Raw genomic sequence first — 56,118 nt, forward strand, 5'->3', positions numbered from 1 at the left:
ACCCGACCCGGCGAAGCTTTGCAAATCAGCGTATCCGCGATTCCCGCCTGCAGGAAAGGTCCCCGGCCCGCGTCCGGCACACTGTTTAGTGCGCCGTTTTTCAGGCTGTCAGAAAGGGGGTCGGTCGCTATTTTTCCGCTTCAGCGGCGGCGACTCGAAAGACTCTACACGGCCCCGGAGGCGCGTGCAAACCAGCTCCAATGGCAGCTAAAACCCCGTCATTCCGGGGAAAAGCAGGTACCAGACCCCGAAAAGGCGGGGATCGACGTCGTAATTCAATTCTGTGTGGTGCGTCACCCAGCGGTGGTCAACACCAACGAGGGCGGGTTAACACAAAGGAGGGCCGGCAACCATGTGGTTGCCGGCCCTCCTCAGGCAGCTGGAATCAGCGGTGCTGGATTACCAGGAAGACTTGGTGATGCCCGGGAGCTCACCGCGGTGAGCCATGTCGCGGAAGCGAACACGGGAGATACCGAACTTCTGGAAGGTACCGCGCGGACGGCCGTCGATGATGTCGCGGTTACGCAGACGGATCGGGGAGGCGTTGCGGGGCAGCTTCTGCAGGCCGAGGCGTGCAGCTTCGCGTGCTTCGTCAGTCGCGTTCGGGTCGACCAGGGTCTTCTTCAGCTCGAGGCGCTTTGCAGCGTAACGCTCAACGATGACCTTGCGCTGCTCGTTGCGAGCAATCTTGGACTTCTTAGCCATGTGTTTAGCGCTCCTCTCGGAATTCGACGTGCTGGCGGATCTTGGGGTCGTACTTCTTCAGGACCAGGCGGTCCGGGTCGTTACGACGGTTCTTACGGGTTACGTAGGTGTAACCCGTGCCCGCGGTCGACTTGAGCTTGATGATCGGACGTACGTCCTTGTCCTTTGCCACTAGAGCTTCACTCCTCGCGCCAGGATGTCGGCGACGACAACGTCGATGCCGCGTACGTCGATGGTCTTGATGCCCTTTGCAGAGACCTGCAGAGTGACATTACGGCGCAGGGACGGAACCCAGTAGCGCTTCTTCTGAATGTTCGGGTCGAACCGGCGCTTGTTGCGGCGGTGCGAGTGCGAAATGCTGTGTCCAAAGCCCGGCTCGGCTCCGGTCACCTGGCAGTGTGCTGCCATGACGACTCTCCTCTGAAAAATGAATGAAACGGCGGGCAGAGTTCTGCTTCACCGTGCGGCAGGCGGCGTCCGCATCCAGCCTCACGCTTCCGCACGTTTCGACACCGGCGAACCGGGCTTACAGCGGCGGAATAATGAGCCACGAGCACCTGGCAATGGAAGCCACTGCGAAGTGCCGGGATACTGGGCGAATACAGGAATGCACGCAACTTGAGCCCCTAACTACCGGCCTCCGGGACTGTGAATACTGCCAACAGCCACCGCAAACCGGAGCAATTGCACACGCTCCGCGCCACCTAGCGCCAACCAAGTCTACGAGACACGCGAATTAAAGACCAATCCGGCGGGGGAGGGTGTTATAAAGCTGCCCCGGGTCTTGATGGCCCGGCGGCCCTCCGCCCCCGCCGTCGGCCTCCTGCCAAGACATATCCGGAAAGAAGGCTCTTCACAGCAAAGTCAAAGACTCGGCGCGGAATCTTGAGCCATGAACACACAGCTTTTGCCCTCCCCCGGGACCGGCACCCCGATGCGTCCGGACCGCCGGCCTGCTCCGCTTCGGGATACCGGCCGCTTCGCCGGGCAGCACCGGCGCAGACTCGTCCGGGCCGATGCCCTGACGGTGACGTCCTGGTCCTCGTTGGCCGCCTCGGTTGCGCTCTGGCTTGCCGACGGCGGCCTGACGCCGGCGGCCTCGTCTGCCGGACTGGTCACAGCGCTGGGCATTGTTGCCGGCCTTGCCGGCATGGACCTGGTGCTGCTCATGCTGCTGCTGGCTGCCAGGATCCCGTTCATCGACGGTGCGGTTGGGCATGACCGGGCGCTGGAGTTTCACCGGAAGCTCGGGAAACCCTCGCTGTACCTGCTGCTGGCCCACGGGCTCCTCATCGCCGTGGGCTACGGCATGGCAGAAGGGCTCGACCCGGTCAGCGAAGCTGTGGCGCTCTGGGTACTGGTGCCCGACATGTGGCTCGCGTTCATCTCCCTGGCACTCTTCATCGCAGTTGTTGTCACGTCCCTGGGGGCGGTCCGCCGGCGCTTCCCGTACGAATTCTGGTACGCCGTGCACCTGCTCACCTATGCTGCCGTGCTCACCTCGCTGCCGCACCAGTTCAGCGTGGGCGGGCTTTTCGCCGCAGGCACCTGGCAGCGCTGGTACTGGCTGGCCATCTGCATCGCCACCGGGGCCGCCGTGCTGTATTACCGGATCATCCAGCCTGTGCGGGCAACCTTCAGGCATCAACTCACAGTTGAGCGCGTCACCTCCGTGGCCCCAGGAGTGGTCAACATCGAAATGAGCGGCCTGCAGCTCGGTTTGCTGGCCGGCAACGGCGGGAGGTTCTTCGTCTGGCGCTTCCTCGCCCCGGGGCTGTGGTGGCATCCGCATCCGTTCAGCCTGTCTGCGGAGCCGGTGCACACCGGACCTGACGGGCACGGGCGGCTGCGGATCACGGTTCGCGATCTCGGCCGGGGCTCGGCACAACTGCTAAGGCTGCGGCGCGGAACGAAGGTCGCCATAGAAGGGCCGTACGGGCTCTTCAGCACCGCCGCGCGTAGCAAGGACCGCGTGGTCATGATCGGCGCCGGCATCGGCATTACGCCGTTGCGGGCCCTCCTCGAAACCACCCCTTTCGTCCCTGGCCAGGCGACGGTTCTGCTCCGCGGGCACAGCAGCCAGGAGCTCTACCTGGGCGAGGAAATCCTCGAACTGTGCCGGCAGCGCGGCGCCACCCTGTTCCACCTGACCGGCGGACGGGACCCCGGCTCACCTGGCAGCTGGCTTCCGGCCGCCGAACACCGCGCCGGGTATGCGCTGGCGGACTACGTTCCGGAAATCGCCCACGCCGACGTCTATGTGTGCGGTCCCTCACGGTGGGCAGGCAACGTCCTGAACGCCGCCCGCGCCGCTGGCGTCCACGAAGATCAGCTCCATCACGAAAGGTTTGACTGGTGAGAATCAGAGCAGCAGTTTCAGCCGCCTTGGCTTCGGCCGGCATCCTCCTGGTCGGCTGGCAATCAGGTGTCCATGTGGCCGATACCCGCAGCGCGGTTGCGGCGGCAGCAACGGGAAACCAGGCTTCCGGGGCGGGAACCACAGACAGCAGCGGCACCGCGTCGTCGGGGGCCGCCGGTGCCGCGGCCAAGGCCGGCGGCACGTACGACGGCGATGTGGTCCAGACCCGCTTCGGCACCGTGCAGGTCCGGATCACCGTGAAGGCCGGGCAGATCACCGACGTCACGGCCCTGAAACTCACCGACGCCGAGGGCCGGTCCGCGCAGATCAGCAATTACGCCGCCCCCATTCTCCGCAGCGAGGTGCTCCAAGCACAGTCCGCCGACGTGCAGACCGTGGGTGGCGCCACCGTGACCAGCGACGCCTACCTCACCTCCCTCCAGGCAGCCCTCGATGCAGCAAACCTCTGAGACCACGCACCGCCTCCGGGCCCGGACCTTCACCTGCATGGGGACCGTCATCAGCCTGACTGTCCCTGCGGACGCGCACAAAGCACCCCAGGCTGCGGCGGATGAGCTGGAAGCGGCGACCGCCGTCGTCGAACGCCTTTTCACTGAACTGGACAGCATCTTCAGCCTCTACCGCGCCGATTCGGAGGCGAGCAGGCTGGTGCGCGGCGAACTCGCACTGCCGGAGGCTTCCGCTCAAATGCGGGCGCGATATGAGGAGGCGGCCGAGTGGAGGCTCCTCACGGAGGGTGCGTTCACGCCGGAACGTCCGGACGGGGCGCTGGATCTATCCGGGATCGTCAAGGGGCACGCCATCAGGGAAGCCGGCATGTCGCTGCTGGCGCTCGGCATGGCCAACTGGTGCCTGAATGCCGGCGGGGACGTGCTGGTCGGCGGCTCCCCCAATCCCGGCACCGATGTGCCCTGGCGCGCGGGGATTGTTGATCCGGCGGACCGGAGGACCCTGCTGGCCGGCTTCCCGCTGGGCGGGGCGGCGCCGGGTTCGCCGGTTGGTTCGCCGGTTGGAAGGACGGCCGACGGCGGGACCCGGGTAGCGCTGGCCACCTCCGGTTCCGCGGAACGCGGGGACCACATCTGGAGGGTCACGGCCGAGGCCGTGGAATTCCGGCAGGTCTCCGTCGCTGCAGCGGACGTGGTCACCGCCGACGTGCTGGCAACCGCGATCGTCGCCGCCGGGGTCCCCATGCTCAACCGCGCCACCGCCATGTGGGACATCGAGGCGCTGGCCGTACGTGCAAATGGCGAGCTGCTGGCGACGGGCGGGTTCCGCCGGTAGTTTGGCTTGCCCGCCTAGAGCCGGGTGAGCTGGGCGAACCTGGGCTGGAGGTTGTCGCCGGAGGACTTGCCCGTGACCCGCCGGACCACCCACGGCGCGGCGAATTCCCGGACCCAGCGGGCGTTGGCCCTTAGCGTCTCCGCCTTGCTGAGCTCCGGGACGGGGGTCATTGGCGGAACCTGGATCGAGTGCTCGTGTTCGAGGACCGTCAGGACGCGCTTGGCCATGTTGGCATGGCCGGCGGCGGACATGTGCATCCGGTCCCTGGCCCACATGCCCCAGTCGTAGTATTCGTTGAAGCGCCAGTAGTCCACCAGCAGGGCTCCGTGGTCCCCCGCTATGCCGCGCACGAGTTCGTTGTAGATGGCCGTACGCCCCCGCATGGTGCCGAAGACCTTCGAGCCCCGCGCGTCGAAGCCTGTGAACAGCACCACGGTGGCGCCCGTGGCCGCGAGCTTCCCCACGGCTTTTTCGTAGTCCACGAGCAGGTCGTCGATGTCGATCTTGGGCCGGAGAATGTCGTTGGCACCGGCGTAGAGGGTCACCAGGGTGGGATTGAGCGCGACGGCGGCGTCCACCTGCTCGGCCAGGATCTGCCGCAGCTTACGGCCGCGGATGGCGAGATTGGCGTAGCCGAAGCCGGGGTCGGCCGAGGCCAGCTGCTCCGCCACCCGGTCAGCCCAGCCGCGGACCCCGTTGGGCCGCGTCGGGTCGTCGTCACCCACGCCCTCCGTGAAGGAATCTCCGAGGGCAACGTAACGGGCCGTGAAATCCATGGGAGCAAGTCTGCCACCCGTTGCCGGGAGCAACCAAGACAGCTCCGCGCTGTGCACGTACTGCCTGGTGTGGTGCTACTGCTGCCGCTCGCGGAGGATCCAGTGGTTGCTGTCCAGGCGGGCCACAATTTTTTCGCCGATGCGGGCCAGGTCCGCAACATCACGCTCAGTCAGGGCATCGAGAAACAGCGAGCGCACGGATTCGACGTGGCCCGGCGCCAGCTCCACGATGGTGGACATGCCCTCTTCGGTAAGGTGCGCGGTGGTGACCCGGGCATCTCCGGGATGCGGCCGGCGTTCCACCCAGCCGCGGTTCTGGAGCTTGGTGACCACATGGGAGAGCCGGGAGAGGGAGGCGCTGGTCCGTGCCGCCAGCTCACTCATCGGCAGGAAGCGGCCCTCGGCTTCGGAGAGCATCGCCAGCACGTTGTAGTCGAACAGCGACACCTTGCCGGCGGCATGCAGCTGGGTATCGAGCGACGCGGGCAGCATGGTGTTGATGCTCAGCAGGGCAAGCCATGCCCGGCGTTCATTGGCGTTCAGCCAGCGCGGTTCGGTCATTACTCCATCCTAGGAGAACTGACGCTTGACGGTTCAAGGCCGGTTCCGGCGGCGGCGAGTCGCGGGCTGCCAGGGCTCGGGCGGTAGGCTGGCGGTCATGTACGTAGTTTCCCTGACCTACAAAGTGGCCCAAGAGATCGTGGACCAGCACCTGGATGCCCACGTGGACTGGCTGAAGGAAGCCTTCGATGAAGGCGTCTTCATCGCCGCCGGCCGCAAGGTTCCGCGTACGGGCGGCGTGCTGCTCTCCAGGGCCGACCGTCCGACGCTCGACGAGTCACTGGCCAAGGACCCGTTCAACGTGCACGGCGTAGCCGACTTCGACGTCATTGAATTCGCCGCAAACCGCACTGCGCCGGGGTTCGAGAACCTGCTGGACTAGTCGCGCGGCTCCATCAGCTTTTTCAGGCCGCCTTTGCGCGGAACCTTCACCGGCTGCGGCCAGCGGGGGCTGAGGTTATCGCCCAGAGTGACGCCTCGGAGCTTGCGGCCAAACAGCGGCAGCACCCAGTCATTCACCCAGCGCCGCTGCCGCCGCTCCCAGTCGCGGAGCGTCGTCCTGGCCGGCGGCTCCCACTCCTTGAGGCTGATCTTGTGCGGCACACCCAGGTGGTCCAGGATTTGCGCCGCGAGGTACTTGTGCCCGGCCTTGGACATGTGCAGCCGGTCGGCGTCCCACATCCTGCGGTCATGGAAGGCCTCGAAACACCAGTAGTCCACGAGCACAGCCCCGTATTTGGCGGCGAGCTCACGGACCCGCTGGTTGTATAGAGTGTTCCGCTTCTTCAGCGGTTCAAGCACCGCGGACACCTTGACGTCGAACCCCGTGAACAGGACCAGTGTGGCGCCGGTCGCAGCCAGCCGGGCCACCAGTTCCTCGTATTGGGCCAGGAGCTGGTCCATGTCCGTGCCGAAGTCCAGGATGTCGTTGCCGCCGGCATAGAGGGTGATGAGTGTGGGCTCCATGGCGATTGCCTGCTCCAGCTGCTCATCCACGATGTGGCGCAGCCGCTTGCTCCTGATCGCCAGGTTGGCGTAATGCCAGCCGGGTTCTGCCTTCGCCAGCTTCTCCGCCACGCGGTCCGCCCAGCCGCGCACGCCGTTCGGCATCCGGGAACTCCGGTCGCCCACGCCTTCGGTGAAGGAATCCCCGACGGCGACAAACACCCGCCGCCGGCCCCGGTCCGGAAGCAATGGAGAGACACCCACCCGGACAAGGTATACACGCCGAGCAACACCGAGGGAAACCGCAGATGAACACCACCGTTCTGAGGAAGCGTCCGGGTTGAAGCGACGAAAGCTGAGGAAGCGTCCGGGGTCAACCGACGAAAGCTGAGGAAGCGTCCGGGTTGAAGCGACGAAACCTCAGGAAGCGTCCGGGGTCAGAGCTCGGCTTTGCCCTGGCGCCAGTAGCCCATGAACGCCACCTGCTTCCGGTCGATCCCGACGTCGCGGACCAGGTAGCGTCGCATCTCCTTGATGACACCCGCCTCGCCGGCGATCCACGCGTAGAACGGCAGGGCACCCGCGGGCTTGTCGGGGTTCTTCGTGGCGCTGACCGCGGCGGGGTCTAGGCGGGCAGGGGTTTCCCAGAGGATTTCCTGGTCAACGTTGACGTCGTCCGGTTCCGGCCCGGCGGCTTCGGCGGACTTGATGCCCACCCAGCCCGGCACGGGGACGGCCATCCTGACCGCTTCCTGAAGGAGTTCGCCGTGCGGCCGGGACCTGCCGATCGAGGCGCCGCGCGCCAGCCAGGTGATTTCGACGTCGGCCGCCGTTTCCAGGTCCAGGAAGTCGCCGGCCTCCGGCACTTCCAGGAAGGCATGCCCGCTCATGTAGTCGGGCAGGCTTTCGAGAATGGCACTGATCGCGGGGACAGCCGTCTCGTCGCCGGCCAGGAGCACACGCCCGGCCAGGCCCGGCCGCCATTCGATGCCCGAATACGTTTCCGCGGTGACGCAGTGCGCCGCGCGGTTGTTCGGCCCGATCAGGGTGAGGGCGTCACCCGGCTTGGCCGTCAGCGCCCAGTTCGCCGCGGGACCGCCGTTGCCGTCGGCGTCGAAATGCATCACGAAGTCGACGTCGATCTCCGGGTAGACGGCGTCCAGCCGGGCATGGCGGACGGTGTAGGTGCGCATGGAGCCCCGCGTGGCCGGATCCATGGCCAGCCATTCCTGGTACCAGCTGCTCTCCTCCATCCGGAACTTTGGCAGCGGAAGCCGGCTGCCGTCCGGCGCCAGCGACGGGATCATGAGTTTGATGCGCAGGTCCAGGCTGTCCCCGTGGACACCGAAGTCGCGAAGCGAGTAGCCCCCGAGCGTCACCCGCCGGAAGTTCGGGCTGAGTTCCTGCACGGCCGAGACGGTGACGTCGAACGCCAGGGTCATCGGCTCGGTGGCGAAGCCGGGACGGTCCGTGACGGAGGTGCGGGCTGCGTTCTTCTCCACTGCGCTGTTCTGTATTGCACTCATGAGGCCATCTCCAGGGTCGTGGTCGGAACTTTTGGGTCGGCGTGGTGCCTGCCGAGGGGGATGATCAGCGGGGTGCCGGACACCGGGTCCGGGACCACCCGGGATTCCAGTCCGAAAACGCTCCGGACCAGCTCCTCGGTGATCACGCTGGACGATGTGCCCTCGGCCACGATCTGCCCGGCCTTCAGGGCGATGACATGGTCGGCGTAACGCGCGGCAAGGTTGAGGTCGTGCAGCACGATCGCGACGGTAGTGCCGCGCTGGCGGTTGAGGTCGGTGACCAGGTCCAGCACCTCAACCTGGTGCGCCAGGTCCAGGTACGTGGTGGGCTCGTCGAGCAGCAGCACGTCCGTTTCCTGGGCGAGCGCCATGGCGATCCATACCCGCTGCCGCTGTCCGCCGGAGAGCTCGTCGACGTTCCGCCCGGCGAGCTCCAGCGTTTCGGTCGCTTCCAGCGCGCGCTGCACGGCGGCGTCGTCCTTCTCCGACCAGCTGCGGAAGAAGCCCTGGTGCGGGTACCGCCCGCGGCCCACCAGGTCACGGACGGTAATGCCGTCCGGCGCCGTCGGGTGCTGCGGGAGCAGGCCAAGGGTGCGGGCCAGCTCGCGCGCCGGGCGGGAGTGGATGTCCTTGCCGTCGAGGGTGACGGTGCCGCCGGCCGGCTTCAGGAGCCGGGACAGGCCGCGCAGGAGCGTGGATTTCCCGCAGGCGTTGGCGCCCACGATCATGGTCACCCTGCCCTCGGGGATCTCCGCCGTGAGGTTTTCCACGACCCGGCGCTGATCGTACTGCAGCGTGAGGTCCCGGGCTTGCAGAACAGCCATCAGGCATCCTTTCGGTTGGACTTGACCAGGAGCCACAGCAGGAACGGGGCACCGAGGGCACCGGTGACGACGCCGACCGGCAGGACGGTGCCGTCCAGCAGCAGCGGGGCAATGTTGGCGGCGAAGTAGTCCGCCGCCAGGACGATCAGGGCGCCCACCAGGGCCGACGACGGGAGGCTGGAGCGGCCGGTGAAACGGCGCGCGATGGGGCCGGCAAGGAAGGCGACGAAAGCCACCGGCCCGGCCGCCGCCGTCGCCACTGACGCCAGCGCGACGGCAGTGAGCACCAGACCCAGCCTGGTGGCACCCACCCGCACGCCGAGTCCCGCGGCGGCGTCGTCCCCCAGTTCGAGGATGCGCAGCGGCCCGGCCAGCACGGCGGCGGCCGGAACCAGGACCATCAGCGCCAGGGCCAGCACGCCCGCACGGTCCCAGCTGGCGGAGTTGAGCGAGCCGTTGATCCAGATCAGCGCCTCCGCGGCGGTGCGGATGTCGGCCCGGGTCATGAGGAAGCTGACCATGGCGTGCAGCGCGGCGGCGATGCCGACGCCGGCGAGGATGAGGCGGCTACCGGCGGCGTTCCCGCGGCTGCCGCCTCCGAGACCCAGGGATCCGCTGCGGGAAATGCCGTAGATCAGTGCCGCCACAGCCATCGCACCGCCCAGGGCAGCACCGGACACCGCGGCACCCGAGGCACCGAAAACCACGATGGCCAGGACCGCTGCGGCGCTGGCGCCGTAGCTGATGCCGATCACGTCCGGGCTGGCCAGCGGGTTGCGGAGCATGGTCTGGAACAGCGCACCCGAGAGCCCGAAGGCCAGGCCGATCAGCGTGCCGATGACCGCCCGTGGCAGCTTGGCCTCCATCACGATGAAGCTGGCGCCGGGGATCTTCTCGCCGCCGGTGAAGTGGGCGGCGAGGATTTTGAAGAAGTCGGGGATGGTCACGGTGTAGCTGCCCAGCAGGATACTGGCGGCCAGCAGAAGCACGACGCCGGCGGCCAGTACCACCGTACGGTTCAGCAGCCTCGGGTTCACCAGCCGCCGGTTCGAAGCGCGAACGGGCAGATAATGCCCGGTTTCCGGGGTTCTGCGGGCATTACCTGCCCGTTCGCGCATGGGGGTAGGGGCCTTCGGAGTCACAAGCCTGCCCCCTTGCCGCGGCGGACCAGCCACACGAAGACCGGCGCGCCGACCAGTGCCGTCATGATGCCGGCCGGGACCTCGCCGGGAAGCAGGATCACGCGGCCCACGACGTCGGACACGAGCAGCAGCGCGGGCGCGAGCACGGCGGAGAACGGCAGGATCCAGCGGTAATCGGGGCCGGTCAGGGAGCGGACGGCGTGCGGGACAACGAGGCCCACGAATCCGATGGGGCCAGCCAGCGCGGTCGCCGACCCACACAGCAGGACGATGCCCAGCGCGGTGACCGCCCGCGCCAGGCCGACGTTCTGGCCCAGGCCCCGGGCGACGTCGTCGCCGAGCGCCAGGCTGTTGAGGACCCGTCCGGCCAGGAGCACGATCAGTGCCCCCACGATGAGGAACGGCAGGCCGGGCAGCACCACGGACCAGTCGCGCCCCGCAATGCCGCCTACCTGCCAGAACCGGAAGCGGTCCAGAGTGTCCTGGCTGGAGACCAGGATGACGTTCATGAGGGAGAACAGCCCCGCGCTCAGGGCGGCGCCCGCGAGGGCGAGCTTGACCGGCGTCGCACCGTCCCGGCCCATGGACGCGATGAGGTAAACGACGACGGCGGCAGCAGCCGCGCCGATGAAGGCGAACCAGATGTAGCCGGTCAGGGAGGAGACGCCGAAGACGTAGATTCCGGTGACCACGGCCAGGGCGGCGCCGGCGTTGACGCCCATGATGCCCGGGTCCGCCAGCGGGTTGCGCGCCACGCCCTGCATGGCGGCACCGGCCAGGCCCAGCGCCGCACCGGCGAGCAGGCCCAGGACGGTCCGCGGGATCCGGGCGTGCACCACGGCGTGGTCACCGTCCGCCGGGTTGAACTGGGACAGGGCCTGCCACACGGTTTCCAGGGACAGGCCCCGCGCGCCGACGGCAAGTGAGGCGCAACAGACAACAACGAGCACGACGACGGCGGCCAGCAGCCAGGCGGTGCGCGGCCCGCGGACCTTGCGCGCAGGCTGGGCGCGAACGGACAGTTGGGGCCCAATGGCTGCGGCCGCAGGGGCCCCAAGTGTACGTTCGCGCCGGGTGGCGGGGGCCGGCGTCGTGCTCGGTGTCATCAGAGGTTGCTTACTTGACCGGGCTTACTTGGCCGCGGCAGTGGCTTTATCCGCTGCGCTCGCCAGCTGCGGCAGGAACGTGTCCAGCGACCACGGCAGGCTCAGCGGCGAGGAGGCCGAGATGGACAGGGTGAGCGTGTTGTCCGAATCCGCCACCATGGCGCCGTTCTTGATGGCCGGGATCTGGCCCAGCAGCGGGTCTGCCTTGATGGATTCCGTGGTCTTGGCGTCCGGAACCCAGGTCACGAAAATGTCGGACTCGAGCTCGTTGGCCTTTTCAGCGGACCACGGGATGAAGAACTCCTTGGACCCCTTCGAGTTCTCCTCCACCACCGGGGCAAGCTTCATGCCGATCTCGCTCAGGAAACGCGGGCGGTTGTCGTTGGCGGTGTACACGTTCACGCCGTCGCTCTTGGCCGGTTCGAGGTTTCCGTAGATGTAGCTCTTGCCCGCGAGCTGCGGGTAGGCGGAGACCTTGTCCTTGATGGTGGCTTCGGTGTCGGCGATCAGCTTCGTGGCCTCGGCTTCCTTGCCCAGCGCCTTGCCGATGATGCTCGTGGAGTCCTGCCAGGACGTGCCGTAGGCCAGCTCGGGATGCGCAACCACGGGGGCGATTTCGCTGAGCTTCTTGTAGTCCTCCTCCGTCAGGCCGGAGTAGGCACCCAGGATGACGTCCGGGTTGAGCTTGGCGATTTCGGTGAAGTTGATGCCGTCGGCCTCGGAGAACTGGGCCGGCGCCTTGTCCGAACCGAAGCCCGCGCCGAGCTTCTCCAGCGCGGCGTCCTTCCACGGTGTGGAGCCCTTGGCGTTGCCGCCCCATTCGTTCTTGGGCACGCCCACCGGAACCACGCCCAGCGCGAGTGCGACGTCGTCGTTGACCCAGGAGACGGTGACGACGCGCTTGGGCTGCTCCTTGATGGTGGTTTCACCAAAGACGTGCTTGAGGGTCACCGGGAACTGGGCGCTGGCGGACGATGTGGTGCTGGCTTCCGAAGCGGTGGAGGCCGGACCGGTCGAGCATGCAGTCAGGGAAAGCGCCGCGGCGGCGAGGACGGCGGTGGCCTTGCCTGCGGTCTTGAGCAGGGAGCGGCGCGTGGTGCCAGCGGCAGCGGAACCGCCGGGAACGGCCGACCGGCCGGGGAAGAGGGGGGAAGTCACGGAACTCCTTAGGTGAATGAAGCGAACCGAAGTAAGGCTAGCCTATCCTTCAGAAGATTACGAAAGGTTTGCGTCACGTAATTGTCCCGATGTGGCCAGACTAACGGCCCCGGCGCCTTGCCAGCCGAGGGTGAACAATGGTTCACTCGAAGGAGTAAACGCCCGTTCACCCTCATCCGGGCACCCGTCCCCACAAAGGCCCGCCGCACATGACAGAACCCTCTGCCCCGAAGCCAACCCGCAGCCCGTCCGCGATCACCACCGTCCTGGCGCTCAGCGGCACACTCGTGGCGCTAATGCAGACCCTCGTGGTGCCGCTGCTGCCCGATTTTCCGCGGATCCTGTCCGTCACTCCTGACGACGCGTCCTGGCTAGTGACCGCCACGCTCCTCGCCAGCGCCGTCGCCACCCCCATCGTGTCCCGCAGCGCTGATATGTACGGCAAGCGGAAGATGATGGTCATCTGCCTGGCCATCATGGTGACCGGCTCGATCATGGCCGCCCTCGGCGGGACCTTCCTGTGGCTGATCATCGGGCGGGCCCTTCAGGGGTTCTCCGCATCGCTGATCCCGGTGGGAATCAGCATCATGCGCGATGAACTGCCCAAGGAAAAGATGGGCTCCGCGGTGGCGCTCATGAGCGCCACCCTGGGCATCGGCAGCGCCATGGGCCTGCCGCTCGCCGGCCTCCTCTATGAAAGCCTCGGCTGGACCTCGATTTTCTGGGTTTCCGCGGCCGCCGGCACGCTCCTGCTGCTGGCGGTGGTGCTCGTGGTGCCGGAATCCAAGGTGCGCACCCCCGGCCGCTTCGACTACGCGGGCGCGCTGGTGCTCTCCGGCGCACTCGGATCGCTGCTGCTGGCCATTTCCAAGGGCGGCGCCTGGGGCTGGGGCTCGGAACCTGTGCTCCTGTTGTTCCTCGCGGCGGCGCTGCTGCTGGCCGTCTGGATTCCCTACGAGCTCAGGGTGGGCCAGCCCATGGTGGATCTTCGCACCACGGCGCGGCGGCCTGTCCTGATGACCAACCTTGCGTCGCTGCTGATCGGTTTCGCGATGTTCGCCAACATGCTCCTGACCACCCAGCAGCTTCAGCTCCCCGGCGCCACCGGCTACGGCTTTGAACTGAATGTCATCACCGCGGGCCTATGCATGGTGCCCTCCGGATTGGCCATGGTGGTGTTCGCCCCGGTGTCCGGCGGCATCATCCGGCGCTTCGGCGGCAGGTCCGCCCTGATGACCGGCGCGGGCGTGATGATCGTCGGGTACGTGGGCCGGGTGTTCTTCTACGACTCCATCACGTGGGTGATCATCGGCTCCACGGTGGTGAGCATCGGCACGGCCATTGCCTATGCCGCCATGCCAACGCTGATCATGGGTGCCGTCCCGATCACGGAGACCGCCTCCGCCAACGGCCTGAACAGCCTGGTCCGTTCCATTGGCACGTCGACCTCCAGCGCCGCCGTCGCCGCCGTGCTCACCTCGGTCACCATTCCGCTCGGCGCCGCCCGGCTGCCCTCGTTCGATGCCTTCAGGGATGTGTTCTGGATGGCCGCGTTGGCGTCCGCCGCGTCGGTCCTCGCCGCCATCTTCATTCCCCGTATCACCACCCACCGCCCGGCCGGGCCGGCTGCGGCAGAGCTGGTGGTGCAGGGGCGCGTCCTGGCCCCAGACCACCGGCCGCTCACGCCCGCCGTCGTCACCGTCCTCCAGACGGAGGGCGAGCCGGTGGACTGGAGCCGCGTGGACACCGACGGCAACTATTCCGTGGCGCTGCCGGGCGCAGGGAAGTACCTCGTGGTGGCCAACGCGGCGGGCTGGGCGCCGATGGCCGAGGTCTTCGATTTCGACGGCCGCACACTGAAGCAGAACTTCCTCCTGCACGAGCGGCTGGAAATCAGCGGCCGGGCGGCCATTGGCCGCGGGCCCGTGGCCGGCGCCGTGGTAACGCTGCTGCGCGCCACCGGCGAGCACGTGGACACGGCCAGGACGGACGACGACGGCGTGTACACACTTCCGCTGCCCGTCGCCGGACGCTACATAGTGACTATGCTTCATCCCGTGACTCATCAAGCCGTGGCGCGGAAGCTCGCCGTCGACAACCGCTCCGTGACCGTCGATCTTACAGCCGAACACCTCCCCCAGGGGATCGGCGCAGACGGGACCGCCGCGGGCCGGACCGGCGGGGAGCCGGTGCGGGCATGAGCAGCCCCAGCCAGGAATCGATCCTCACCGCCGCCGGGAGGCTGTTCGGCGAACGCGGCTACCGGGCCGTGACCGTCCGCGACATCGCTGCGGAAGCCGGGGTTTCGGCGGCCCTGGTGATGAAACTGTTCATCTCCAAGGCCAAGCTGTTCGCTGCAGTGCAGCCGGACGAGTCGCTGCTCACCGAACTGGCCGTCCCGGCGTCCGAGCTCGGCGGAGCCCTGGTTTTCCGCGTGCTGATGCGGCGGGAACGCGGCATGCAGGAACCCTGGGCCATGATTCCGATCAATGTTCACGATGCCCCGGATCCAGACGCGGCGCGGAACGAACTGCGCGAACGCTACCTCGGCAGCATCGCCAAGCTGATCGGGGATGCGACGCCGGACCGCCGCTATGCCTCGACGGTCACCGCGCTGATGACCGGGTTCGGCGAGACGGTCCGGACTTTGGGGCTCTTCGACGGCTGGGACTTTGACGAACTGGTGGCCTACTACGGCGGAATCGTCCAGGCCCAGATCGACGCCTGCACGGCCGCCCATGCAAAATCCGCTGGTTGATCCTGGGGCCACGACCGCAGGGTTCCCTGGCCGAGCTTGCGAGGCTAGGGGGCGGTTGGGGAGTAGGAGATGCTCAGCAGCAGCGCCTTGAGGGCCTGCCCTTCGGTGCCTGCCAGCCAGGACTTGGCGGCGGCGTCATTGGCGAAGGGCTTTTCGACGAACTGCACGTCGGCCACGATCACACCGTCCCCGGCGCGGATGATGCCGTCAAGCGCGGTGCCCTGTCCTGACTTGGGGGCCCCTGCCGCCAGGTGCATGCGGTAGGTCGCATTGCTTTCCATCCGGTCCACATAGAAGGCGTAGTGGGCGGCCGGCGCGGGCTGCGCGACGAGGCCCGGTACGGGTGCGGACTCGAAGACTGTGCGGCTCACCGGGTGGGATACGCCGTCGGCGATCCGCCCGGAGTACACGGTGGCCTGCTTGGTACCGCTGGCATCCAGAACTGTCGCCGTGGCCGAGTCCGACGGGGAGCCGGCGCCGGTGAAGAGCTCAACCTTCCAGTCCGCCGGGTACTTGAAGGACACGTGGCCGTTCGGGAACGTGTACGTTTTGACGTCGGCAGCCGCCGGAGCCGGCAACGGAGAGGTACCCGGCGTCGCCGCGCCACCTGCGCCGGCGCCGCCCCCGACGGAGGCTGACGGGCTCGGTGAACCCGACGCGGTCGCCGAAGCGGCCGGGGAGGACGACGACGGAGCCGCCGACACCATGGCACCGCAGCCGGCCAGGGAGAGGGCGGCGGCAGCAGCAAGGGCAGTGACGACGGGGACGCGGAACGCAGGGCGCATGATGGTGCCTTTCATAATGACGCCGTCAAGCTCGCAAGGGGCTGCTCTTGCCCGCCGCGTGGGGATGCCCTGACCCTGTGGAGCGTGTGGCGAAGACTGGTGGAGTCACCACAGTGGCACGCCAAATCAGCCCCCACTAGGGCCGGCGCAATAAATCCATCGATTTGTTATGAACCGTGCGAAAGCGTTAGGGACTAGCGCAGCACGATATCCACGGGATTGGCCTCAGACCGCCACTGCCCTTCTGTCCCCGGTTTCGGGGTGATAACGGGAGCCGTGAGCACGCCGGAGCGATTGGTGCGCCGGTCCCGCAGGATCTCGGTGACCGAGCCCAGGTGCCGGGACAGGTCTATGACGTTCTCCGGTGCCGCAAGGAGCAGCTGGAAGCCAAACTCATGCAGCGCCTTGATGCCCGCGCCGGCGAATTCCTCGGAAGCCAGCACAAAGGCCTCGTCCATCATGACGGTGCCGTACGTGGTGAAGCCCTGCTCGGCGATGCCCAGCTGGTAGCTCAGGGCAGCCGCCATGATGAACGCAGTGAACCGCTGGCGTTCACCGCCGGACATGGAGCCGGTGTCGGCGTGCATGAACACCTCCGCGCGCTTGCCACCCTTCTTCCCGGGGGCGTCCACCTCGCGGTGCTCCTTGCACTGGATGAACAGGTGGCCGCGCACGTCCAGCACCTCGGCCCGCCAGCGCCGGTCCTCGGGCGTCTGCGACCCCAGCCGCTTCACCAGCGTCTCCAGCGACTTGTAGCGGGCGGTGAGTTCGGCGTCGTCATTCTGGCCCACGTGAGACGTTTCCGTCTTGCCGTGCCGGGTGTGCCGGGTCTTCAAAGCGTTCTGGATGGCGTCCTTGAACTGCTTGGCCGTGGCGGGCAGGGTCTGCTTGATATCGAGTTCCAGGTAGCTGCCTTCGTGGAAATTCACCTCGGACAGGATTCCGTTCAGTGGCAGGATCCTGCTGGTAATGGAACGGCGCTCCTCATCCAGCAGGTGGAGCAGGGTGCTGAACGACTCATGCGTGCGCTGGTTGAAGAACTGCCGGAATTCGGTCTCCTGCGCGGGAAGCCCGTCATTGATAATCGCGTGGTACCGGGCCTCGAACTCGCCGACGGCGCCGATGGACGTGCCGTGGTCGGCCGAAATGGCCGTGCCCCAGTCGCGGACGAAGCCTTCGAAGATCCGCGTTAGCCGCTCCGACGTAGCCTGGGCGCGGGACTCTGCGCTGTGCAGGTCGCCGAGCAGCTGGGTCCGCACCCGACCGGCGAGGTTGTCCAGTTCGTGCATTTCCATGACGTCGCCGAATTCGGCGAAGTAGGGCGTCAGCGCTGCTGTGGTGGAGTCCGACGGCGGGGCCTGGTTCAGGCGGGTACGGGCGGCTTCCAGCAGTGAATCGGAGGCCGTGAGCTGCTGGTCCAGTGCCTTGTATTCGCTCTGCAGCACGGCGGCGGCCTCGGTGCTGGACTGGTGCTTTTGGCGGGCCGCTTCGATGTTGGCGCGAAGCGGTTCGAGGTCGGCCTGGGCGGCGAGGGCGTCCTTGAGCCGCTGTTCAATCCTGCTTAGCTCGTCTGCAGCAACCGCCGCAGAGACCTGTTCCCACGGGCGGTCGTCCTCGGCAACCCTGCGGAGGGCCTCGAGCTGCCGTGACAGGCCCTGGTGTGATTCCTCGCGGCTTTGGGCCAGCTGCGCCGCCTTTGCCAGTTCCTGTCGCAGGTCTTCCGCCTGCCCGGCCACGAGCTCCAGCTTGGAGGCGTTGTCGAACCCGAGGACGTAATCCTGGCGGCTGGTGAAGCGGTCGTCCTTCTCCACGGTGTGCCGGTTGCGTTTGACCACGCCGCCGAGGCTCAGGCCCTTGTCTAGGGCCGCCAGTTCGTCGGGGTTGGCCACGCACGGGTACGCGAAGTCGAGGGCGATCCGCTCGCGGATCCACATCCCGGCTTCCGCGTTTGTCCCGGTGGTGAGGATGTCCAGCTTGGTCAGCAGGTCGCCGTCGGCCACGTCCTCCACCGCGAGTGCCGCCCCCGCGAGCGGCTTGGAGACGTCCACCGCGCGCAAGGCGCCGCGGACCGTGTGGTCATTCAGGTAGCGGGTGACCGCGGCGAAATGCTCACCCGGAACAAGCAGCGTGGTGGCCAGGTTCCGCAGTGCACGTTCAGCGGCGGGTCGCCACTGCTCCTGGCCCTCGGCAAGGTCAATCAGCTCGCCGCCGAACGGCATCTGCTCCTCGGGAATGCCGGTGGCCGCCGCAATCGCAGCCCGGTTTTCAATGCTCGACGGCGGCAGCAGGGACTTGCGCGTTTTCAGCGACACAAGCTCCTGTTCGGCCGCGGCAAGCTCGCGCTTCTTCGCGGCATGGGCGTCGAAGGCCTCGAAACGGAGCTCCTGCAGGGCCGCGGAGTCGTCCTTCAGCTCGGCCGAGCGGGTGGCCGCCTGCTCGTGGGCCTGCTCCCAGCCGTCAGCCGTCCACTCCAAGTCCAGGCCGGCGTCCGTCAGCGCCTGCCGGGCCGCCTCTTCCACCTGCCGGCGGAGCTTCAGGCCCACCCGGGCGTTCTCGAGGGACTGCTCAATCGAGGAGATGGCGTTGCCGCCCTGGTTGTTGTAGTCCGCCTCCAGCTGCCGGAGCTCCTTGGCCAGCCCGTCGCGCACGCTGCGTTCCGCTGCGAGCTCCTTGGCCTTCGTCTGGGCGAGCGCCTTGAAGCGGGCCAGCGTTTTCTCGTGCACGGTGACAGCAAGCTGCTGCCGGTAGGCCTCGAACTCCTCGCCCGCGAGTTCGCGGAGCCGGTTCGCGTCCAGTAGCGACTGGGCGTACTCCCTGTTCAGACCCGGGACGGGGGCCAGCTGGTCGCGCTGCTGCCGGACATCTTCCAGGCGCTGCCGGATGGACATGAGGTTGCTGAATTCCTCGACGACGTCGTCCGCCGCGGCCAGGGTGGCCGGGGCGTCCAGCACCTGGTCGCGGAAGAACGTGTTCACGCTGCCGCCCAGGCCCTTTCCGGCCTGGATGACGCGGAGCAGGGGCAGCGCCTGGTCCGAGTTGATGCCCAGGAGCCGGCGGAACCGCTCCGCGAACGCCTTGTGGACATCAAAAACCTGGGCGTCCGGGAAGATGTTTTCCAGCGCAACCCTGGTGAAGCGCTTCTCGGCGATGTCCTCGATCGCGGCGAGGTCCAGCGGCCTGGTGTCGATCAGGTAGTACCGGCCGACGCTCGACTCTGTGCCGTTCTTGGGCAGGTCGAACAGCGCCGATACCGTCACCCTGGTGCCCGCCGCGTTGTCGAAAGTCAGGGCGACGGCGGACCAGGTGGCGCCGGGACGCTGGAACGCGCTGGCCGAGCCTTCCCCGACGGCTTTGTCCCCCACCTTGCCGCGCATGTAGGTGAACGTGGTCCGCTTGTCCTCCACGGCGCCCGAGCGCTGCGCGGCGGCCTCGTTGGAGCGCGGCCGGGCGTCGAATACCCGCAGCATGGCGTCGAACAGCGTCGACTTGCCCACACCCGAATTGCCGGTCAGCAGGGTTCCGTTGCGGTCCACGTGCATCGTGTGGGCGCCATGGAACGTGCCCCAGTTGACCACCTGCACCAGAGCCAGGCGCATCTGGCCCGGGTTAACGACCTCGCCCAGCGGGAGCATGCTCGCGATGCTCATTTGGCCGCCTCCCCGCTGGTCGCCTTCGACTCCGCAGCCGATGCGTCGTTGTTCGTGTCACCTTCAGCGTCATCGCCGTCCGCGTCTTCGTCACTGACGGAGCGGTCGGCGTCGAGCTCTATTAGTGGTTCTGTTCCTGACGGATCTGCCGTGGCGGCTATTAGGGCTTCGATTTGGGTGGGGATGTCGCCTATGTTGTCGAAGGGGAGGGCCAGGGGCAGGGCGTTGGAGATGGTGTAGACGTCGTCCAGGGCGGTGGTGAGCAGGAGCTGGCGGGCGAGGAGTTTGGTGATCGCCCGGTTCACCACGTCCGAGTCGCGCAGGGCGTCCTGCTGGCCGGCCGGCTGGTAGTGCGCCACGAGTTCCGCGATTTCCTCGCGGGTGATGGTGGGGTCCGTCTGCGCCGTGACGTGGCGGTCCAGCAGGAGCCGGAGGCGCAGCAGCACGATGGTTTCCACCCGGCTCAGGGCACGCTGCTGGCGCAGGATGCTGGAGCGGGCACTGCCGCCGATCGCCTCGGGGTCAACGGGACGCAGCACCGCGATCTTGCGCTCGTGGTCCAGCTGCAGCGTGAGGAAAAGCTCCGAGAGGCGGCTGCGCAGGATCAGCTGGTTGTCCAGCAGCGTTGTCCAGAGTTTCTCGTCCCGGCCGCCGTCGACGTATGGGCCTTTCAGCAGCTTCACGAGGGCCTGGCGGACCTTCATGGGCAGCACGCCGGTATCGCCGGGAAAGAGTGCGGCGCCGTCCACAAACGTGTCACGGGGGGTGACCGTGAACGCGTCGGAGCGGGGTGACTCCGCAGCCGATGCGTCGGTATCCAGCCCGCCGTGTGATTCTTGGGGAACTTCAGTCATCGCTAATCCTTCTTGAGCGTTACCACCGGCAGGTATGCCTTGCGGGTGGTGCCGTCTATCTGTTCGAAGTCGAGGGCCTCCCACGCCAGCTGGTCAAAGCCGGCGCCGGTGTGGAGTGCGTGCGAGAGGAGCGCGCGGATGGAGTTGATGTGCTGTTCCTCCGGCGGAAGCTGCTCCCACGCCTCGGCGAGGGTAGATGCGCCTGCAGCGGCGGCGCGGATCGCCTCCGGCCTGGCCTTGGCAGTCCGGGGCGAGCGGACCCGGTCCGAGTCGCTGAACGCGATGGGGTCAGCGAGCTTGGGCGGGGCAGCAAACTCGTCCGGGTCGAAGAGCTTGACCATGGCGAGGGACTCGAAACCGGCGTTGAACAGTACCGGCCCGCGGACCAGGCCCGGCCGTTCGCGTTCGTAGGGCATGGACCGGATGGCCTGCTCCGCTTCGCGCAGCACCTTGCGGAGGCGCACCGACTGGCGGAAGTCGTCACTCTGGACGTAGGTGTTCAGGCTCTCGCTGAGCTTGCCGTAGATGCGCTGGATCTGGCTGTGCTGCTGCCGGAGTTCGGCCACCAGGTTCTTCAGGGTCTCCCGGTCTTCCGGCGACAGGTCGTCCGCGAACTGGCGGCTGAGCACCTCGCCGATCGCGGAACGGAAGCGCAGCTGCTGCTGCGGGTCCTCGAGGAAGGCGGTGAAGGAACGGAAGGTCCTGCCCTCCGGGCTCTGGCGCAGCCGCTTGTCCGCCTCAAGGACCTGCGCCATCGTGGCGCCCTTGGTCAGGGATTCCTCGATGATCTGGTTCCGGAGCTCGCCCACGAGCTCCTCGATGCGGTCACGCATCTTCTTGTAGTCCGCGGGCAGGCTGGCGGCGAGGTCCAGGATGTTGCCGGCTGCTTCCACAGCCTGGTCGTCGTCGAGCAGGCCGTCGAAGTCACCGGAGCTGATGTCCTCGATCAGCTGCTGCCGCTCCTCGATCTCCTCCTCCAGCGCTTCGAGCCGTGCGCTCTGGTCCGGGTTGGTCTCGTTGGCGAGCTTCTCCACGTCTCCCAGGAGTGTGCCCAGCCGGGAGCCGTTAAGCGTGGACCTTTCGCTGGAGAGGCTGTCCAGGAACGCCAGCACGCGGGCGGCCGCCTCCGTGACTTCATAAACGATCTGCCCCGACTGGTTCCTGCGGGTCAGGAACTGCTTGCGGGTCCACTCATCGCCGAAGGTTTTTCCGTTGGCATGCCCGCCCAGCCCCGGCTCTTGGCGGCGCAACTGCTCAAGGAAGGAATCGACGTCGGCGTGGAATTCTTCCAGCGGAAGCTGCGGCCGGGTGCGCGTAAAGGACGCCTGCAGGACCGCGATCACCCACGGGGCGGAACGGGTGAGGGCCCATGCCGGTCCCTTGGTGAGGAGCTCAAGGTCCCTGAGCCTTGCGCTGATCGCGTCAGCGGAGGACGTGGCGGACCGGGGCACACACTCTCCTAGCAACTTGGGGGATGGTCTGGGCAGCGGAAACCCGAAAACTGCCAACTACAAGGTTAACGCAGAGACGCACGCCGGCCCGCGCCGCGGTCCCACACCCACCCCGAACGGGCCCGGTTGCCCTTCAGGCAACGTTACGGGTGTGACGGATGAGGTTTTCGCAATCACTCTGTGACCTACGCAGGAGTATTGTCTCGATCCCGTATCAAGGCGGCCACAGCATGGCCGAAACACTGGAGGAAGTTTCGCTCCTGGCCCTAGTCTCGAGCTACTGATCCATCCGCAGCAACGGCGCAGGGGGAAGCATGCAGTTCGACTTGAGTGCAGTGGAGACAGGCACCTTGGTGTTCATTGGAACACTGGTGTTTGCCCTGGTGCTTGTCTTGTTCGTGGCGGCGGCGGCATTCGCCGCGCTCGTCCTGGTAGGCGTAGGGAGGCTGGCCTGGCTGGTCATTGCCGCTGCGCTGCTCAGGACCGTCCACGGGATCAACCACGCCTGGGACGGCCTGGTGCACCACGCCTCTACCGTCGAGTTTCCCACGGAATTTCAGGGGCAGCCGTCCCCTAGCACCGGAACCTACCCGCGGGTAGCATTGAGGGACAGCTGAAGGGTTCTCCACCCGCGGCGGACCCAGGGCTTTGAGCCGGTCATTCCGGTTAGAGGAGATGCCCCGTGAGCTCCGCCACTGACAGCCAGGCGGCTGAACGCCCGGCCACTGACAGCACGGCTGGTGACAGCACAACTACAACCGCCACGGCTGCGGACGGCACTGCCGCCGTCCCGCCCATGGACAGTCCCGCGTCGGAAACACCCGTCGCTCCAGAGAAGATCGGCGCCGGTGCGTCCGCCGAGGACGCCCGCGCCATTGCCGAAGCAGCACGCGAAACCGAGTGGGCCAGGCCCAGCTTCGCGAAGGGCCTGTACCTCGGCAGCTTTGACCTGGGCCTCATCCACCCCTGGCCCGCCGCCAGACCCGATGACGTGGAACGCGGCGAGGCCTTCATGGCACGGCTGACGGAGTTCTGCCGCACCATGTCCGGACGGACCATCGAACGTGACGCGAAAATTCCCGACGAATACCTCCGCGGCCTGGCAGAGCTGGGCGTGTTCGGCATGAAGATTCCGCAGGAGTACGGCGGCCTGGGTCTGTCCCTGGTCTATTACGGCCGCGCGCTGGCTCTGCTCGGATCTGTGCACCCGAGCCTGGGCGCCCTGCTCTCCGCCCACCAGTCCATCGGCGTGCCGGAACCGGTGAAGGTGTTCGGCACACCCGAGCAGAAACGCAAGTATCTGCCGCGCTGCGCGGAGGGGGCGGTCACGGCATTCCTGCTGACCGAGCCCGACGTCGGCAGCGACCCCGCCCGGATGGGCAGCACCGCTGTTCCCACTGCCGACGGCGAGTCGTACGTTCTGGACGGCGTCAAGCTCTGGACCACCAACGGCGTGATCGCCGAGCTCGTGGTGGTGATGGCGGTGGTGCCGCAGCACACCGACGCGGGCGGCGCCGTCCACAAGGGCGGCATTACCGCCTTCGTCGTGGAAATGGACTCCCCCGGAATCACAGTGGAGAACCGCAACGCCTTCATGGGCCTGCGCGGCATCGAGAACGGCGTGACCCGGTTCCACCAGGTCCGCGTGCCCGCCGCCAACAGGCTTGGCCGCGAAGGGCAGGGCCTGAAGATCGCGCTCACTACCCTGAACACCGGCAGGCTCTCGCTGCCGGCGCTGTGCGTGGCGACGGGACGCTGGAGCCTCAAGATCGCGCGGGAATGGTCCAATGCCCGCACGCAGTGGGGCCGCCCGGTGGGCAAGCACGAAGCAGTGGGCAAGAAGATCGCGTTCATCGCCGCCACGGCGTTCGCCCTCGACGCCGTGTTCGAGCTGTCCGCCGAGATGGCCGATGCCGGGCAAAAGGACGTCCGCATCGAGGCGGCACTGGCCAAGCTGTGGTCCACCGAGATCAGCTGCCGGATCGCGGACGAACTTGTGCAGATTCGCGGCGGCCGCGGCTTTGAGACGGCCGATTCGCTTGAAGCCCGCGGCGAGCGCGCCGTCCCCGCAGAGCAGCAGCTGCGCGACCTGCGGATCAACCGCATCTTCGAGGGTTCATCCGAGATCATGCGGCTGCTGATAGCCCGCGAGGCCGTGGACGCGCACCTCGCCGCCGCCGGGGACCTGGCCTCCGCGGAGGCGAGCCTTTCGGACAAGGCGCGGGCCGCCGTCGGCGCCTCCGGCTTCTACGCAAAATGGCTGCCCAAACTGTTGGCGGGCGCCGGCATGGATCCGCGCTCCTACAGTGATTTCGGGCGGCTGGCCAAGCACCTCCGCTTCGTGGAGCGGTCCTCCCGCCGGCTCGCCCGCCAGACCTTCTACGGCATGGGCCGCTGGCAGGCCCGCCTGGAGCACAAACAGGCGTTCCTGGGCCGGATCGTGGACATCGGGGCCGAGCTGTTCGCCATGGCCGCCAGCTGTTCCCGCGCCGAGATGCTGCTCCGCACAGCACCCGAACGCGGCGCCACCGCGTTTGAACTGGCCGACGCCTTCTGCGAGCAGGCACGCGTCCGGGTTGACGAGTACTTCGACCAGCTGTGGCGGAACACCGACGACGGCGACCGCGACCTCGCGCGCAAGGTGCTGTCCGGCAACTACACGTGGCTGGAGGCCGGTGTGCTGGACCAGTCCGAAGGGACCGGCCCGTGGATCGCCGATGCCTCCGCCCGCAAGTCGACCAAGGAGAACCTGCACCGCCCCTACCGCTGACCGCGCCAGGCACCGGGTACCAGCCTCTGACTCCGCGCCCCTGCCCTGCCCCTGACAAGGGAAGACACGCCACACCAAGATAGTAAGCATCCTTGCTAATGCCCACTGAACGGAGTTAGCTAGAAACTGAGGCCAGCGCCTTGGCCTCGGCATTGCGTTGCCCGGCTTAGGCCCCTGAGCCGGGTCCGTTCAATGAAAGCGAGTCGCTGATGAGCACCCCAATCGGCTCCGGGGACAGACGGCCCCGGCGCACTTCCCCTGAATCAGGCACGTCCGAAACCAGCAGGCCCGAACACAGCAGGCCGGAACACAGCGCGGCGGACGCCCCCACTGAAGCCACGCCTGTCTACGATGCCACCCAGTCCCGGCGTTCGGACCGTCCGGGTGTCACCAGCACCGGCGCCGCGACGGACACGCACACCAGGGCCCTCAACACCACGGACGCGGGCACGCCGTACGCCGAGCGCGACTACACACCCGACAATGAACCGGACGGCCGCCCGGACACGGCACGGCCCGACGATCCGGCCTTTGCCACCCGGGAGATGGCCGCGGCCCGCGAACGGGAGGCGTTCGGCGGCATTAAGATCGGCTCGGCGTTCTTTGGCTGGCTGGCCGCCACGGGCATGGCCGTGCTGCTGACCGCCCTGGTCGCCGCGGCCGGAACCGCCGTGGGACTTGCCACGAACCCCGACGTGAACACCGCCGTCGGCCGGGCCGCCTCGAACCAGACAGTGGGGATCGTGGGCATCATCGTCCTGCTGGTCATCCTCTTCGCTTCCTACTACAGCGGCGGCTACGTCGCCGGCAGGATGGCACGGTTCAACGGTGCGAAGCAGGGGTTCATGGTGTGGATCTGGGCCCTGATCGCTGCTGTGCTGGTGGCCGTGCTGGGCATGATCGCCGGCGAGCAGTTCAATATCCTGGCGCAGCTGAACAGCTTCCCCCGGATTCCGGTCAACGAGGGCCAGGTGACCACCACGGGCATCATTGCCGCCGTCGTGGTCGCCCTGGTGGCGCTGGTAGGTGCCGTACTGGGCGGCATGGCCGGCATGCATTTCCACCGCAAGGTGGACCGCGCCGGCTTCACACCCACCGCGGATTATGAGGAGCACTGAATAAAGAGGACCGCTGACCGGCCGCCGGATTCCCTAACGGTAAAGCGCGACGGCGTCCACGTAGAACCAGTGCCGGTCCACCCTGAGGAAGCGGCTGGTTTCGTGGTGGACTCCGCGCCCGCCGTCCTGGCGGAAGTGCGCCTTGAATTCCACAACGCCTTCGGTGTCGAGCGGGCCGCCCCGCTCGACGGACACGATGTCCAGCCGCCGCCACTCCAGGCCCGGGTCGAACTCCAGTTCCGCGGGCCGTGTACTGGAGTGCCATGTTTTCAGGAGGTAGCCGGCATCCAGCAGGACGAAAGCAGAATAGCGGGAACGCATCAACTGCTCGGCGGTGGCTGCCTCTGCCGCACCGCTGTGGAACCGGCCGCAGCAGTCCGCGTACTGCTCGCCGGAAAGGCACGGGCAGTTACCGGAAAAGGGTTCTGGCTCGGTCATTGGATCCCTTGGGAACGTGGTGGGCGGCTTACTGAATCAGACTATAGGGGGCTTGATGCGGCCGGGTCCTATAACAGCTTTGAAACAACAGTTGCCGGCACTTGTCATGAGGGCATGTCGGCAGTAAATAGTCCGTATGGTGGTTAGGGGCTGATTTCCGGCGTGATCACCGGGCTTGATCACTGCGTGACGGGCCGGGCGCCGATGGTAAGGAGGGTGAAGTGGAAGATCCGACAACGATTGCACTGAACCTGACCTTTTTTGGCACCCTGGGTGTTGCCTTCCTGATGTTCGTCGGCCTGTGCATCAGCGTCGTGCTCACGCTGCTGCTTGCCGGGCTGGGACGCCTTGTGGCGCTGATCGTGATGGCGCTGTTCGGCCGTTTCCCCAGGAACGAGACCATCGAGATCGTGCGGCTCGCTGCTGACGGAAGCCCACTGCCCGCGGACGCAGAAGTGGTGCCGGCAAAAGCCAAGGCGAAAAAGACCAAGGCCCCCAGGCCGGTCCGCGAGCCCCGTACCCCGATCGACTGGAAGAAATTGCGGACCCGCGCCGGCCTTCAGGAGGCGCTCCGCAGCGCCGTCGTCCACCATCCCCTGGTGACTGCCGCCCGGCCGGTGCCGCCCGTCCTCGCGAAGGACTGGGCCGACGCCGTGGCTGCCGCCGACGCCCGCGCAGTGGCGCGTGCCCGGGCCGCCGCGCCGGAAGTCAAGGTCACCGTGCGGGACCTGCCGCCGCCCGACGTCGCTGCGGCCAGCGTGACGGAGGTGGCTCCGCTCGTGGAGTCGGCCTTGCGCCACGACGCCGTGCCCGCCGACCCCGACAGCAACGGTGCTGGCAGCAACGGTTCGCCCAACAAGAGCGCCACCAGCAAGGGCGAGACTGTCCGGTCCGCCTTGGCGCTGTCCGCCCAGCCGCCACGGCCTGCGCGGAAGCCGGCCGTAGCCGGACGTGTCACCGTCCTGGACACCGGCTCCATGACGTCGCTCGCGCAGCACCCGGACGCCCGCACCCGGGCCTGATCCCACGCGAGATAAGCCGCCGGCATCCCTTACCCTGAGCAACCATCTCCGCTAGCGTGAAACCCATGGAATTCAGATACCTCGGAAACAGCGGCTTCAAGATTTCGGAAATCACGTTCGGCAATTGGCTCACGCATGGCTCCCAGGTGGAGAACGACGTCGCCACCCGGTGCGTGCGGGCGGCGCTGGACGCCGGCATCAGCACCTTCGATACCGCGGACGTCTACGCCAACACCGCGGCGGAAACCGTTCTGGGCGAAGCGCTCAAGGGCGAACGCCGGCAGTCCATCGAGATCTTCACCAAGGTCTTCGGTCCCACCGGTCCCAAGGGTAAAAACGACCTCGGCCTGTCCCGCAAGCACATCATGGAATCCATCGACGGGTCCCTCAGCCGGCTGCAGACGGACTACGTGGACCTGTACCAAGCGCACCGCTACGACTTTGAAACGCCGCTCGAGGAAACGATGCAGGCGTTCGCGGACATCGTCCGGCAGGGAAAGGCCCTGTACATCGGCGTCAGCGAGTGGACTGCCGAGCAGCTCCGCAACGGCCACGCCCTGGCCAAGGAACTGGGCTTCCAGCTGATCTCCAACCAGCCGCAGTACTCCATGCTGTGGCGGGTCATTGAGGAGGAAGTGGTTCCGACGTCGGAGGAACTGGGGGTCTCCCAGATCGTCTGGTCCCCCATGGCGCAGGGTGTGCTGAGCGGCAAGTACCTGCCCGGCAAGCCGCTCCCGGAAGGCAGCCGCGCCACCGACGACAAGGGCGGCGCCAAGATGATCCAGCGCTGGCTGCGGGACGACGTCCTGGCCGCCGTGCAGGAGCTGCGGCCGGTCGCCGAGGAGGCCGGGCTGACCATGCCGCAGCTGGCGGTGGCCTGGGTACTGCAGAACCCGAACGTCGCCTCCGCCATCGTGGGCGCCTCCCGGCCGGAACAGGTGGCGGACAGCGCCGCGGCCGCCGGCGTGCGCCTTGAACCGGACGTCCTGAAGAAGATCGACGCCGCCGTCGGCTCCCTCGCCGAGCGGGACCCGGCCCAGACAAAGTCCCCCGCAACCCGCGAGGCCTAGGAGCACCCATGACGGATCTTCCAGACCTTGCGGTCACCGGCGCCACCGGGGTCCTTGGCGGCATGGTGGCCCGCCAATTGTCCGCCGCCGGGTTCTCCCAGCGCCTGCTGGTGCGCGACCCCCGGCGGGCGCCGGACCTGAAGGACGCCCGGGCCGCGCCGGTCAGCTACGGGGACCCGGCGCTGTCCCGCCCGGCCCTGAAGGGGGTGAAGGTCCTGTTCATGGTGTCGGCGGCGGAGGCGGAGGACCGGCTGCAGCAGCATTACGCCTTCGTGGACGCCGCAGCAGAGGCCGGCGTGCAGCACGTTGTGTACACGTCCTTCTTCGGGGCGGCGCCGGACTGCACCTTTACGCTGGGCCGCGACCACTACGCCACCGAGGAGCGGATCAGGGCGTCCGGCATGGGATTCACGTTCCTGCGGGACAACTTCTACCTGGATTTCCTGCCCATGCTGACCGGGGAGGACGGCATCATCCGGGGTCCGGCGGGCGACGGCGTGATGGCCGCAGTCGCGCGGGAGGACATTGCCCGGTCCGCGGTGGCCGTTCTCCGTGACCCGGCCGTCCACGCCGGGGCTACCTACGACCTGACCGGACCGGAAGACATCTCGCTGGCGCACGCCGCCGAGGTGCTCACGCGTGCCACGCGCAGGACCGTCACGTACCACCACGAAACCGTGGACGAGGCATTCGTCTCCCGCGCTTCCTACGGCGCACCGGACTGGCAGGTCGAGGCATGGGTCAGCACGTACACCGCGATCGCCGCCGGAGAGCTGGCCGGGGCGACCTCGGACGTACACGGCCTCACCGGTCAGGACCCGATGGCACTTGAGGACCTGGTGAAGCTGCCGCAGCTGTAGCGCCTGCTGACGGTGCCGGGCTGCTGACGGAGCCCGGCTGTTGACGGTCATATGCGCGCGGCGTAAACCTGTGAAGAGGAGCACGCCTATCAGCAGCTGCACCCCGCAGCACCGAGCAGAATCGCAAGGCCATGTCCAAGCTGATCTACCGCCGCCGACCATCCGCCCGCCCCGCACCCCATTCAGGTGTCACAGCGCATTCCGGTGAACCCACGCATGGCCCGCTCACCCGGGAAGAGCTGCAGCTCGCCGTGCGGAACCACTCGATGCCGCTTGAGGCCCTGCGTGAGGACCTGACTCCGCCCGGACTGCATTATGTGCTGACGCATTTCGACATTCCGCAGGTCAGCGGAGCGTGGCACCTGAGGATCGGCGGCGCCGTGGAACGGGCCATGGAACTGAGCCTCGCGGCGCTGAAGCGGGATCCAGCCATCAGCGTCCAGGTGACCATGGAATGCGCCGGCAACGGGCGGTCGCTGCTGAGGCCGCGGCCCCTCAGCCAGCCCTGGACAATGGAGGGCGTGGGAACGGCCGTGTGGACCGGTGTTCCGCTGGCGTACCTGCTGGCCCAGGCCGGCGTCGAGCCCGAGGCCGTCGAGGTGGTGTTCACCGGGCTGGACGCCGGGATCCAGGGTGGCGTCCGGCAGCAGTACGCCCGGAGCCTGCCAATTTCGGAAGCGTCGCGGGCCGACGTCGTCCTTGCCTACAAGATGAACGGCAGTGAGCTGCCCCCGCAGCACGGCTATCCGCTGCGGCTGGTAGTCCCTGGCTGGTACGGCATGGCAAGCGTCAAGTGGCTGCAGTCGATCCAGGTGGTCACTACGCCGTTCCACGGCTTCCAGCAGGCGGTCGCCTACCGCTACCAGCACAACGCGGACGACGCCGGCACCCCAGTTTCGCGGATCAGGGTCCGGTCCCTGATGGTTCCGCCGGGCATTCCCGACTTTTTCACCCGCCGCAGATACCTGCCCCGCGGGCCCGTCATGCTCCAGGGCCGCGCGTGGTCCGGTGAGGGCGCCGTGACGAAGGTGGAGGTCGGCATCGACGGCAAGTGGGTTCCGGCCCAGCTGGACAAGCCTGCCGGCGCCTTTGCGTGGCGGGGCTGGAACCTGCCCTGGGTGGCCGACCCCGGCCACCATGAACTGGCGTGCAGGGCCACCGACGCCACCGGTGCCGTGCAGCCGCTGGAGCAGCACTGGAACTACCAGGGCATGGGCAACAACACCGTGCAGCGGGTGCGGGTCATCGTCGAATGAGCCGCGGGGTTATGGCCGTTCAGCATCCTTCATAGTCGCTGAGCACGTTCAGCTGCCTGCCGACGCCGACTCCGGGTCGAAGGTGTAGCCCACCCATTCCCGGGCGAGCCTGCGCGCCAGTTCCAGGCCGACCACCCGCTGGCCCATGGTGAGGACCTGGCAGTTGTTGGAGAGCACGGACCGCTCCACCGAGGTGCGGCGGCTTCCTGCCAGGCGGCCCCGGCGCCTTCCTCCGTGCGGCGGGCCAAGGTCTCGGCGAAGGGCAGGAGTGCATCCACCATGGTCTTGTCCCCCAGCTCGGCCTTGCCCAGACCGTGATGCGGCCGGCGAACGCCGTCACGGCGGCCGAAAGCTCCGCCGGTCCGGGAGCCTGGCTGTCGCCGAACGACTCGCCGAGCCGCAGCTCTTCAGCATGCAGGAGGTCGCGTGCCGCCTCCAGGGCCGCGACGCACGCGGTTGCATACTCGCGGGAGGAAGCGGTGGCGGTGGAAGCGACTGCCGTGCTGTCGTCGTCGGCCGTCTCGGCGGCGAGAAGGCTGCCGGCCTGCGCCGCAGTGTTTCCGCGGCGGTACGCAGGGGTTTCCGCCGGCGCCGCCCAGAGCGGCTCCAACTCTTCATCTAGCCACGTGACGGTGAGGGACACGCCAGCCATGTCCAGGCTGGTGAGCAGCTCACCCACCTCCGGGAGCACCAGGGTGTAACCGGCGTCGCGGAGCAGCGGTGCCACAGTTCACCACAGCACGAACAGCTCCTCATGTTTGGTGGAGCCCAGTCCCTTGAGGACCGCGGCGATGCGCTGCCCCGCCCCGTTCGGAGTTTCTGCCAGCACGCGCGCCACCAGTTCGTGGCCCAGGTCCGCTGCCGGGCCCGGCGAAGGCGGGGTCGTGGCCCGAACCGCCGCCTGCCAGGACTGCCGCCTTGGGCGCGGCCGGGCGGTGGCGGCGCACCGCGCCGCCGGGAACCTGGCGGACGAGTCCGGAGTGAAGATCGCAGAAGCCGGCGAGGGCTTCCTCGGCGAAGTCCGCTGGATTGTTGAAGATTCTGGTCATGGCTGGCTCTCCATGCTGAGGGGCGGGCGGCGCGCTGGGCAGGGTGCGGTTCGGGTGGTTCGCGTTCTTAGTGCATGTGGCTTCCCCCGTTGATGTCGATGGTGGTGCCGGTCAGGTAGGCGGAGTCCTCGGAGGACAGGAAAGTGATGACGGCGGCGACTTCTTCGGTGGTGGCGTTGCGGCCCAGCGGGATGCCGGCGTTGATGGCGGCCTCCTGCTCCTCGGTGCTGCCGACGCGGATGTTGGTGTCCACGGCGCCCGGGGTGATGGCGTTGACGGTCACGCCGGAGTCGCCGAGCTCGCGCGCCAGGGCCTTGGTGAAGCCGAGGATGGCGGCCTTGGCGGCGGAGTAGGGGACCTTGCCGAAGACGCCGCCGCCGCGCTGTGCGGAAACGGAGGACATGTTGACGATGCGGCCCCAGCCGTTGTCGATCATGTCCGGCAGGAAGGCCTTCGTGACGAGGTAGGTGCCGGTGGAGTTCACGGCCATGACCTTGTTCCAGAGCTCAAGCGTGGTTTCCAGGAAAGGCACGGGCGAAGTGATGCCGGCGATGTTGGCCAGCGCCCCGACAGCGGGAAGGGCGCCGCTCTGGACCTCGCCTGAAACTGCCTTGTACGCGGCGTTGACGGAGTCCTCGTTGGCGACGTCGATCTCGTAGCCGAACGCCGGGACGTTGAATTCGTTGCCGATTTCGGTGGCGACCTTTGCCGACTTCTCGCCGTCGAGGTCCAGGATCACCACGCCCCAGCCCTGGCTGGCGTAGCGGCGGGCGGTGGTGATGCCGATGCCCCGTTCCGAGGTGGCTCCGGTGAGGACGGCGGTGCGCTGAATGGCGGTCATGATTCTCCTTGGTGGTATTTGTGGGGTTGTTCAGATGAGGTCGGTGATGAAGCTGGCTGCCTTGGCGGCCGCCGCCGGGCGTTCGTCGTGGGTGATGTCCCGGGTTTCGAGTTCCAGGCTGAAGTGCCCGGTGTAACCCTGGCCGGCAAGGCCCCGCAATCCGGCGGCGAAATCGGCCTGGCCGTTGCCGATGCTGAGGTTGATGTTCCCTGGCACGGCGTCGCGCAGGTGCACGTGGGCTATCCGGCCGCCCTCGTGGCGTGCCAGGTACTCCAGCGGGTCCTCGCCCGCGGCGACAATGTGGCTGAAGTCCATGACAATCCCGACGCCGGACCCCGCCAACCGCTGCGCCAGCAGTTCGGCGCGGTCCAGGTTCCAGCAGAACCGCAGGAAGTGCAGCGATTCGGTCCAGAGTTCGACGCCGAACTCCGCCGCGCGCTCCCCCGCCCGGATCAGCTGGGCTGCGACGGTGTCCAGGTCCTCCTCGAGGCTCCGTACCGGCTCGTGGCTCAGGGCACCGCAAGGAAGGACCAGTGCTTTGGCCCCCGTTTTAGCAGTGAGGGTGAGCAGGGCATCAAGGTGCCTGTCCCGCTCAGCCTGCCGGCCGGCGTCGAGCACGGCATTCAGATCCCCGATATCCCCATTAACGGAGCGCACCCGCAGGCCCGATGCGGCCACGTCATGGGCCACGGCTGAGACGGCATCCGCGTCAAGTTCATACGGAACGTGGTCGCAGACGCCGGGGAGGGCGCCAAGGTCGATCTCTGCGAATCCGAGGCCGGCGATGGTTCGCAGGGCTGTCGGCAGGTCTTGGTGGCGGAAGCTGATGGATGAGCACCCGAGTCGGGAATGGAACATCGTCGTTGATCCTCTGGTCGCGCCCGGCAGGCAGTAGTGATGGAGACCACAGTAGCTCTGGCGACTGTTAACAGTCAACTCCTGATGGTGACTGTTGACAGTCGGCATGACGCCGGTCACACTGGGACGTATCTTGTTAACAGTCGACCGCGCTGAAGCTTCTTCAGCCGCTCTTCGAAAGGGAACCACCATGAGCAACGAAGCTCTGAACATGCGGGGGCCGGTCCACGGCACCAAGGACGCCCGCCGGGTCGCTATCGGCTCGGGCGTCGGCGCCGTGATCGAGACGTACGACTTCATCGGCTTCGGCACTGCGGCCGCACTGTACTTCGGAACCGCCTTCTTCCCCACCGGCGACCCGGTGACGGGAACGCTGGCCGCTTTCGCCACGCTCGGCGTCGGCTTCGCCGCCCGGCCGCTGGGCGGCATCATCGGCGGCCACCTGGGCGACAAGGTAGGACGCAAGCCCGTCCTGGTCACGTCCCTGATCCTGATGGGCATCGCCACCTTCTTCATCGGCCTGCTGCCCACGTACAGCCAGGTTGGCCTGCTGGCTCCGGCGCTGCTGGTGTTCGTGCGCATCGTCCAGGGCCTGGCCTTCGGCGCCGAATGGGGCGGAGCCATCCTGATGAGCTACGAGCACGCGCCGTGGAAGTCCAAGGGCAAGTACACCGGCATCGTCCAGGCCGGTTTCCCGGTGGGCCTGCTGCTGGCCAACCTGGTGTTCCTGGTCAGCGTGAACCTCGGCGGCGAGCTCGCCTGGCGTATCCCCTTCCTGGCCAGCATCGTGCTGGTGGTTGTCGGCCTGATCATCCGCTCCAAGGTCCCCGAGTCCCCGGTCTTCGACGAGGTCAAGGACCACGGCGACATCGTCAAGTCCCCCATCGTGGAGGTCATCAAGACCGACTGGCGCAACATCGTGAAGGGCATCGGCCTGCGCGTCGCCGAGACCGCCGGTTACGCCGTGTCCATCACCTACATGATTTCCTACCTCAACAGCCAGCACCTGGCCGACAAGACCCAGACCCTGGTGGCCCTCTGCATCGCGTCCGCCATCGGCATCTTCGCCACCCAGGCCTGGAGCCGCCTGACCGACAGGATCGGCCGCCGCCCCCTTTACATCTGGTCCACCGCGTTCGCCGCGCTGTTCGCCATTCCGATGTTCCTGCTGGCCAACACCGGCCTGTTCGTCTTCATCATCGCCACGATCGTGATCTCCTACGCTGTCTGCCAGAACTCCCTCGCCGGCGCCCAGGGTGCCTGGTTCCCCGAGCTCTTCCAGGCCAAGACCCGTGCTTCCGGTGCCTCGCTGGCCTACCAGATCTCCGCCATGGTCTCCGGCTTCACCCCGTTCATCACCACCCTGCTGTTCGTCAGCTTCGGCTGGATGGGCCCGGCCCTGCTGTTCGGCCTGTACGCCCTCATAGGTCTCTGGGCAGCCTTCGCCACCCGGGAAACCTGGGGCAAGCGGGAGCGGCAGCTGGCTGATGAAATCACCAAAAGCACGCCCCAGTCGGTGAACGCCTGATGACCACCGTCAACGAAACCGCCCCGCAGGAACTACACACGCAAGCACTCCCCCAGAAGGAACGAATGACCCACGAAACTGCAGCAGAACGACTCGAACGGGTCAGCGCCGCCGCCTACCGGATCCGGCACCACGCCCTGAACATGGGCGAGGTCCAGGGCCAGGGCTACGTGGGGCAGGCTCTCGGCGCAGCGGACATGCTCGCCGCCGTGTACGCTGACCAGCTCCGGTACCGCGCCGAGGACCCGCACTGGGAGGGCCGCGACCGGTTCCTGCTCTCCACCGGACACTACGCCATCGGACACTACGCAGCCCTCGCCGAGGCCGGCATCGTCCCGGTCGAGGAACTCGAAACCTACGGCTCCGATGATTCCCGGCTCCCCATGTCCGGCATGTCCACCTACACCCCCGGCATGGAAATCTCCGGCGGCTCCCTGGGCCACGGACTGACCATCGCCGTCGGCATGGCCCTGGGCCTGCGCTACCAGGGCTCCACCTCCAGGATCTACAACTTCCTCTCGGACGGGGAACTAGACGAAGGCTCCACCTGGGAAGCAGCCATGGGCGCGCACCACCACCAGCTCGGCAACCTGACCGCCATGGTGGACATCAACGCCCTGCAGGCCGACGGCAAGACCGACACTGTGCTCCGCACCGAACCGATCACCGAAAAATGGGAAGCCGCCGGCTGGTACACCCAGCGCGTCGACGGCAACGACATGGCCGCGCTGCTCGCCGCATTCGACAACGCCGCCGCCCAGGCCGCCACCACCGGACGCCCCTCCGTGATCCTCTGCGACACCAAGGTGGGCCGCGGCGTGCCGCTGCTGGAGGAACGCGAAAAGGCGCACTTCATGCGCATCGAAGAGCACGAATGGCAGCTCTGCCGCGAGCAGCTGACCGCAGGATACGAAGGAAAGGCTTCAGCATGAGCACTACCAGCGAGGCTCCCGACACTACAACAGCCACGAAGCCGAAGTTGAAGACCTCGGCCATGATCGCGTCCTTCGCCGATCCGGGCCAGAAAACCACCTCTGCCCCGTTCGGGCACGCACTGGTCAAGGCCGCGCAGGAGAATGACAAAATCGTCGGCCTCACCGCGGACCTGGGCAAGTACACCGACATGCACATCTTCGCGCAGGCCTTCCCGGAGCGGTTCTTCCAGATGGGCATGGCCGAGCAGCTCCTCTTCGGTGCAGCCGCAGGCCTTGCCGAAACCGGGCTCGTGCCGTTCGCCTCCACCTACTCCGTGTTCGCTGCCCGCCGCGCCTACGACTTCCTCTGCCTGGACGCGGCGGAGCCCAACCTGAACGTCAACATCGTGGGCGGCCTCCCCGGACTCACCACCGGATACGGCCCCAGCCACCAGGCCACCGAGGACATGGCGATCTTCCGCGGCATGCCCAACCTGACCATCGTGGACCCCTGCGACTCCATCGATATCGAACAGGCCGTCCCGCAGCTGGCCGCCAGCGAAGGACCCACCTACCTGCGCCTGCTCCGCGGTAACGTGCCCACGGTCCTGGACGAGTACGACTACACCTTCGAACTCGGCAAGGCCAAGGTCCTGCGCGGGGGCAACGACGTCGTCTTCGTCTCCAGCGGCCTCATGACCATGCGTGCCCTCCAGGCCGCCAAGGCTTTGGCGGAACACAACGTGGACGTCGCCGTCGTGCACACCCCCACCATCAAGCCGTTCGACGCCGCGACCGTCCTGGCCGAGATCAACACCGACAGGCTGGCGCTGACCCTGGAGAACCACAGCGTGGTCGGCGGGCTGTTCGAAACCGTCGCCTCGGCCGTGGTCACCGCAGGCCTCGGCAAGCGCGTGGTGCCGGTGGCGCTGCCCGACGAGTTCCTCGATGCCGGCGCCCTGCCCACGCTGCACGAACGCTACGGCCTGTCCGTGCAGCGGATCGTGGCGAAGGTACTCGCCGAGCTCGGCTGAAACCTCGCTCCGGCGCAACTGCGGCAAGAGCGCGGGGGCAACAGCTGTCCCCGTGCTCCTGCCGTGGCATCATTGTTAAACGGCGACTGTAAACAGTCGACCTCTGACCTTGGGAGATCCGATGACCGCGACAGCAGCCCTGCTGGGACTGGAAAAGAAGAGCCTCCGCGAGCAGGCGCTGGCCGCGCTGCGCACCGCCATCACCAGCGGAGCCCTCGAGCCGGGCCGCCACCTGGTGGAAACCGAGCTGTCTGAGATGCTGCAGATCAGCCGCGGCACTCTCCGGGAGGCCCTCCGGCAGCTCGAGCAGGAAGGCCTCGTGTCGGCCGGGGCCCGCGGCAGGCTCTCGGTCCGCCACCTGGATGCCAAGGAAATCCGTGACATCTACTCCGTCCGGGCGGCCCTTGAATCCCTGGCGGCCCGCACGCTGTGCGAACTGCCGGACCGCCAGCACGTGATTGGATCGCTCCGCGCTGCCATCCAGGCCATGGAGGCGGCCACCCACGGTTCCCTGGAGGAGCGGGTCGAATCCGACCTCGAGTTCCACCGCACGATGTGCCGGCTCACCGGCAACGAGACCCTGCTGCACTCGTGGGAGTCCCTGGAAGGGTCCATCCGGATGTCCATCATGTTCGCCGGGCTCGAAAAGGGCGTGCGGAACATGAGCGTGGACCGGCACAACGACATCGTTGCCGCCATCGAAACAGGCGACGCCACGCTGGCCCGCAACACCATCCGTGAGCACATGGACTCAGCCGCCGCCGTCCTGGTCGCGTAGGCGCCTTTACCCCGCCACTGCCCCCAGAGGCGAGATCTTGACGCTGACGCCCCCCGGAAACAACCAGATGTAACTTCTCGCTGCCCCACGACCGGCCGAAAGGGCCCCGAAGGACAACGGCCGGCGAGTCCGTTCCGACACGCCCGAAGCGCGTTTAGCCAGCAAAAGCCCTGGGTACCTGAATCAGTGCACTGCAGGGACTCATTGGTCTCGACCGACTCTTTGGCCTCGGAAAGGCGGTGATCATGGATCGCCACACATCTGCCACCTGGGCCTCGGGCCAGACAGCCCGGGACACTGCCCTCGACGTCCTCATCCCCACCTGCAACCGGTCGGCAGAACTGGCCGTCACTCTGGCCGGCCTTGCATCGCAGCGCGGACCGGTCTTCCGGCTGGTGGTCAGTGACCAGTCGGACGGACCGCCGGCCTGGGAGCATCCCGCGGCGGCCAGCCTGCTACGAGTCCTCCGCGCGCAGGGCACGGCAGTTGAGCTGCACCGCCACCTGCCGCGCCGCGGTCTTGCCGAACACCGCCAGTTTGCACTGGAGCAGGCGCGGGCGGACAAAGTGTTGTTCCTCGATGACGATGTTTGGCTGGAGCCAGGCGCTCTGGCCAGGATGAGTGATGCCCTGGATGCCCTGGGCTGCGGCTTTGTGGGCATGGCCCCTCAGGGCCTCTCCTTCTTGAATGACCGCCGGGTGGAGCAGACCGCCACCTTCGCCCCGTGGCAGGGGCCCGTGACGCCGGAGCGCATCCGTCCCGGCGAGGAAGGCTTCCAACGCTGGCCGCTGCACAGCGCAGCAAATCTGACGCACCTGAGCGCTGAACTCGGGCTGAGGCCAGGGGAGTGGATTCCCTACAAGGTGGCCTGGCTGGGAGGGTGCACTATGTTCCGCCGCCAGGCCCTGGAGGAAGCCGGTGGTTTCCGGTTCTGGACCCAGCTGCCGCCCGAGCACTGCGGCGAGGACGTCGTGGCCCAGTGGCGGGTAATGGAGAGGTTCGGCGGCGCGGGCATCCTTCCGAGCGGAGCAGTCCACTTGGAGTCCCCCACCACCGTTACAGACCGCCGGGTGGAGGCCTTCGACGTCGTACTGGCGGACAATCCCAACGATGCACAGCAGCAACTAGCCGAAAGGTACTGACATGGCTGAAACACCCAACCCCATCCAGATCCAAAAGTTTCTGAGCGGGATCGACTATCCCGCTAGCCGGGAGACCCTCATCTCCCGCGCCAAGGAGTCGGGCGCGGACAGCAATGTTCTCGACGCCCTCCAGAACATTCCCGACAAGGAATATGACGGTCCGACAGCGGTAAGTTCCGCCGTCTCGGACGTCTAGGTCCGCGGCGGCCCGGCTATACTCGGCTGCAGTCATGAGCAGCCTTCCCTCAGCAAACCTTCCCTCCGCTCCCAGTAGCGTCCGCATCGACGCCTGGCTGTGGGCCATTCGTGCCTACAAAACACGGTCTGCCGCAACCGCCGCGTGCCGCGCCGGGCACGTGCGCGTCAACGGGAATCCGGCCAAGGCCTCGCAGTCACTGGTGCCCGGCGACACCGTTCGCGTCCGCCAGCCCGGCTACGAACGGATCCTCGAGGTGCGGCGGCTTATCGCCAAGCGCGTGGGTGCGGAGGCAGCCTCGCACTGCTTCACCGACCATACGCCTCCCCGGCCGGTGGCTCCGGCCCTTGGGCTGCCGCAGCGGGACCGCGGGACCGGCCGGCCCACCAAGAAGGACCGCCGTGAAATGGAGCGCCTGCGCGGCCTGGGCTGACAATGCAGTTTGGGCTAACAGCGCCTCAGTCCTTGACCTGCTCGCGGCCTTCCCGCACCTCGAACTCCCCCACCTCCAGGTCAGCGGCACCGAAGGCGGCGGGCAGCAGGGTCAGGTGGACCGCACCTGACGACGTCGCCTTGCTCCCGGCCAGGGTGAATGCCGACGGCGTGACGCCGGGTTCGAAGAGCCGCTTGCCCTGGCCCAGGACCACCGGGAAGACGATTAGCCGGTATTCGTCCACGAGGCCGGCATCGTGCAGGGCGCGGACCAGCCGGTAGCTGCCGTGGACCTGGAGCTCCCGGCCCGGGCCTGATTTGAGGTCGTCAACGGCCTCGAGGAAATTCGCCGGGAGGATGGTGGTGTTGTTCCACGTCGCCTCGGTCAGCGTTGAGGACACCACATATTTGGGCAGGCTGTTGAGCGCCTTGGCTACGGCGTCGTCCGGGTCGGTGACCTGCTCCCAGTAGGGCTGGAACATCTGGTAGGTGGTGCGGCCCAGGAGGATGGCATCGGCTTCGGCGAACCACCCGTTCACCATCCTGCCCATGTCCTCGTCGAAGAGCGGCACCACCCAGCCGCCGAATTCGAAGCCGCCGCTGGTGTCCTCGTCCCTACCGCCAGGGCCCTGCATGACGCCGTCGAGGGTCACGAAGGTGTGAACGGTGAGTTTCATGATGGCCCTCCCGGTGGCGTGGCTTGTGGACTGGCGGCCGAGGGCTCGCCCGGATCGGCGGGGCCCATGTCGAGCCGGAACGGAGGATACTCGTCCCGCATCAGCGCGATGTATGCCAGGACGCGGTAAATCCAGCGGTTGAGGCCGATCAGCAGGTCGAACAGGCTCCGGAGGTACCTGCCGGTGAAGAGCAGGATGACGCCGGCGATGAAGGCAAGGAGCGTGAGCAGGGAGATAGCGTTGCCTGCCGAGTAGCGGCCGGCACCTGCGAAGTCGTCATCCGACGCCGCCACCCAGGTGCGCGTGGATCCCGCGAGCGCGCCCACAATCAGGAGGTGCGGGATGGCGAGCAGCCAGGACTTCACCAGCACCAGGCCGCGCGACAGATGGTCCGGATAGTCCACCTCAAAATCGGCCGGATAGTCGGTGCGGGCCAGGGTGAAGGGCGGGTAACGGTCCGTGCCGATCGCCGTGAAGGCGTAGAAAGACACCCGCCAGCTCCAGCGCAGCACGCCCACGTTGAAGTTGAACAGCGAGTGCGGGTAGCGGGCGGTGAACAGGATCGCGAACCACGCCACGATGCTGGTAACGATCAGTGCGAACCAGAGGAAGAACAGAACGATCAGGTGCGGGATGGCCAGGAACCATTTGACCAGCCACATCCACCTGGACAGTGCCGGATCGACGTGGCCTGTCAGGCGGGCCGGGTACCTCGGGTTCTCCAAAAGGTCGACGACGGCGGGCGGCGGCGGTGTGCCCGCCCCGCCGCCGGGGGCGGGATAGCCGGGCGCCAGATAACCCGGAGCCGGGTACGAAGCCGGCTGCATGGCTGGTGGCACGGGCGTTGTCCCTGGTGGTACTCCTGCGTTCCCGGGCGGAACGGGCGGAACGCCTGCACTTCCGCCCGGCACGGCAGAACTGGCGAACGGACCGGTGGCGCCGGCAGCGGCGGGAGGTCCCGCCGTCGAGGTTTCCGCAGGCGGAGACTGCCCCGCGAGCGGATGACCAGGGGGATAGCGGCCGGGGTGGTACTGGCCCGGGTGGTCCTGGGCGGGGGGAAGGTACGGCGGCGGCCCGTGCCGTCCGAGCCCCATTGCCCCGGCAACGATCAGCGGCACGCCGATGACCAGCAACACGATCCCGCCAATGAGCAGCCACAGGAACAGCGGCCAGAGCAGGTCGGAGCGGACGCCGGCCTGCAGATCCACGGAAACCGGGGCGGTGGCGTCGGCGTTCATGACCACCACCGTCCAACTGCCGGGAAGGATGTTCCATTTGAGTTCCTGCGTACCGGTGCCCTCAGCGGATGCGGCCCAGAAATTCTGGGCTCCCGGGCGGGCCGGCGTCCGCGTTCCCGGCACTTCGGTGTAATCGACCCTGAAGGGCCGCAGATTTAATTCCCGGATTTCGGAGCGCTTCACTCCCTCGAGATAGCGCGACGCCTCCTGCTGCGGTGCGACGCCGATAAAGATGCCCTTGCCCGGGTCGGCGGCCGCTCCGCGGAGCAGGATGCTGCCGGCCGTTTCCGAAGGAATGACGTCCGGCAGCCTGCCGCTGACCATGACGTCCAGCCCTGCCGTGGTGATGGCGGAGGACGCGGCATCGAACCGGTGTGACTGCGTGGTGAAGTAGCCTTCGTCGCGCTGCTGGAAGTTGAGCCAGCCCACCCCGGCAGCGCCCGCCAGCAGGCCCAGCCCCAGAAGCGCGGCGATTGTACCGAGGACGAGCATCACCATGCGGCCGGGTTTCATGCCAGTTCCTTGTCCCGGGCGCTGCGGTTGGTTTCGTCAGCGCGCATGTGGACACCGTGCTTGTGGTCGGCGTGCTTGTGGTCGCCGTGCCCGTGAGTGAAAGAGGGGTGCGCGTGGATGCCCGGCCGGGGGTCCAGAATGCTGAGCCGGCAGGGTTTCTCGGACGTGCCTTCACCGCTTAGTTGGCTGAGCTGGGCGGGATCATGGAGCGCGGTGATGGTGTCCATGGCGGCACGGGCCATCGACAGGTCCAGAATGATTTCCTTGCCTGGCAGCAGAGTCCGGGCACGCCGCGCAACAACATAAAGCGCCCGGATGTTGGCCGGTGTCAGGGTTCCGCGGACCTCGATGCAGGCGCGCTCCATGTTGGCGTCGATGTGGACCACGACCTTGAGGCGGTGATGGCTGGCAGTGCGGTCCATGAGCGTCACGTCCCCGCGGCGCGCCGCCGCTGCCCACGACGGCATGGTCCGAGCACTCGAAGGGACCGGATACTAAGGTTCATATGGCCAACGCCTCCCCGACTTCTTTGTCGGAACCGTGTAACGTCCAGAATGCACCCTGTTGCTGGCACAGGGAAGAGGCGTTCCGGCGGAGCTCTGATTGGCGCTGGCCGGAAACGTGCCTAGCCTGTCCCTATGCCTTCCAGCGAGGACCAAGAAGCAATGCAACACCAGACGCCCACCGGCTTGGTGCTGGCCTCCGTGAAACTGCCCGGCGAGACAGAATGCTGCGACGTCCATATCCGCGACGGCCACGTCTCGGCGATCACCGCAGTGGCAGAGCGCCGCGGGGGTTCCACGGCAGCGGATGCCCAGGTGCTGGATCTTGAGGGGCGTTTCGTCGTTCCCGGACTGTGGGACGAGCACGTCCACATGACGCAGTGGGCGCTGGCCGCCAACAGGATCAACCTGTCCGGTGCCGCTTCGGCGCGCGCCGCCGTCGAGCTTGTCCGTAACCGGATTACGGCGGCGGGCACCGGGGCGGACCGGACAGTGACGGTGGTGGGCGCAGGCTTCCGGGACGCCGTGTGGGACGACGTCCCCAGCGCCGAAATGCTTGACGACGCCACCCGGGAAGTGCCCACGGCCCTGATCAGCCATGACCTGCATTGCGTCTGGCTGAATTCAGCGGCCGCCCGGAGATACGGTGTTCAGCTCCCGGCAGACGGGCTGCTCCGCGAGGAGGTTGCGTTCGCCGTCACCCGGGAGCTCGGAAAGCTGCCCGACGACGTCGTCGACGGCTGGGTGCGCACGGCCGGCCAGGAAGCCGCCGCCCGGGGTGTTGTGGGCGTGGTGGACCTGGAAATGACATGGAACCGCGACGTGTGGCTGCGCCGGATCGCCGGAGGGTTCAGTTCTCTGCGCGTTGACGCGGGCGTGTATCCGGAGGACCTGGAGCGGGCGGCCGACGCGGGAATGCGGACGGGACAAACGGTCGACGGCGGGGCGGGACTCCTGCGGGTGGGTCCGCTGAAGGTGCTCATCGACGGCTCCCTCAACACGCGCACCGCCTTCTGCGTTGACCCGTACCCGCACGGCGGGCACGGCATCCTGACCGTGAGCGAAGCCGAGCTGGTTGCGCTGCTCGCCAGGGCCCGGGAGACGGGCTTTGTGCCGGCGGTCCACGCCATTGGCGACGGCGCCAACCAGGTTGCGCTCGATGCCTTCGCCGAAGCTGGGACCGGGGGCCGGATCGAACATGCCCAGTTTGTGCGGCAGGAGGACTTCGCCCGGTTCGGTGAGCTTGGCCTGACGGCCAGCGTCCAGCCCGTCCACGCGCTCGACGACCGGGACGCCGCTGACGCCAACTGGGCCGGCCGCACTGACAGGGCCTTCCCGCTGCGTTCGCTGCTGGACGGCGGGGCGCGGCTGGCGCTGGGGTCCGATGCGCCAGTGGCCCCCTTGGATCCGTGGCTGGCGATGTCCGCGGCGACGGCGCGGGCGCGGAACGACGGCCGCGGCCCTTGGCACCCGGAGCAGGCACTGACCCGGGAGGAGGCGCTGCTCGCATCAACGCGGGGGCGCGGCCGGATCCTGGCCGGGGCTGTGGCGGATATCGCCGTGCTGGATGCGGATCCCCTTGCTGCGCCGGATGCCGTGTTCGCCGGGATGCCCGTCGCTGCAACGCTCGTGGCGGGCCGGTTCACGTTCCGCGGTGCAGGGGTTTAGAAGTCCTGTTGGGTCGTCGGAAACTCCCCCACCCACCCTTACCGTCAAAAGCGTAGAGTGGCCTAAGACGCCTGATTCTTGGACGCCATGCAGCTAAGGGAGAAATCGTGACGATTGACTGGGACGAAAAGAAAGCCCTGCTACAGGAACCGAACATCGCAGCAGTGACGCAACTGTGCGATGAACTCATGGAGAAGAAGCCGGGATCGATCGTTCCTTACATCGACCCCGTCCATGACGAAGACGAATGCCGGATTGTCAGCCTCCAGGTCAGCCCGGGCAAGGGAACCGAGTCCGGTTTCGTGTCCCATTTCAACGATGATGAGGCCGCCCGGCGCGCCACCCAGATCTACGAGCTCGCCGAGCTGGATCCGCGCTACGTCATGCCGTGGAACGCCTACCCCTGGGTACGCGATCCGGACATGCCCTCGGCCCTCAGCGTCCAGGAAAAGACGGACGGCCTGCGCCCCTTCCGGCAGTTCATGAAGATCAACCGGCGCGTCTCGGCCATCATCGCCCACGGGACCGACGCCGCCACCTTCCTGACCCTCTTTGAGAAGACGTACCACTACTCACTCAAGAACAACGGCATCAAAATCTATAAGGCCAGCGCGCTCGGTGGGCGGGCCTTTGCTGTTTCCGAGGCCAAGCAGGAGGAACTCCTGACCAAGAGCGTGGAGGTCTACAAGGACGCCATGCAGCGCGCGGGCATCCAGCACCTTTAGCTTCCGGTTACCGGCCCGGTTAACGCGTGCTCGACTGGTTGCTCGATTCCGACCCCGCGATCCGGTGGCAGGTCCTGCGTGACCTGACGGACGCGCCTGCCGATGTGGTGCGCACGGAGCGTGCCCGCGTGGCCGCCGAGGGCTGGGGTGCGCGCATGCTCGCCCTGCAGGGCGACGATGGCCAGTGGGACGGCGGCACGTTCTTCCCGGTCCCCTACGACGGCTCCGAGGCGGGCCAGCCCTGGACCGCCACGACCTACAGCCTGCTGCTCCTGCGCGACCTCGGACTCGACCCAGGCAGCGAGCAGGCCCGCGCCGCGGTCCGGAAAGTGCGGGAGAACAGCCGCTGGGAAGAGGGCGGTCAGCCGTTCTTCGAAGGCGAGGTGGAGCCCTGCATCAACGGCAAGGCCGTCGCCCTCGGAGCGTACTTCGGCGAGAACGTCGACGGCATCGTCCGGCGGCTTCTCGGCGAGCAGCTCGCGGACGGCGGCTGGAATTGCGAGGCGGAGCGGGGGTCGGTGCGCTCGTCGTTCGCGACCACCATCAATGTGCTGGAAGGGCTGCTGGAACATGAGCAGGCCACGGGCGGAACTCCGGAGTCGGTTGCCGCGCGGAAGCGGGGCGAGGAATACCTGCTGGAACGGGCGCTGCTCCGGCGCAAGAGCACGGGCGAGCTGGTGGACCCGGACTGGCTCCAGTTTTCCTACCCGACCCGCTGGTTCTACGATGCGCTGCGCGGCCTTGACTACTTCCGCGACGCGTATTTACAGGACGCGGACGGACCGCCGGACACCCGGCTTGCCGAGGCCGTCGGTCTGCTGCGCTCAAAACGGCAGCCCGACGGAACCTGGCTGCTCGAGAACACCCACCCGGGGCGCATCCACTTCGCCATGGAGGACGGCGACGGGCGCCCCAGCCGCTGGAACACGCTTCGGGCCCTGCGCGTGCTCCGCTGGTACGACGGCGGCCCGGCCCTTTAGGCTTCCGGGGCTTTAGGCGGCCCTGGGCGTTGGGCTTACGGGGCTCACCCCTCCAGCAGCCGCCGCCGGTGCTTGAGCTCCTTAACCCAAGCCCTGGTGACCATGTCCGGAAAAGGCGAGGCGCCGCCGTCGTCGGTTGAATCGGTGACGGTTGAAACGGCGGCAGTTGGGACGGAGGCAGCCCTTGAACCCGCGGCAGTTGCCGCAAAAGCCGTCCCGGCCTCCAGATCAGCCAGCAGCGGACCCGCAGCCTTCAGCGCCAGATCCACCGCCTGCACCGCAGTGCGTTCGGGCAGCCCGAGGCCCGTGGCCCAGGCCAGGAAGTGTTTGCGGGAGATGCCGCTGCGCTTGCCGCCGAGCGTCAGGGCGAGCGTCTTATCCCCGTAGACCACTGTGGAGGGGATGTCGTACACGGGCGCGATGGACCACTCCCCGTGCGGCTGCTGCACCATGGACACGTTCTTCGCATGCAGGTCGCCGTTGCCACTCAGCAGCGCGAAGGCAGCCTGGATAGCGAGGTTCCGCAGCGCCGGCAGCGGCGCCGCGCAATACTCGGCGAGCGCATGGCACACCGTTCCGAACCCCGCGTTGTACTTGTCCGCCGGGTAGAGCTTCAGGACCTGCGCGCCGTCTTCGACGGCGAGGCGCTGCACCGCGTCCGGCGCACTTTCGGCCAGCTTGCTTTGCAGCGGCACCCGGTCGAAGCGCTCCACCAGCAGCCCCGTCCGTCCCGCGACGTCGCGCATCAGCTGCACCCGGCTCAGCGGAATCCGCAGCTTCGCCGCGTAGCGGAACATGATGAACTCGTTCTCCACCACGTGCGGGAACTCCGGGGCGTTGAGCTTGAGGATGAACCGGCGCCCCGCGCTTGCAACCGGCATGGAGATCATCCCGGCGGACAGCTTGTCCTGGACACCGGCGAGCGCCACCGGATCGATCAGGCCCGAGTCGCCCAACAGCTCGTCAAAGTCCACGGGCCTGCGCGTGTCCACCTCGACGGCGTGCTCCTCCGGGTCCAGCGGCTCCCCGTGGCCCACGATCTGCACATCGCCCACCGGGTTGCCGCCGGCGGCGATGAGCAGGGAAAGGTCGTCGTCCGCGCTGGTCTTGATGGACCGGCGCAGCGCGTTCAGCCGCCGGCCCTCCGGGAGCAGCCCGGTGAAGTACGGCGGCGCGGCACCCGCTCCGGAGAGCACAGGTTCCTCAGTGAGCGGCAGCGAACTCGCGACGGCGGGGCGGCCGCTTTGCAGGTACGCCGGCAGATAGCTGAACCTGGTGCCGCCGTCGTGCCGTTCCAGCCGGGCGGCCAGGACGCCCCGCTTGTAGATGTCGGCGATGCGGTGCCTCACGGCTGGTTCTCCCGTGCGCTGGGTCCGTCGCCTTCCAGCGGAGCGCCCGACGACGGGACGGCCGGCGGTGGCTGGGTCACCAGCGGTTGGGTCATCAGCGGTTGGGCTGCCAGCGCGCGGGCGGCCAGCGCGCGGGCGGCGGCGCTGGTCCGGGTCGCGAGCTGGAGCTCAAGACCGAGCGTGTCCAGCAAGGCCAGCAGAGTGTCCAGCCGAAGGCTCGGCTTGCCCTGTTCCACGAAGCGGACGAAGCGCTCGGAGACTCCAGCCATGTCCGCGAGGTCCTGCTGGCTCAGGCGGAGGGCGCCACGACGGGCGCGGACGGCTGCCGCAAGATGTGCTGCAAAATCCCGAGCCACATTCGCTCCTGCGTCGGTACGATCGTGCCGTTTTCATTTCCACTCACATGGTACTACCTCATTACTGATGCGCGCAGAAGATAATCGGAACGTTCGTACCGGCTCCTTGAGCAATGAGTGCTAGTGTGCCAGGCCCTGGCGTACGCCGGGTTCCCCGTGTGATCGGCGGCCCGCCGCCCCATTCCATGCAAGCGCAGTGCGCGCCTGACGGTGCGCTGACACCGGTACGGCTCGGCTCACCCACCGTTCGGACGCCAGTACCGCAGCCCGCCACTAGTAGTGCCGTCGCGGGCGACGTCGACCACGGCGTAAGGGAACGCCCGCCGGTCCGTCTGGTCAGGTCCGCGACCGCGGACGTCCGAACTCCATGTGCCGGTGTTGATGTATCGGGTGGGGCAGGCCTCGAGCGCCGACTCGAGGGCCCGGTGGGTGTGGGCCGAGACGTACCAGGCCACCCCGGCGCCGTGCGCCTCGAGAGTATGTGCGAACCGGGCCGCTGCAGCAGGAGCCCTCCTGCCGGCGACTCTGCGCCCGGCGGCCGCCAGCACCATGCGAGTCGCGGCGACCGGGAGCGCCGATACCGTCCGGAACCGGGAGAGGTGCGCCAGCTCCCGAACGGCCACTTCATCAAGCGCGAGCCGCAGTGACTCGGCCTGCAACAGCTCGAAGTACGCGAGCTCCCGGACGCGGCGTTCCGCCCGCTCGGACGCCAGGCAGGCGCGGGCAACGGCCGCGGCACGGCTCAGGGGCGACTTCGACGGGTCGGCGTGCCAGGCGGCGAGCGGCGGCAGGTCCAGCCCGTCGGTGCCGTTGACCGCCACGCGGAGGACCTCGGGCATCCGATGCAGGGCGTGGTGCTGGTGCCCGTGCTCGGCCACGAGCACACGGGGCACGTGGAGGAACCACGGGTACACCCGGACCCGGGCCGGCTCGGCGGGTGATAACAGCGCCGACAGGCGTGCGGCAACCGAGGGGCGGGCCAGCTCCGCGTCGTGGTTGCCGCACACGAAGTGCAGCTGCACGCCGCGCGCCGCACAGGCCTGCAGCGCCCAGAACGTGTCGGGGTGGCGGGTGAGGATGGACTCGAGCCGGGCCAGGCTTTCGTCCTCGGCGAACCCGGCAAGCTCGAACGTGTCACCGACGAAGGCGATGTGCTGCTGCGGACCGGAGGCGGCGAGCACCTCACGGCACAGGAACTGGGGCAGCACTCTCCCTGGGCACCGCGGGTCGTCGTCCGTCGCGCCCAGGTGCAGATCGCTGAGGAGCCACCACCGCGCCGCGTGGCTCACCCGAGCAGTCCCAGAATGCGCGGAAGGAAGAGGCGCAGCTACATCGTCCTCAAGCCAAGGAGCCTCTGCCAGCATCGGCGCTGTCCGGTGTCTGGCCCGGCCCATCGGGGCTCGGAGGGCGAACAAACCCGGCCAGCCAAAGTGCCCCTCGATGTCGGGCTGGATCCCCTGGATGCGCGAGAGGGCGTCAGCGATGCCTAGTTCACGGAGCGCGAGCTCATCCCGCGGTACGTCCGGCACGAAGGCTCCGGCCCCTATGAGCACGACCACCACGACGATCCACATCACTGTCGGCCACAAGTAACGGGCATTCCAGCGTCCCTCGCTGCGGCAGGTCCCATCGAGCGTGTTGATCATGGCACGTCCTGTGTGACGCGCCGGAGGACGGCGACCAGCCGGAGGCCGACCACCACGGCCCCGATGGAGAGCACCACCAGCCACGCAAAGGCCATGGCGCTGGCCCCCTGGTCGGCGGCCGACAGCGCTGACGCGCAAAGAGCTGTTCCGAGCGTCACACCGACCACGATCGCCTCCGCGTAGCGACCGCGGGCCCGGCAGACGGCGTTGTAGGCCTGCAGCACCGCGTACGGCACCAGTCCGGCCGCCAACCACCGCAGAGCGCCGGCGGACGACTCGGCGTACCGCTCCCCCAGCAGATTGAGCAGCGGGTGAGCGAAGAGGACGAGGACGGCGGCAGCCAGACCTCCTACTGCGAGCGACCAACGGAGGCTCGCCCAAGTGGTCGACGCCAGGCGGTCCGCGTCGCGGACACCCTCTGAGAACTGGACGATGCCCATCAGCACTGGAGCGGTATAGGCGGCCCAGGCCATCATCCATGCGGGATACCAGTAGGCGGCAGCCTCCGGCGCCACCATGTGCGCGAGCAGGAGCGGCAGCACCAGCCCAGGGGTGCGCTCGGTGAGAGTGAGGAGCTGGTGCGGAATGCCCAGCGCCAGCAGTGGACGGCCGCGCGCGGAGCGCAAGGACGGCCGTGGCCTGTAGCCGACCAGTCTTCGCAGCTGGACAGCACCTACGATGCACGCCACCCCCGTCCCGAGGGTCCAGCAGGCCATCAGCACGTCGGCGGAGGCGCCGTGCGCCCGCCAGGCCACGAGCCCGGCAGCCGCGAGTGAGACCCCGCCGCCCAACGCGTACCTCGAGGTCGCGCTGGAACCGCGTCCCAACGCCACGAGCGCCTGGTCCAGCACGATGACAAGGGTTCCGGCGACGGCAGCGACGAGGAACGTGAGCCAGAAGAGAACCGATGCCGAGGCCGTCTCCGGCGCCACGACAGACTGCAGCACGAGGTAACCGAGGGCCAGCACTGTTCCGGCGACGCCCACGATGGCAAACGCCGTGTCAAGTACCCGCGCGGGCGGCTCCCCTCGTCCCACCGAGACGATCACGGCGGACCCCGCGCCCAGCACCGCGAGCTGCGTGCAGATCATTACCGCCGAGACCGCGGCCGTGGTGAGTCCGACCTCACGGTCGGATGTCGCGCGCGCGGCCACGATCCAGAAGGCGAAACCAGCGCCCGTCTGCGCAGCCTTGGCCACAACGAGGCCGAGCGAGCTGCGCAGGGCGGAGTGCCGGACGATCGAGGCGTCCGTGACAGCGGTCCCCCGCCTGGCCCTCACGCCCCTGGCCATCACGACGCGAGACCCCTTGTCAGGCCCACGTAGTTGTACCAGCAGAAGGCGACGTAGTAGCGCAGCCAGCGGGGCTGGCCCGCGGCGAGACTCAAGGCGCTGCCCCGGACTGCCGCGGCGGCGGGCAGCAACGCCAACCTCGCACCACGCCAGCCGTGCTTGCGGACCATCCGTCCCAGTCCCGTTCCATCCATGAGGAACTGGTCGAGCGCGAAGTCGAAGTCGTCTGCGGCGAAACGATGTTCGACAGTGACCCGCTGTGACACCCCTGTTCGCAGCCCTGACTGGCGCATCCGCCAACGCAGCTCTATGTCCTCCCCCGATTTGAACGAGTCGTCGAATCCCAGGCCCAGCATCAGGTCCCGGTCAACGATCGTCGCCACGAGCCCGAACCAGTTGCGGCTGCGGCCGGTGCGGTGATGATGTGCCAGCGCCTGCCCCCAGTAGCCCGGTCCAGCGACACTCTCCAGACCGGCTTGAAGTGCGTCATAGCCGCCCTCCACCAGCTCCGTGAGCAGGTCGTCGACCCCCGTAGGCCCGAAGACGACGTCGGCATCCACGAGCAGGACCCAGCGGGTGCGGCTGCTCTTCACACCAAGCGTTCGAGCCCAGGGCAGGCCGCGGCCCTCGTCACTCAGGACCCGGGCACCGGCCGCGAGGGCGAGGTCGACGGTGCGGTCGGTCGACAATCCGTCCACCACGATGATCTCGGCGACACCGGACTGACGCAGGGCCTCGAGACAGCGCGGGAGCAGGTTCTCCGCGTTCCGGGCCGGAACGACGGCGGTGACCTCGGCAGGGCTGCTACTCACGGCGTCCACCCCTCAGACCTGCTCGTCGAGGACTGACGGCAGCAGCTGCTCGAGATGCCGGACGATGTCGTCCGACGCCTCGTCAGCCGTGTACGAGGAGGGCACCTGCAGCAGGTGGCAGGGCCGGCCGTCGAGCGCCTTGTTCAGCACGAGCCCCTTCGCTGTGAAGTGCTCGCGCCAGGGGACGACGGACGTGGCCGCCAGGCCGGTCACGACCCGCTGTGAGAAGCCCGCCATCTCGATGTGGAAGTTGCCGAGCATGCGGTCGACCATCCACTCGCTCGTCCGCTCGACGATCCGCGACCGGGCGCCCTCGAAGCGCTCAACGTAGACGGCGGCCGCGAGGGGTGCCGAGGTCGTCAATTCCCGCCCCGGGAACGCGGTCCCCGGCGAGACCATGCGGTGCTCCGGCGACCATCGCCGGGAGAAGTCCGCGAGGCGCGGATAACGGATGACGTACGGGTGCACCACGGTGGTGAGACGGCTGACGCTATCCGAGAGCCGTGACGGGACGAGGGGTTTCCGGACACCTTCGAACAGGTGCGGGTAGATGGCCCGGTGGTGCGGCTTGATGAACATCGGCTTCGCGTAGCCGAGCAGCGTGGCGTCCTCGGTGAGGAAGGCCCAGTCGTCGCCCATGAACGACCACCCCTCGCGCCGCATCAGCTTGGCGACGGTGCTCGTCTTACCGGTCCCTCCGGCGGCGGGAAGCGCGATCGCGTGACCCCGGTACGCCATCGTTGCGGCGTGGATCATGGCGGCTCCTCGGCCCACCATGGCGGCATCCAGAACAGGGACCACGGTGGTCAACAGCTCGCCGGGCCCGTGAATGCGCCACTGCTCTGCGTCCCGCACGACCTGGACCCGATCGGCTTGGAAACGCACGCTGTCCTCCGTGTACGCGAGCTCGTGCTCGACCAGTCCCGCATCCGGCATAGGCTCCGGCCGGTCATCGACGACGATGTTGGCCGCCCGTTCGGTATCGGTGGCGAAACACGCCAGCATGCTCTGGAGCTGGGCCGCAGCCGGCGCCTTTGCGTCGACGCGTATCGTGACGCGGCTGTGGATATCGAAGTGCAGAGCCTTGGTCTGCCTGCGCATGATCGTCCCCTGTCTGGGTAGTGTCGGTCGGAGGGTGTTGCTGATGTGGACGGTGTCGGGTATGCCGTGGTGAAGAGCCTCGCCTCGCCGGGGAATCCTCCGAGGGCTTCGTCCTCGTTGTTCCCCTGCGAAGCACCCGACCGAGAACGTGTACCTACTTCTGCAGCGTGAGTACCAGCTTGGGTGCGGCCGTGCTTCCGGCTTCCTTGGAGTTAAGTTCCAGGCCGTCACTGCTGTTGGCATCCATTCCAAGAGAGAGCTGTTGGCCGAGGTCACCGGTCAGGGCGCTGACCGTCAATGGAACGCTGTAGCTGGTGTTGGTCGCTGTTTGGCCGAGGCTGCCGATGCTGGTGCCGAGCGCCGGACGGTTGGTGTACGTGATCCCGCCCTCGGTCCAGCTGTCACTGGCGACCAGCTTGACGTTCTGCGTACCCGTTGACCCGTTCCCGCCGCTGCGCAGCTGCAACCTCGCACTCACCAGCGTCCTGCCTGCATACGGCGACAGGTCGAACTTCAAGTACGTGGCCTCCACTGGGCTGTTGTCCACACGCATCGTGGTACTCGTGCCGAAGTTCGTCCCCGTCGTCCCGCTCGACACATAGCTGTCAGCGGTGGCCGTGAGTGTGATGGTCTCCGTCGTAGCACCACCCGCACCGCCGCTGGGGTCGTAAAAGTGCCAGTACCGGCTAGTGGCGTTCACATCGGCGAGCACCAGCAGGCCGCTGTTGGCCGTGCCCCGCGCCGTACTGTTGAGGTTCTGCTTCGTCGACGTCACGTTGTGCACATACTGGTCGGCGTCCACGATACGGGCCGTCTTCGCGGTGGTGAAGCTGATGTTGTCCAGCGGCGTGGACTTTTCGTAGATCGCACCCCCCGAGCTGGTGCAGACACCGGCGTTCGTCGTGCCACTCGGCTTCGGATAGGTAGCGAAGGTACGCACCCTCTGCGTGCTTTCGTCAATCATGACGATCACACGGTTCGGGCACTCGGCCACAGTCGCGATCGTGTGCGCCGACCACGCCGTACCGTTGAATGCCAAGAGCTGGATCAGGGGCTCAGACGCCGACGTGAACGACGTCTTGATAGCGGCGAAAACCCGATCAGTCGAGGAGTCCAGCCACTTCAGATTCATGTGGTCATCACCACTGCGCAGCCCCTTCACCGCCGCCACAGGAGTGGTCCAGGTGGTACTTGCCGCTCCATCGACGTGGGAGCTCCAGTACATGCCGTCGTTGGCGTCACCGAGCTGCCGGCTCCACATAACACCCATCTTGCCCGGTCCAAACGCGATCAGAGCCGAATTGTCGTCCACAGACACGTTGCCCAACGACGCAGGATGCGTGAACGGCGTCCCCCACGTCCTGCCATCCGTGGCAGTGACGTTCAGATAGATCCGGTTCGACTGCTGCCACGTTGCCCAAACGCGGCCAGTCGAGTCCTTATCGATGGACAGGGTCTCGACTTTGTGGTTGTTGATGTTTGTAGAACTCAGGAGCGAGTACGTCTTCGTACTCGAGTTGTAGCTGAAACGCCGCATCGTCGACGGGAAGTTCGGCTCGGCCGGCAGACCATCGTTGACGAACCGGTAGCTCGCCACATACAACGTCGTCCCGTCCCACAACACGTCATGGTGAGTGTTCGACCGCGTCTCCGTCGCCACACCCGTATTAACCCACGAGCTCGTCGCGGCGTTGAACCGGAAGATATGAAAATCCGAGCTAGCCGTGTCCCACAGGTTCCCCCACCAGATCCCGTCGTTGAACCACAACGCATTCGTCTGCCGCTTCGTACCCGTCGGCGTCCCCGTCCCCGAATGCGACGGACCCTGAACCCCAACGTCACCTTCAGCAGCCGTCGCCGTAACCGGCACCACCAAAACAGTCAGCGCAAGCGACAGCGCAGCCAGCAGCGCGGGGAGCCAGGAGGTCCTGCGACCTCTACTGCGCCCGCCCGAGTGAAAAAAAGTTGATTCCGGGAGTTGAACGTCGGCCTGTATCGGGATGGTCACTAGCCTCACCACTCATCGCAGTTGTTTGCCAATGCCAGTCCCGTGCAACCTTTCCGGTTGGATCCGAGAAATCGAAGCACCTGCTGCTGCGGTCCTGGCAACTTGCGTGCACTCCCCCTCGGAACATGTTCGATTGCACAACTTGTAAAAAGCTTGGGAGGGCTACCCCCCTTTTGCCGGCTCCCGGTTGACACCCGCCTGTGACCCGTGCCATATTCTTAATCGTGAACCTGTCAGACAGCCGGACAGCCGGACAGCAAGCCGGCCAGCAGAGCGAAGCGAGTACCTTTCCGCTGGCCCGCCTGAGTGCGGCCGAAGCTGTCTTCAACGCCATCCGCAGCGACATCCACAGCGGCGCGCTGGCCGTCGGCGCCAAGCTCAGCTCGGAAGCTGCCCTGGCTTCCCAGTACGGCGTGAGCCGCTCGGTGATCCGCGAGGCCTTGCGTTCCTGCACCGCGCTCGGCCTGACCGTAACCAAGACCGGCCGCGGCACGTTCGTCGTGGCCGACCATGTTGCCAACGATCTCGTCCTGGGCCAGTTCTCCGCCCGGGACCTCACCGAGGCCCGCCCCCACATCGAAGTCCCCGCCGCCAGCCTGGCTGCTGAGCGCCGCACCACCGAGGACCTGGAGATCCTCCGCGGCATGATGGCATCCATGGCCGCGGAAACGGACCCCGAAGCCTGGGTTGCCCTCGACTCCAGCTTCCATGCAGCCATCGCCCGGGCCAGCGGCAACAAAGTGTTCGAAAGCGTGGTGGCTGACATCCGCGACGCCCTCGTTCACCAGTCCGAAACCCTCAACCTGGTGGCCGACCGCCAGCACGCCTCCGACGTCGAACACCGGCTCATCCTGGACGCCATCGAAGCCGGTTCCGCGGCCGGCGCCAGCGCGGCCATGGCCGAACACCTGCGTGCAGTCGGCGAAGCCCTCGACTCCATCCTCAACCAGTAGCCGCCCTGCCTTCCTGGCACTCCGAACCGACCGGCCCCAACCGACGCCTCCACGCCACACCCAACTCACGTCAACACGCAACCCAGAGGACGCCATGCCTTCCCCCGCCATGCCGGCAAGCCATTCCCTTTCCGCGCCGCCCGTCGTCGCAGCGATCCTGCCGCGGCACGAGCCCCTCGCGTTCCAGACCCGTGACGGGCTGGTGGAAAGCGTCCACTACGGCTCCCTGATCGCCACCGCCCCGGGCGGCCGCACCCTGCTCACCGCCGGCGAACCCCGGGCCGTGTTCTACCCCCGGTCCTCCCTCAAGCCCCTGCAGTCCGTGGCCATGGTCCGGGCCGGGCTGGACCTGCCGGCCGATCTGCTGGCCCTCACCGCGGCGAGCCACTCCGGCGCATCCCGGCACCTCGACGGTGCCAGCCGCATCCTGGAACTGCACGGCCTCACGGCCGCTGCCCTCGAGAACAGCTCCGACCTCCCCTACGGCGTCCGAGAGCGCGAGGAGTGGCTGCGTGACGGCGGCCGGCCTACCCAGCTGGCCCAGAACTGCTCCGGCAAGCACGCTGCCATGGCCGCCACCTGCGTTATCAACGGCTGGCCGGTGCAGGGTTACCTCGACCCCTCCCATCCGCTGCAAAAGCTGGTCGCCGAAACCGTCACCGATCTGACCGGCGAGGAACCCGCCGGAGTCAGCACCGACGGCTGCGGAACCCCGCTGTTCGCCCTCACCCTCGCCGGAATGGCCCGTGCCTTCGGTCGCCTCGCCTCCGCCGAACTGGCTGATGGTGCATCCGCCCCCGAAAGCCCGGAAGCCGCCGTCGCACAGTCCATGCGCCGCCATCCGGAAATGGTGGCGGGCGAGGGCCGCGACGTCACGGAGCTCATGCGCCTCCTGCCCGGCGCCGTGGCGAAGGACGGCTTCGAAGGCATCCAGCTGGTTGGGCTGGCGGACGGACGCGCCGTCGCCGTCAAGATTTCCGACGGCGGCGACCGGGCCAGAATGCCTGTCACCGTCCGAGCGCTGGAAGCGCTCGACGTCGACACCTCCGCCCTTGCGGGCATCGCCACCGGCGCGGTCCTCGGCGGAGG

53 protein-coding genes and 2 pseudogenes (1 of these 55 only partly in view) are annotated in these 56,118 nt (G+C 67.4%); 25 read left to right on the plus strand and 30 right to left on the minus strand.

Going from position 1 to position 56,118, the window contains the following annotated elements; all coding sequences use genetic code 11:
- Positions 1 to 399 precede the first annotated feature (399 nt).
- The 3 genes from rpsN to rpmB are packed head-to-tail and all read right to left on the minus strand — an operon-like array spanning position 400 to position 1,113.
- A complete protein-coding gene (gene rpsN, locus QF036_RS00005) occupies positions 400 to 705 on the minus strand; it encodes a 30S ribosomal protein S14 (protein ID WP_003798555.1) in 306 nt (101 codons plus the stop codon).
- A 4-nt stretch (positions 706 to 709) separates the two neighbouring features.
- Positions 710 to 877, minus strand: a complete 168-nt coding sequence (rpmG, locus tag QF036_RS00010) for a 50S ribosomal protein L33 (RefSeq protein WP_003798558.1) — start codon at positions 875 to 877, stop codon at positions 710 to 712.
- Complete coding sequence (gene rpmB, locus QF036_RS00015; protein WP_003798559.1) at positions 877 to 1,113, minus strand: 50S ribosomal protein L28; 237 nt, start codon at positions 1,111 to 1,113, stop codon at positions 877 to 879. Before rpmB ends, rpmG begins: the two co-directional genes overlap by 1 nt.
- A 484-nt stretch (positions 1,114 to 1,597) precedes the next feature.
- On the opposite strand from rpmB, the gene QF036_RS00020 reads away from it, so the two are divergent.
- Genes QF036_RS00020 through QF036_RS00030 form a run of 3 tightly spaced genes read left to right on the plus strand, consistent with a single transcriptional unit; the run spans position 1,598 to position 4,369 of the window.
- A complete protein-coding gene (locus QF036_RS00020) occupies positions 1,598 to 3,064 on the plus strand; it encodes a ferredoxin reductase family protein (RefSeq protein WP_307098069.1) in 1,467 nt (488 codons plus the stop codon).
- The gene (locus tag QF036_RS00025) at positions 3,061 to 3,534 is read left to right on the plus strand and encodes an FMN-binding protein (protein WP_307098072.1); all 474 of its coding nucleotides are present in this window, start codon (positions 3,061 to 3,063) and stop codon (positions 3,532 to 3,534) included. The genes QF036_RS00020 and QF036_RS00025 overlap by 4 nt, the downstream gene beginning before the upstream one ends.
- A complete protein-coding gene (locus QF036_RS00030; protein WP_307098074.1) occupies positions 3,518 to 4,369 on the plus strand; it encodes an FAD:protein FMN transferase in 852 nt (283 codons plus the stop codon). Before QF036_RS00025 ends, QF036_RS00030 begins: the two co-directional genes overlap by 17 nt.
- Positions 4,370 to 4,383: 14 nt before the next feature.
- On the opposite strand, the gene QF036_RS00035 is transcribed toward QF036_RS00030, so the two are convergent.
- The gene (locus QF036_RS00035) at positions 4,384 to 5,145 is read right to left on the minus strand and encodes an SGNH/GDSL hydrolase family protein (RefSeq protein ID WP_307098076.1); all 762 of its coding nucleotides are present in this window, start codon (positions 5,143 to 5,145) and stop codon (positions 4,384 to 4,386) included.
- Positions 5,146 to 5,220: 75 nt separating this feature from the next.
- On the minus strand, positions 5,221 to 5,706 hold the full coding sequence (locus QF036_RS00040) for a MarR family winged helix-turn-helix transcriptional regulator (protein ID WP_003798564.1): 486 nt from the start codon (positions 5,704 to 5,706) through the stop codon (positions 5,221 to 5,223).
- 97 nt (positions 5,707 to 5,803) lie between these two features.
- Between QF036_RS00040 and QF036_RS00045 the strand changes: the two genes are divergently transcribed.
- On the plus strand, positions 5,804 to 6,088 hold the full coding sequence (locus tag QF036_RS00045; RefSeq protein ID WP_307098080.1) for a YciI family protein: 285 nt from the start codon (positions 5,804 to 5,806) through the stop codon (positions 6,086 to 6,088).
- On the opposite strand, the gene QF036_RS00050 is transcribed toward QF036_RS00045, so the two are convergent.
- The 6 genes from QF036_RS00050 to QF036_RS00075 all read right to left on the minus strand — a co-directional run bounded on the left by QF036_RS00050 (position 6,085) and on the right by QF036_RS00075 (position 12,407).
- Positions 6,085 to 6,915 carry an SGNH/GDSL hydrolase family protein gene (locus QF036_RS00050; protein ID WP_307098082.1) on the minus strand — a complete coding sequence of 277 codons (831 nt, stop codon included), beginning with the start codon at positions 6,913 to 6,915 and terminating at the stop codon, positions 6,085 to 6,087. The two genes, QF036_RS00045 and QF036_RS00050, sit on opposite strands and share 4 nt — an antisense overlap.
- A gap of 173 nt (positions 6,916 to 7,088) precedes the next feature.
- Positions 7,089 to 8,093, minus strand: coding sequence for a siderophore-interacting protein (locus QF036_RS00055; protein ID WP_307105704.1), 1,005 nt, complete (start codon positions 8,091 to 8,093; stop codon positions 7,089 to 7,091).
- Positions 8,094 to 8,173: 80 nt separating this feature from the next.
- Positions 8,174 to 9,001: an ABC transporter ATP-binding protein gene (locus tag QF036_RS00060; protein WP_307098084.1), complete on the minus strand. Its 828-nt coding sequence runs from the start codon at positions 8,999 to 9,001 to the stop codon at positions 8,174 to 8,176.
- Positions 9,001 to 10,119, minus strand: coding sequence for a FecCD family ABC transporter permease (locus tag QF036_RS00065; protein WP_373460236.1), 1,119 nt, complete (start codon positions 10,117 to 10,119; stop codon positions 9,001 to 9,003). The genes QF036_RS00060 and QF036_RS00065 overlap by 1 nt, the downstream gene beginning before the upstream one ends.
- Before the next feature lie 20 nt (positions 10,120 to 10,139).
- Positions 10,140 to 11,249, minus strand: coding sequence for a FecCD family ABC transporter permease (locus tag QF036_RS00070; RefSeq protein WP_307098088.1), 1,110 nt, complete (start codon positions 11,247 to 11,249; stop codon positions 10,140 to 10,142).
- A gap of 24 nt (positions 11,250 to 11,273) precedes the next feature.
- On the minus strand, positions 11,274 to 12,407 hold the full coding sequence (locus QF036_RS00075; RefSeq protein ID WP_307098090.1) for an iron-siderophore ABC transporter substrate-binding protein: 1,134 nt from the start codon (positions 12,405 to 12,407) through the stop codon (positions 11,274 to 11,276).
- Between the two features lie 209 nt (positions 12,408 to 12,616).
- Between QF036_RS00075 and QF036_RS00080 the strand changes: the two genes are divergently transcribed.
- Both QF036_RS00080 and QF036_RS00085 read left to right on the plus strand, forming a co-directional pair.
- Complete coding sequence (locus tag QF036_RS00080) at positions 12,617 to 14,608, plus strand: MFS transporter (protein WP_307098092.1); 1,992 nt, start codon at positions 12,617 to 12,619, stop codon at positions 14,606 to 14,608.
- Entirely contained in the window at positions 14,605 to 15,165 is a 561-nt protein-coding gene (locus QF036_RS00085) for a TetR/AcrR family transcriptional regulator (RefSeq protein WP_307098094.1), read from the plus strand. The genes QF036_RS00080 and QF036_RS00085 overlap by 4 nt, the downstream gene beginning before the upstream one ends.
- A gap of 44 nt (positions 15,166 to 15,209) precedes the next feature.
- Here QF036_RS00085 and QF036_RS00090 read toward each other — a convergent pair whose 3' ends face one another.
- The 4 genes from QF036_RS00090 to QF036_RS00105 all read right to left on the minus strand — a co-directional run bounded on the left by QF036_RS00090 (position 15,210) and on the right by QF036_RS00105 (position 21,902).
- A complete protein-coding gene (locus QF036_RS00090; protein ID WP_307098096.1) occupies positions 15,210 to 15,965 on the minus strand; it encodes a hypothetical protein in 756 nt (251 codons plus the stop codon).
- Positions 15,966 to 16,144: 179 nt separating this feature from the next.
- Entirely contained in the window at positions 16,145 to 19,597 is a 3,453-nt protein-coding gene (locus QF036_RS00095) for an ATP-binding protein (RefSeq protein ID WP_307098098.1), read from the minus strand.
- Complete coding sequence (locus tag QF036_RS00100; protein WP_307098099.1) at positions 19,594 to 20,451, minus strand: DUF4194 domain-containing protein; 858 nt, start codon at positions 20,449 to 20,451, stop codon at positions 19,594 to 19,596. The genes QF036_RS00095 and QF036_RS00100 overlap by 4 nt, the downstream gene beginning before the upstream one ends.
- A gap of 2 nt (positions 20,452 to 20,453) precedes the next feature.
- Positions 20,454 to 21,902: a DUF3375 family protein gene (locus QF036_RS00105; RefSeq protein WP_307098101.1), complete on the minus strand. Its 1,449-nt coding sequence runs from the start codon at positions 21,900 to 21,902 to the stop codon at positions 20,454 to 20,456.
- A 314-nt stretch (positions 21,903 to 22,216) separates the two neighbouring features.
- Between QF036_RS00105 and QF036_RS00110 the strand changes: the two genes are divergently transcribed.
- The 3 genes from QF036_RS00110 to QF036_RS00120 all read left to right on the plus strand — a co-directional run bounded on the left by QF036_RS00110 (position 22,217) and on the right by QF036_RS00120 (position 25,790).
- Positions 22,217 to 22,519 (plus strand): hypothetical protein, encoded by a 303-nt coding sequence (locus QF036_RS00110; RefSeq protein ID WP_307098103.1) that lies wholly within the window; start codon positions 22,217 to 22,219, stop codon positions 22,517 to 22,519.
- 179 nt (positions 22,520 to 22,698) lie between these two features.
- On the plus strand, positions 22,699 to 24,672 hold the full coding sequence (locus QF036_RS00115) for an acyl-CoA dehydrogenase family protein (RefSeq protein WP_307105706.1): 1,974 nt from the start codon (positions 22,699 to 22,701) through the stop codon (positions 24,670 to 24,672).
- A gap of 209 nt (positions 24,673 to 24,881) precedes the next feature.
- Positions 24,882 to 25,790, plus strand: coding sequence for a TIGR04086 family membrane protein (locus QF036_RS00120; protein ID WP_307098105.1), 909 nt, complete (start codon positions 24,882 to 24,884; stop codon positions 25,788 to 25,790).
- A gap of 33 nt (positions 25,791 to 25,823) precedes the next feature.
- On the opposite strand, the gene QF036_RS00125 is transcribed toward QF036_RS00120, so the two are convergent.
- Positions 25,824 to 26,228: a YchJ family protein gene (locus QF036_RS00125; RefSeq protein ID WP_307098107.1), complete on the minus strand. Its 405-nt coding sequence runs from the start codon at positions 26,226 to 26,228 to the stop codon at positions 25,824 to 25,826.
- A gap of 221 nt (positions 26,229 to 26,449) precedes the next feature.
- Between QF036_RS00125 and QF036_RS00130 the strand changes: the two genes are divergently transcribed.
- From QF036_RS00130 to QF036_RS00145, 4 genes are all read left to right on the plus strand, one after another.
- Entirely contained in the window at positions 26,450 to 27,250 is an 801-nt protein-coding gene (locus QF036_RS00130) for a hypothetical protein (protein WP_307098109.1), read from the plus strand.
- A 65-nt stretch (positions 27,251 to 27,315) separates the two neighbouring features.
- A complete protein-coding gene (locus QF036_RS00135) occupies positions 27,316 to 28,320 on the plus strand; it encodes an aldo/keto reductase family protein (protein WP_307098111.1) in 1,005 nt (334 codons plus the stop codon).
- A gap of 8 nt (positions 28,321 to 28,328) precedes the next feature.
- Positions 28,329 to 29,180: an SDR family oxidoreductase gene (locus QF036_RS00140; RefSeq protein WP_307098112.1), complete on the plus strand. Its 852-nt coding sequence runs from the start codon at positions 28,329 to 28,331 to the stop codon at positions 29,178 to 29,180.
- 131 nt (positions 29,181 to 29,311) lie between these two features.
- Positions 29,312 to 30,436: a sulfite oxidase gene (locus tag QF036_RS00145; RefSeq protein WP_307098114.1), complete on the plus strand. Its 1,125-nt coding sequence runs from the start codon at positions 29,312 to 29,314 to the stop codon at positions 30,434 to 30,436.
- Positions 30,437 to 30,455: 19 nt separating this feature from the next.
- On the opposite strand, the pseudogene QF036_RS00150 reads toward QF036_RS00145, so the two are convergent.
- The 4 genes and pseudogenes from QF036_RS00150 to QF036_RS00165 form a co-directional block, all read right to left on the minus strand.
- A pseudogene (locus QF036_RS00150) lies at positions 30,456 to 30,628 on the minus strand (RpiB/LacA/LacB family sugar-phosphate isomerase); the annotation flags it as partial.
- A gap of 439 nt (positions 30,629 to 31,067) precedes the next feature.
- Positions 31,068 to 31,163, minus strand: a pseudogene (locus QF036_RS25425) (hypothetical protein); the annotation flags it as partial.
- A gap of 389 nt (positions 31,164 to 31,552) precedes the next feature.
- Entirely contained in the window at positions 31,553 to 32,326 is a 774-nt protein-coding gene (locus tag QF036_RS00160) for an SDR family NAD(P)-dependent oxidoreductase (protein ID WP_307098116.1), read from the minus strand.
- 30 nt (positions 32,327 to 32,356) lie between these two features.
- The gene (locus tag QF036_RS00165; RefSeq protein WP_307098118.1) at positions 32,357 to 33,184 is read right to left on the minus strand and encodes a sugar phosphate isomerase/epimerase family protein; all 828 of its coding nucleotides are present in this window, start codon (positions 33,182 to 33,184) and stop codon (positions 32,357 to 32,359) included.
- A 190-nt stretch (positions 33,185 to 33,374) separates the two neighbouring features.
- Here QF036_RS00165 and QF036_RS00170 point away from each other — a divergent pair, with 190 nt between their 5' ends.
- From QF036_RS00170 to QF036_RS00200, 7 genes are all read left to right on the plus strand, one after another.
- Positions 33,375 to 34,712 (plus strand): MFS transporter, encoded by a 1,338-nt coding sequence (locus tag QF036_RS00170; RefSeq protein WP_307098120.1) that lies wholly within the window; start codon positions 33,375 to 33,377, stop codon positions 34,710 to 34,712.
- A 65-nt stretch (positions 34,713 to 34,777) separates the two neighbouring features.
- A complete protein-coding gene (locus tag QF036_RS00175; protein ID WP_307098122.1) occupies positions 34,778 to 35,644 on the plus strand; it encodes a transketolase in 867 nt (288 codons plus the stop codon).
- Positions 35,641 to 36,660 carry a transketolase family protein gene (locus QF036_RS00180; protein ID WP_307098124.1) on the plus strand — a complete coding sequence of 340 codons (1,020 nt, stop codon included), beginning with the start codon at positions 35,641 to 35,643 and terminating at the stop codon, positions 36,658 to 36,660. The genes QF036_RS00175 and QF036_RS00180 overlap by 4 nt, the downstream gene beginning before the upstream one ends.
- Before the next feature lie 121 nt (positions 36,661 to 36,781).
- Entirely contained in the window at positions 36,782 to 37,438 is a 657-nt protein-coding gene (locus QF036_RS00185; RefSeq protein ID WP_307098126.1) for a GntR family transcriptional regulator, read from the plus strand.
- 245 nt (positions 37,439 to 37,683) lie between these two features.
- Positions 37,684 to 38,580: a glycosyltransferase family 2 protein gene (locus tag QF036_RS00190; RefSeq protein WP_307098128.1), complete on the plus strand. Its 897-nt coding sequence runs from the start codon at positions 37,684 to 37,686 to the stop codon at positions 38,578 to 38,580.
- 1 nt (position 38,581) lies between these two features.
- Entirely contained in the window at positions 38,582 to 38,776 is a 195-nt protein-coding gene (locus tag QF036_RS00195) for a DUF2795 domain-containing protein (RefSeq protein ID WP_307098131.1), read from the plus strand.
- 34 nt (positions 38,777 to 38,810) lie between these two features.
- Positions 38,811 to 39,209, plus strand: coding sequence for an RNA-binding S4 domain-containing protein (locus QF036_RS00200; RefSeq protein WP_307098132.1), 399 nt, complete (start codon positions 38,811 to 38,813; stop codon positions 39,207 to 39,209).
- 25 nt (positions 39,210 to 39,234) lie between these two features.
- On the opposite strand, the gene QF036_RS00205 is transcribed toward QF036_RS00200, so the two are convergent.
- The 3 genes from QF036_RS00205 to QF036_RS00215 are packed head-to-tail and all read right to left on the minus strand — an operon-like array spanning position 39,235 to position 42,103.
- Complete coding sequence (locus tag QF036_RS00205) at positions 39,235 to 39,885, minus strand: dihydrofolate reductase family protein (protein ID WP_307098134.1); 651 nt, start codon at positions 39,883 to 39,885, stop codon at positions 39,235 to 39,237.
- Positions 39,882 to 41,636 carry a DUF4389 domain-containing protein gene (locus QF036_RS00210; protein WP_307098136.1) on the minus strand — a complete coding sequence of 585 codons (1,755 nt, stop codon included), beginning with the start codon at positions 41,634 to 41,636 and terminating at the stop codon, positions 39,882 to 39,884. The genes QF036_RS00205 and QF036_RS00210 overlap by 4 nt, the downstream gene beginning before the upstream one ends.
- Positions 41,633 to 42,103, minus strand: coding sequence for a hypothetical protein (locus QF036_RS00215; protein WP_307098138.1), 471 nt, complete (start codon positions 42,101 to 42,103; stop codon positions 41,633 to 41,635). The genes QF036_RS00210 and QF036_RS00215 overlap by 4 nt, the downstream gene beginning before the upstream one ends.
- Before the next feature lie 171 nt (positions 42,104 to 42,274).
- Here QF036_RS00215 and QF036_RS00220 point away from each other — a divergent pair, with 171 nt between their 5' ends.
- From QF036_RS00220 to QF036_RS00230, 3 genes are all read left to right on the plus strand, one after another.
- Positions 42,275 to 43,807 (plus strand): amidohydrolase, encoded by a 1,533-nt coding sequence (locus QF036_RS00220; protein ID WP_307098139.1) that lies wholly within the window; start codon positions 42,275 to 42,277, stop codon positions 43,805 to 43,807.
- Positions 43,808 to 43,914: 107 nt separating this feature from the next.
- Positions 43,915 to 44,532, plus strand: coding sequence for a uracil-DNA glycosylase (locus tag QF036_RS00225; protein ID WP_306919970.1), 618 nt, complete (start codon positions 43,915 to 43,917; stop codon positions 44,530 to 44,532).
- A gap of 26 nt (positions 44,533 to 44,558) precedes the next feature.
- Entirely contained in the window at positions 44,559 to 45,512 is a 954-nt protein-coding gene (locus QF036_RS00230; RefSeq protein ID WP_307098141.1) for a hypothetical protein, read from the plus strand.
- A 44-nt stretch (positions 45,513 to 45,556) separates the two neighbouring features.
- Here QF036_RS00230 and QF036_RS00235 read toward each other — a convergent pair whose 3' ends face one another.
- The 7 genes from QF036_RS00235 to QF036_RS00265 form a co-directional block, all read right to left on the minus strand.
- Positions 45,557 to 46,861, minus strand: coding sequence for a type II toxin-antitoxin system HipA family toxin (locus QF036_RS00235; RefSeq protein ID WP_307098143.1), 1,305 nt, complete (start codon positions 46,859 to 46,861; stop codon positions 45,557 to 45,559).
- Complete coding sequence (locus QF036_RS00240; RefSeq protein ID WP_307098145.1) at positions 46,858 to 47,217, minus strand: type II toxin-antitoxin system Y4mF family antitoxin; 360 nt, start codon at positions 47,215 to 47,217, stop codon at positions 46,858 to 46,860. Before QF036_RS00240 ends, QF036_RS00235 begins: the two co-directional genes overlap by 4 nt.
- A gap of 236 nt (positions 47,218 to 47,453) precedes the next feature.
- A complete protein-coding gene (locus QF036_RS00245) occupies positions 47,454 to 48,863 on the minus strand; it encodes a hypothetical protein (protein ID WP_307098148.1) in 1,410 nt (469 codons plus the stop codon).
- The gene (locus tag QF036_RS00250; protein ID WP_307098151.1) at positions 48,860 to 50,143 is read right to left on the minus strand and encodes a lipopolysaccharide biosynthesis protein; all 1,284 of its coding nucleotides are present in this window, start codon (positions 50,141 to 50,143) and stop codon (positions 48,860 to 48,862) included. The genes QF036_RS00245 and QF036_RS00250 overlap by 4 nt, the downstream gene beginning before the upstream one ends.
- An 11-nt stretch (positions 50,144 to 50,154) precedes the next feature.
- A complete protein-coding gene (locus QF036_RS00255; RefSeq protein WP_307098153.1) occupies positions 50,155 to 50,967 on the minus strand; it encodes a glycosyltransferase in 813 nt (270 codons plus the stop codon).
- A 12-nt stretch (positions 50,968 to 50,979) separates the two neighbouring features.
- Positions 50,980 to 52,068: a hypothetical protein gene (locus QF036_RS00260; protein WP_307098155.1), complete on the minus strand. Its 1,089-nt coding sequence runs from the start codon at positions 52,066 to 52,068 to the stop codon at positions 50,980 to 50,982.
- Between the two features lie 154 nt (positions 52,069 to 52,222).
- Complete coding sequence (locus QF036_RS00265; RefSeq protein ID WP_307098156.1) at positions 52,223 to 54,076, minus strand: CBM96 family carbohydrate-binding protein; 1,854 nt, start codon at positions 54,074 to 54,076, stop codon at positions 52,223 to 52,225.
- A gap of 224 nt (positions 54,077 to 54,300) precedes the next feature.
- On the opposite strand from QF036_RS00265, the gene QF036_RS00270 reads away from it, so the two are divergent.
- Positions 54,301 to 55,029 (plus strand): FadR/GntR family transcriptional regulator, encoded by a 729-nt coding sequence (locus QF036_RS00270; protein ID WP_307098158.1) that lies wholly within the window; start codon positions 54,301 to 54,303, stop codon positions 55,027 to 55,029.
- A 94-nt stretch (positions 55,030 to 55,123) separates the two neighbouring features.
- Positions 55,124 to 56,118 carry the 5' portion of an asparaginase gene (locus tag QF036_RS00275; RefSeq protein WP_307098160.1) on the plus strand. Its footprint extends 67 nt past the window's final position, so 995 of the gene's 1,062 nt are visible here — the first part of the coding sequence; it begins with the start codon at positions 55,124 to 55,126; the stop codon falls past the right edge of the window.

It is taken from the genome of Arthrobacter globiformis, from assembly GCF_030817195.1.
Taxonomy (GTDB): Bacteria; Actinomycetota; Actinomycetes; order Actinomycetales; family Micrococcaceae; genus Arthrobacter; species Arthrobacter globiformis_D.

What these genes read in the sequence shown, in the direction of transcription:
- rpsN (WP_003798555.1), bottom strand. Translation starts at nt 705, where the DNA reads ATGGCTAAGAAGTCCAAGATTGCTCGCAACGAGCAGCGCAAGGTCATC.
- rpmB (WP_003798559.1), bottom strand. Translation starts at nt 1,113, where the DNA reads ATGGCAGCACACTGCCAGGTGACCGGAGCCGAGCCGGGCTTTGGACAC.
- QF036_RS00020 (WP_307098069.1), top strand. Translation starts at nt 1,598, where the DNA reads ATGAACACACAGCTTTTGCCCTCCCCCGGGACCGGCACCCCGATGCGT.
- QF036_RS00030 (WP_307098074.1), top strand. Translation starts at nt 3,518, where the DNA reads ATGCAGCAAACCTCTGAGACCACGCACCGCCTCCGGGCCCGGACCTTC.
- QF036_RS00035 (WP_307098076.1), bottom strand. Translation starts at nt 5,145, where the DNA reads ATGGATTTCACGGCCCGTTACGTTGCCCTCGGAGATTCCTTCACGGAG.
- QF036_RS00040 (WP_003798564.1), bottom strand. Translation starts at nt 5,706, where the DNA reads ATGACCGAACCGCGCTGGCTGAACGCCAATGAACGCCGGGCATGGCTT.
- QF036_RS00045 (WP_307098080.1), top strand. Translation starts at nt 5,804, where the DNA reads ATGTACGTAGTTTCCCTGACCTACAAAGTGGCCCAAGAGATCGTGGAC.
- QF036_RS00055 (WP_307105704.1), bottom strand. Translation starts at nt 8,093, where the DNA reads ATGACCCTGGCGTTCGACGTCACCGTCTCGGCCGTGCAGGAACTCAGC.
- QF036_RS00060 (WP_307098084.1), bottom strand. Translation starts at nt 9,001, where the DNA reads ATGGCTGTTCTGCAAGCCCGGGACCTCACGCTGCAGTACGATCAGCGC.
- QF036_RS00065 (WP_373460236.1), bottom strand. Translation starts at nt 10,119, where the DNA reads ATGCGCGAACGGGCAGGTAATGCCCGCAGAACCCCGGAAACCGGGCAT.
- QF036_RS00070 (WP_307098088.1), bottom strand. Translation starts at nt 11,249, where the DNA reads ATGACACCGAGCACGACGCCGGCCCCCGCCACCCGGCGCGAACGTACA.
- QF036_RS00080 (WP_307098092.1), top strand. Translation starts at nt 12,617, where the DNA reads ATGACAGAACCCTCTGCCCCGAAGCCAACCCGCAGCCCGTCCGCGATC.
- QF036_RS00085 (WP_307098094.1), top strand. Translation starts at nt 14,605, where the DNA reads ATGAGCAGCCCCAGCCAGGAATCGATCCTCACCGCCGCCGGGAGGCTG.
- QF036_RS00090 (WP_307098096.1), bottom strand. Translation starts at nt 15,965, where the DNA reads ATGAAAGGCACCATCATGCGCCCTGCGTTCCGCGTCCCCGTCGTCACT.
- QF036_RS00095 (WP_307098098.1), bottom strand. Translation starts at nt 19,597, where the DNA reads ATGAGCATCGCGAGCATGCTCCCGCTGGGCGAGGTCGTTAACCCGGGC.
- QF036_RS00100 (WP_307098099.1), bottom strand. Translation starts at nt 20,451, where the DNA reads ATGACTGAAGTTCCCCAAGAATCACACGGCGGGCTGGATACCGACGCA.
- QF036_RS00110 (WP_307098103.1), top strand. Translation starts at nt 22,217, where the DNA reads ATGCAGTTCGACTTGAGTGCAGTGGAGACAGGCACCTTGGTGTTCATT.
- QF036_RS00115 (WP_307105706.1), top strand. Translation starts at nt 22,699, where the DNA reads ATGGACAGTCCCGCGTCGGAAACACCCGTCGCTCCAGAGAAGATCGGC.
- QF036_RS00120 (WP_307098105.1), top strand. Translation starts at nt 24,882, where the DNA reads ATGAGCACCCCAATCGGCTCCGGGGACAGACGGCCCCGGCGCACTTCC.
- QF036_RS00125 (WP_307098107.1), bottom strand. Translation starts at nt 26,228, where the DNA reads ATGACCGAGCCAGAACCCTTTTCCGGTAACTGCCCGTGCCTTTCCGGC.
- QF036_RS00135 (WP_307098111.1), top strand. Translation starts at nt 27,316, where the DNA reads ATGGAATTCAGATACCTCGGAAACAGCGGCTTCAAGATTTCGGAAATC.
- QF036_RS00140 (WP_307098112.1), top strand. Translation starts at nt 28,329, where the DNA reads ATGACGGATCTTCCAGACCTTGCGGTCACCGGCGCCACCGGGGTCCTT.
- QF036_RS00145 (WP_307098114.1), top strand. Translation starts at nt 29,312, where the DNA reads ATGTCCAAGCTGATCTACCGCCGCCGACCATCCGCCCGCCCCGCACCC.
- QF036_RS00160 (WP_307098116.1), bottom strand. Translation starts at nt 32,326, where the DNA reads ATGACCGCCATTCAGCGCACCGCCGTCCTCACCGGAGCCACCTCGGAA.
- QF036_RS00165 (WP_307098118.1), bottom strand. Translation starts at nt 33,184, where the DNA reads ATGTTCCATTCCCGACTCGGGTGCTCATCCATCAGCTTCCGCCACCAA.
- QF036_RS00170 (WP_307098120.1), top strand. Translation starts at nt 33,375, where the DNA reads ATGAGCAACGAAGCTCTGAACATGCGGGGGCCGGTCCACGGCACCAAG.
- QF036_RS00175 (WP_307098122.1), top strand. Translation starts at nt 34,778, where the DNA reads ATGACCCACGAAACTGCAGCAGAACGACTCGAACGGGTCAGCGCCGCC.
- QF036_RS00180 (WP_307098124.1), top strand. Translation starts at nt 35,641, where the DNA reads ATGAGCACTACCAGCGAGGCTCCCGACACTACAACAGCCACGAAGCCG.
- QF036_RS00185 (WP_307098126.1), top strand. Translation starts at nt 36,782, where the DNA reads ATGACCGCGACAGCAGCCCTGCTGGGACTGGAAAAGAAGAGCCTCCGC.
- QF036_RS00190 (WP_307098128.1), top strand. Translation starts at nt 37,684, where the DNA reads ATGGATCGCCACACATCTGCCACCTGGGCCTCGGGCCAGACAGCCCGG.
- QF036_RS00195 (WP_307098131.1), top strand. Translation starts at nt 38,582, where the DNA reads ATGGCTGAAACACCCAACCCCATCCAGATCCAAAAGTTTCTGAGCGGG.
- QF036_RS00200 (WP_307098132.1), top strand. Translation starts at nt 38,811, where the DNA reads ATGAGCAGCCTTCCCTCAGCAAACCTTCCCTCCGCTCCCAGTAGCGTC.
- QF036_RS00205 (WP_307098134.1), bottom strand. Translation starts at nt 39,885, where the DNA reads ATGAAACTCACCGTTCACACCTTCGTGACCCTCGACGGCGTCATGCAG.
- QF036_RS00210 (WP_307098136.1), bottom strand. Translation starts at nt 41,636, where the DNA reads ATGAAACCCGGCCGCATGGTGATGCTCGTCCTCGGTACAATCGCCGCG.
- QF036_RS00215 (WP_307098138.1), bottom strand. Translation starts at nt 42,103, where the DNA reads ATGCCGTCGTGGGCAGCGGCGGCGCGCCGCGGGGACGTGACGCTCATG.
- QF036_RS00220 (WP_307098139.1), top strand. Translation starts at nt 42,275, where the DNA reads ATGCCTTCCAGCGAGGACCAAGAAGCAATGCAACACCAGACGCCCACC.
- QF036_RS00245 (WP_307098148.1), bottom strand. Translation starts at nt 48,863, where the DNA reads ATGATCAACACGCTCGATGGGACCTGCCGCAGCGAGGGACGCTGGAAT.
- QF036_RS00260 (WP_307098155.1), bottom strand. Translation starts at nt 52,068, where the DNA reads ATGCGCAGGCAGACCAAGGCTCTGCACTTCGATATCCACAGCCGCGTC.